50 protein-coding genes and 1 tRNA gene (2 of these 51 cut by a window edge) are annotated in these 57,671 nt (G+C 37.1%); 26 read left to right on the top strand and 25 right to left on the bottom strand.

Features of this window, described 5'->3' with window-relative positions; translation table 11 throughout:
- The 4 genes in view from hflX to ABIL69_03145 are tightly spaced (at most 13 nt apart) and all read right to left on the bottom strand, a layout consistent with a single transcriptional unit that may run on beyond the window.
- Window positions 1-969 carry the 5' portion of a GTPase HflX gene (gene hflX / locus ABIL69_03160; protein ID MEO0122985.1) on the bottom strand. The gene continues 120 nt to the left of window position 1, outside the view, so 969 of the gene's 1,089 nt are visible here — the first part of the coding sequence; its start codon is at window positions 967-969; its stop codon lies beyond the left edge, outside the window.
- Between the two features lie 13 nt (window positions 970-982).
- Window positions 983-1,567 (bottom strand): CDP-alcohol phosphatidyltransferase family protein, encoded by a 585-nt coding sequence (locus tag ABIL69_03155; GenBank protein MEO0122984.1) that lies wholly within the window; start codon window positions 1,565-1,567, stop codon window positions 983-985.
- Window positions 1,542-2,225 (bottom strand): 16S rRNA (cytidine(1402)-2'-O)-methyltransferase, encoded by a 684-nt coding sequence (gene rsmI, locus ABIL69_03150; GenBank protein MEO0122983.1) that lies wholly within the window; start codon window positions 2,223-2,225, stop codon window positions 1,542-1,544. The genes ABIL69_03155 and rsmI overlap by 26 nt, the downstream gene beginning before the upstream one ends.
- Complete coding sequence (locus ABIL69_03145; protein ID MEO0122982.1) at window positions 2,225-3,178, bottom strand: hypothetical protein; 954 nt, start codon at window positions 3,176-3,178, stop codon at window positions 2,225-2,227. The genes rsmI and ABIL69_03145 overlap by 1 nt, the downstream gene beginning before the upstream one ends.
- Before the next feature lie 97 nt (window positions 3,179-3,275).
- Here ABIL69_03145 and ABIL69_03140 point away from each other — a divergent pair, with 97 nt between their 5' ends.
- Window positions 3,276-6,515 (top strand): choice-of-anchor J domain-containing protein, encoded by a 3,240-nt coding sequence (locus ABIL69_03140; protein MEO0122981.1) that lies wholly within the window; start codon window positions 3,276-3,278, stop codon window positions 6,513-6,515.
- 75 nt (window positions 6,516-6,590) lie between these two features.
- On the opposite strand, the gene lnt is transcribed toward ABIL69_03140, so the two are convergent.
- The 3 genes from lnt to glnA are packed head-to-tail and all read right to left on the bottom strand — an operon-like array spanning window position 6,591 to window position 10,426.
- Window positions 6,591-8,066, bottom strand: a complete 1,476-nt coding sequence (gene lnt, locus ABIL69_03135; GenBank protein ID MEO0122980.1) for an apolipoprotein N-acyltransferase — start codon at window positions 8,064-8,066, stop codon at window positions 6,591-6,593.
- A 9-nt stretch (window positions 8,067-8,075) separates the two neighbouring features.
- Entirely contained in the window at window positions 8,076-9,083 is a 1,008-nt protein-coding gene (locus ABIL69_03130; GenBank protein ID MEO0122979.1) for a Gfo/Idh/MocA family oxidoreductase, read from the bottom strand.
- A complete protein-coding gene (gene glnA, locus ABIL69_03125; protein ID MEO0122978.1) occupies window positions 9,080-10,426 on the bottom strand; it encodes a type I glutamate--ammonia ligase in 1,347 nt (448 codons plus the stop codon). The genes ABIL69_03130 and glnA overlap by 4 nt, the downstream gene beginning before the upstream one ends.
- A 130-nt stretch (window positions 10,427-10,556) precedes the next feature.
- On the opposite strand from glnA, the gene ABIL69_03120 reads away from it, so the two are divergent.
- The 3 genes from ABIL69_03120 to ABIL69_03110 all read left to right on the top strand — a co-directional run bounded on the left by ABIL69_03120 (window position 10,557) and on the right by ABIL69_03110 (window position 13,338).
- On the top strand, window positions 10,557-11,786 hold the full coding sequence (locus tag ABIL69_03120) for an anion transporter (protein MEO0122977.1): 1,230 nt from the start codon (window positions 10,557-10,559) through the stop codon (window positions 11,784-11,786).
- A 54-nt stretch (window positions 11,787-11,840) separates the two neighbouring features.
- On the top strand, window positions 11,841-12,935 hold the full coding sequence (locus ABIL69_03115; GenBank protein MEO0122976.1) for a glycosyltransferase: 1,095 nt from the start codon (window positions 11,841-11,843) through the stop codon (window positions 12,933-12,935).
- Between the two features lie 61 nt (window positions 12,936-12,996).
- Complete coding sequence (locus ABIL69_03110; GenBank protein MEO0122975.1) at window positions 12,997-13,338, top strand: metallopeptidase family protein; 342 nt, start codon at window positions 12,997-12,999, stop codon at window positions 13,336-13,338.
- A gap of 44 nt (window positions 13,339-13,382) precedes the next feature.
- Here ABIL69_03110 and ABIL69_03105 read toward each other — a convergent pair whose 3' ends face one another.
- A complete protein-coding gene (locus tag ABIL69_03105; protein MEO0122974.1) occupies window positions 13,383-15,818 on the bottom strand; it encodes a fused MFS/spermidine synthase in 2,436 nt (811 codons plus the stop codon).
- Window positions 15,819-15,906: 88 nt separating this feature from the next.
- On the opposite strand from ABIL69_03105, the gene ABIL69_03100 reads away from it, so the two are divergent.
- Window positions 15,907-16,686: a tRNA (adenine-N1)-methyltransferase gene (locus ABIL69_03100; GenBank protein ID MEO0122973.1), complete on the top strand. Its 780-nt coding sequence runs from the start codon at window positions 15,907-15,909 to the stop codon at window positions 16,684-16,686.
- 17 nt (window positions 16,687-16,703) lie between these two features.
- Here the strand turns inward: ABIL69_03100 and ABIL69_03095 are convergent, their stop codons facing one another.
- The 9 genes from ABIL69_03095 to ABIL69_03055 all read right to left on the bottom strand — a co-directional run bounded on the left by ABIL69_03095 (window position 16,704) and on the right by ABIL69_03055 (window position 24,304).
- Entirely contained in the window at window positions 16,704-17,816 is a 1,113-nt protein-coding gene (locus ABIL69_03095; protein ID MEO0122972.1) for a peptidoglycan DD-metalloendopeptidase family protein, read from the bottom strand.
- Window positions 17,813-18,661 carry a permease-like cell division protein FtsX gene (locus ABIL69_03090; GenBank protein ID MEO0122971.1) on the bottom strand — a complete coding sequence of 283 codons (849 nt, stop codon included), beginning with the start codon at window positions 18,659-18,661 and terminating at the stop codon, window positions 17,813-17,815. Before ABIL69_03090 ends, ABIL69_03095 begins: the two co-directional genes overlap by 4 nt.
- Before the next feature lie 12 nt (window positions 18,662-18,673).
- A complete protein-coding gene (gene ftsE, locus ABIL69_03085) occupies window positions 18,674-19,333 on the bottom strand; it encodes a cell division ATP-binding protein FtsE (protein ID MEO0122970.1) in 660 nt (219 codons plus the stop codon).
- Window positions 19,330-19,989, bottom strand: coding sequence for a nickel pincer cofactor biosynthesis protein LarB (gene larB, locus ABIL69_03080; GenBank protein MEO0122969.1), 660 nt, complete (start codon window positions 19,987-19,989; stop codon window positions 19,330-19,332). The genes ftsE and larB overlap by 4 nt, the downstream gene beginning before the upstream one ends.
- 26 nt (window positions 19,990-20,015) lie before the next feature.
- Complete coding sequence (gene amrB / locus ABIL69_03075) at window positions 20,016-21,425, bottom strand: AmmeMemoRadiSam system protein B (GenBank protein MEO0122968.1); 1,410 nt, start codon at window positions 21,423-21,425, stop codon at window positions 20,016-20,018.
- A gap of 60 nt (window positions 21,426-21,485) precedes the next feature.
- Window positions 21,486-22,067, bottom strand: a complete 582-nt coding sequence (locus ABIL69_03070) for a biotin transporter BioY (protein ID MEO0122967.1) — start codon at window positions 22,065-22,067, stop codon at window positions 21,486-21,488.
- Between the two features lie 63 nt (window positions 22,068-22,130).
- Window positions 22,131-23,219, bottom strand: a complete 1,089-nt coding sequence (gene chrA, locus ABIL69_03065) for a chromate efflux transporter (GenBank protein MEO0122966.1) — start codon at window positions 23,217-23,219, stop codon at window positions 22,131-22,133.
- Window positions 23,216-24,019, bottom strand: coding sequence for an ATP-dependent sacrificial sulfur transferase LarE (gene larE, locus ABIL69_03060; protein MEO0122965.1), 804 nt, complete (start codon window positions 24,017-24,019; stop codon window positions 23,216-23,218). The genes chrA and larE overlap by 4 nt, the downstream gene beginning before the upstream one ends.
- Window positions 24,020-24,037: 18 nt before the next feature.
- Window positions 24,038-24,304 carry a hypothetical protein gene (locus ABIL69_03055; GenBank protein ID MEO0122964.1) on the bottom strand — a complete coding sequence of 89 codons (267 nt, stop codon included), beginning with the start codon at window positions 24,302-24,304 and terminating at the stop codon, window positions 24,038-24,040.
- Between the two features lie 90 nt (window positions 24,305-24,394).
- Here ABIL69_03055 and ABIL69_03050 point away from each other — a divergent pair, with 90 nt between their 5' ends.
- The 5 genes from ABIL69_03050 (at window position 24,395) to ABIL69_03030 (ending at window position 31,962) form a co-directional block, all read left to right on the top strand.
- Window positions 24,395-26,524, top strand: coding sequence for a hypothetical protein (locus ABIL69_03050; GenBank protein ID MEO0122963.1), 2,130 nt, complete (start codon window positions 24,395-24,397; stop codon window positions 26,522-26,524).
- Between the two features lie 67 nt (window positions 26,525-26,591).
- Window positions 26,592-28,271: a 30S ribosomal protein S1 gene (locus tag ABIL69_03045; protein ID MEO0122962.1), complete on the top strand. Its 1,680-nt coding sequence runs from the start codon at window positions 26,592-26,594 to the stop codon at window positions 28,269-28,271.
- An 18-nt stretch (window positions 28,272-28,289) separates the two neighbouring features.
- Window positions 28,290-29,444 (top strand): MiaB/RimO family radical SAM methylthiotransferase, encoded by a 1,155-nt coding sequence (locus ABIL69_03040; protein MEO0122961.1) that lies wholly within the window; start codon window positions 28,290-28,292, stop codon window positions 29,442-29,444.
- Window positions 29,445-30,758, top strand: a complete 1,314-nt coding sequence (miaB, locus tag ABIL69_03035; protein MEO0122960.1) for a tRNA (N6-isopentenyl adenosine(37)-C2)-methylthiotransferase MiaB — start codon at window positions 29,445-29,447, stop codon at window positions 30,756-30,758. It abuts the gene before it with no gap.
- Window positions 30,759-30,828: 70 nt separating this feature from the next.
- Complete coding sequence (locus ABIL69_03030; protein ID MEO0122959.1) at window positions 30,829-31,962, top strand: tetratricopeptide repeat protein; 1,134 nt, start codon at window positions 30,829-30,831, stop codon at window positions 31,960-31,962.
- A gap of 94 nt (window positions 31,963-32,056) precedes the next feature.
- Here ABIL69_03030 and ABIL69_03025 read toward each other — a convergent pair whose 3' ends face one another.
- Window positions 32,057-32,653, bottom strand: coding sequence for a 5-formyltetrahydrofolate cyclo-ligase (locus ABIL69_03025; GenBank protein ID MEO0122958.1), 597 nt, complete (start codon window positions 32,651-32,653; stop codon window positions 32,057-32,059).
- A 199-nt stretch (window positions 32,654-32,852) separates the two neighbouring features.
- Between ABIL69_03025 and ABIL69_03020 the strand changes: the two genes are divergently transcribed.
- From ABIL69_03020 to ABIL69_02985, 8 genes are all read left to right on the top strand, one after another.
- The gene (locus ABIL69_03020; protein MEO0122957.1) at window positions 32,853-33,137 is read left to right on the top strand and encodes a metalloregulator ArsR/SmtB family transcription factor; all 285 of its coding nucleotides are present in this window, start codon (window positions 32,853-32,855) and stop codon (window positions 33,135-33,137) included.
- Between the two features lie 346 nt (window positions 33,138-33,483).
- Entirely contained in the window at window positions 33,484-34,101 is a 618-nt protein-coding gene (locus ABIL69_03015) for a protein-L-isoaspartate(D-aspartate) O-methyltransferase (protein MEO0122956.1), read from the top strand.
- Between the two features lie 68 nt (window positions 34,102-34,169).
- Window positions 34,170-34,243 (top strand) — tRNA-Pro (locus ABIL69_03010).
- 148 nt (window positions 34,244-34,391) lie between these two features.
- Complete coding sequence (locus tag ABIL69_03005; protein ID MEO0122955.1) at window positions 34,392-34,850, top strand: TIGR00725 family protein; 459 nt, start codon at window positions 34,392-34,394, stop codon at window positions 34,848-34,850.
- 138 nt (window positions 34,851-34,988) lie between these two features.
- Window positions 34,989-35,258, top strand: a complete 270-nt coding sequence (locus tag ABIL69_03000; GenBank protein ID MEO0122954.1) for an acylphosphatase — start codon at window positions 34,989-34,991, stop codon at window positions 35,256-35,258.
- A gap of 123 nt (window positions 35,259-35,381) precedes the next feature.
- On the top strand, window positions 35,382-36,191 hold the full coding sequence (locus ABIL69_02995) for a trypsin-like peptidase domain-containing protein (GenBank protein ID MEO0122953.1): 810 nt from the start codon (window positions 35,382-35,384) through the stop codon (window positions 36,189-36,191).
- 8 nt (window positions 36,192-36,199) lie between these two features.
- Window positions 36,200-36,649, top strand: a complete 450-nt coding sequence (locus ABIL69_02990) for a YbjN domain-containing protein (protein ID MEO0122952.1) — start codon at window positions 36,200-36,202, stop codon at window positions 36,647-36,649.
- A 77-nt stretch (window positions 36,650-36,726) separates the two neighbouring features.
- Window positions 36,727-37,698, top strand: coding sequence for a hypothetical protein (locus ABIL69_02985; protein ID MEO0122951.1), 972 nt, complete (start codon window positions 36,727-36,729; stop codon window positions 37,696-37,698).
- Between the two features lie 32 nt (window positions 37,699-37,730).
- Here the strand turns inward: ABIL69_02985 and ABIL69_02980 are convergent, their stop codons facing one another.
- The gene (locus tag ABIL69_02980; protein ID MEO0122950.1) at window positions 37,731-39,152 is read right to left on the bottom strand and encodes a hypothetical protein; all 1,422 of its coding nucleotides are present in this window, start codon (window positions 39,150-39,152) and stop codon (window positions 37,731-37,733) included.
- 457 nt (window positions 39,153-39,609) lie between these two features.
- Here ABIL69_02980 and ABIL69_02975 point away from each other — a divergent pair, with 457 nt between their 5' ends.
- Genes ABIL69_02975 through ABIL69_02965 form a run of 3 tightly spaced genes read left to right on the top strand, consistent with a single transcriptional unit; the run spans window position 39,610 to window position 42,939 of the window.
- Window positions 39,610-41,205 carry a T9SS type A sorting domain-containing protein gene (locus ABIL69_02975; GenBank protein MEO0122949.1) on the top strand — a complete coding sequence of 532 codons (1,596 nt, stop codon included), beginning with the start codon at window positions 39,610-39,612 and terminating at the stop codon, window positions 41,203-41,205.
- A 49-nt stretch (window positions 41,206-41,254) separates the two neighbouring features.
- A complete protein-coding gene (locus ABIL69_02970; GenBank protein ID MEO0122948.1) occupies window positions 41,255-41,767 on the top strand; it encodes an adenine phosphoribosyltransferase in 513 nt (170 codons plus the stop codon).
- 8 nt (window positions 41,768-41,775) lie between these two features.
- Window positions 41,776-42,939, top strand: coding sequence for an alpha/beta hydrolase (locus tag ABIL69_02965; GenBank protein ID MEO0122947.1), 1,164 nt, complete (start codon window positions 41,776-41,778; stop codon window positions 42,937-42,939).
- A gap of 171 nt (window positions 42,940-43,110) precedes the next feature.
- On the opposite strand, the gene ABIL69_02960 is transcribed toward ABIL69_02965, so the two are convergent.
- The 4 genes from ABIL69_02960 to ABIL69_02945 form a co-directional block, all read right to left on the bottom strand.
- Window positions 43,111-44,619, bottom strand: coding sequence for a hypothetical protein (locus ABIL69_02960; GenBank protein MEO0122946.1), 1,509 nt, complete (start codon window positions 44,617-44,619; stop codon window positions 43,111-43,113).
- Between the two features lie 56 nt (window positions 44,620-44,675).
- Entirely contained in the window at window positions 44,676-47,345 is a 2,670-nt protein-coding gene (locus tag ABIL69_02955) for a T9SS type A sorting domain-containing protein (protein ID MEO0122945.1), read from the bottom strand.
- Between the two features lie 555 nt (window positions 47,346-47,900).
- Window positions 47,901-48,920: a serine/threonine-protein kinase gene (locus ABIL69_02950; protein ID MEO0122944.1), complete on the bottom strand. Its 1,020-nt coding sequence runs from the start codon at window positions 48,918-48,920 to the stop codon at window positions 47,901-47,903.
- Window positions 48,913-49,875 carry a GGDEF domain-containing protein gene (locus tag ABIL69_02945; GenBank protein MEO0122943.1) on the bottom strand — a complete coding sequence of 321 codons (963 nt, stop codon included), beginning with the start codon at window positions 49,873-49,875 and terminating at the stop codon, window positions 48,913-48,915. Before ABIL69_02945 ends, ABIL69_02950 begins: the two co-directional genes overlap by 8 nt.
- A gap of 290 nt (window positions 49,876-50,165) precedes the next feature.
- On the opposite strand from ABIL69_02945, the gene ABIL69_02940 reads away from it, so the two are divergent.
- From ABIL69_02940 to ABIL69_02920, 5 genes are all read left to right on the top strand, one after another.
- The gene (locus ABIL69_02940) at window positions 50,166-51,248 is read left to right on the top strand and encodes a CapA family protein (GenBank protein ID MEO0122942.1); all 1,083 of its coding nucleotides are present in this window, start codon (window positions 50,166-50,168) and stop codon (window positions 51,246-51,248) included.
- A gap of 204 nt (window positions 51,249-51,452) precedes the next feature.
- The gene (locus ABIL69_02935) at window positions 51,453-51,623 is read left to right on the top strand and encodes a hypothetical protein (protein ID MEO0122941.1); all 171 of its coding nucleotides are present in this window, start codon (window positions 51,453-51,455) and stop codon (window positions 51,621-51,623) included.
- A 117-nt stretch (window positions 51,624-51,740) separates the two neighbouring features.
- On the top strand, window positions 51,741-53,534 hold the full coding sequence (locus tag ABIL69_02930; protein ID MEO0122940.1) for an ABC transporter ATP-binding protein: 1,794 nt from the start codon (window positions 51,741-51,743) through the stop codon (window positions 53,532-53,534).
- Entirely contained in the window at window positions 53,535-55,241 is a 1,707-nt protein-coding gene (locus ABIL69_02925; protein MEO0122939.1) for an ABC transporter ATP-binding protein, read from the top strand. It abuts the gene before it with no gap.
- An 85-nt stretch (window positions 55,242-55,326) separates the two neighbouring features.
- Window positions 55,327-55,473, top strand: coding sequence for a hypothetical protein (locus ABIL69_02920; protein MEO0122938.1), 147 nt, complete (start codon window positions 55,327-55,329; stop codon window positions 55,471-55,473).
- Here ABIL69_02920 and ABIL69_02915 read toward each other — a convergent pair.
- Window positions 55,470-56,315 (bottom strand): RluA family pseudouridine synthase, encoded by an 846-nt coding sequence (locus ABIL69_02915; protein ID MEO0122937.1) that lies wholly within the window; start codon window positions 56,313-56,315, stop codon window positions 55,470-55,472. The genes ABIL69_02920 and ABIL69_02915 overlap by 4 nt on opposite strands.
- A 12-nt stretch (window positions 56,316-56,327) precedes the next feature.
- A protein-coding gene (gene recG / locus ABIL69_02910; protein ID MEO0122936.1) for an ATP-dependent DNA helicase RecG crosses the window boundary here: on the bottom strand, window positions 56,328-57,671 show its 3' portion. Its footprint extends 738 nt past the window's final position; the window shows 1,344 of its 2,082 coding nt (coding positions 739-2,082); its start codon lies off the right edge, out of view; the stop codon is at window positions 56,328-56,330.

Here is a 57,671-nt window from a genome sequence, read left to right as displayed (position 1 = left end):
CTCTTCATTAAAGAGGCGATCTAATTTATTAAAAACTAAAATCTTCGGTTTATTGTCAGCACCAATTTCTTTTAAAACTTCATCCACTGTTTTAATTTTTGATTCAATATCGTCTTCTGTTGCATCAACGATATGGATTAATAAATCCGCCTCAAGCACTTCAGCAAGTGTTGCACGGAAAGAGGCAATCAAACTGTGGGGAAGTTTTTTTAAAAAACCGACGGTATCGCTAATCAAAACTTTATGGTTGGGTGGTAAAAATAAAATTGAAGTATTTGAATCAAGTGTGGAGAAAAGATAATCTGCGGTAAGCAGGTCACCTTTGGTCAGGGCATTTACTAATGATGATTTACCTGCGTTTGTATATCCAACTGTGCATATTTTATAGAAATCGCGTCGCTGTTTCCTCTGTACCTGTTTTGATAGTTCAATCTTTTTTAGTTCCTTTTTCAGGATTGCGATTCTTTCTTTGATTCTCCTGCGGTCTACTTCTAATTTCTTCTCACCCGGACCCCTGGTACCAATACCACCACCGAGCCTTGAAAGTTCTAATCCCTTTCCCGTAAGTCGGGGAAGGCGATATTCAAGCTGTGCCATTTCTACTTGTAATTTTGCTTCTCTGGTCCGGGCGTGTTTGGCAAATATGTCAAGTATGAGGATTGTGCGGTCGATCACCCTTACCCCGGTTTCTGTTTCAATATTTCTTATCTGAACGCCGGAGAGTTCGGTATCAAATATCAGAAGGTCAATTTTAAAATCCTGTGCAAGTTTGCTCAATTCCTGTGCCTTGCCTTTTCCTATTAACAATGCCGGGTCGTATTTATCCCTTATCTGTATAAAACTTTCAATCACATCACCGCCTGCAGTTTTGGTTAGATTGGATAGTTCTTCAAGCGATTGTATCAATTCCCATCGTTTCAATTTTCCATCGCTTACTCCAATCAGAAAAGTGCGTTCCCTTTTTTCCATTTATTATTAAAGTTTAATCAACAGACCTTGAATTATTAAGAAGATAAATTATACGCTGGAGCGATGTTATAAACGTACCTATGGTGATAATAACCAATATATATACCATAATTTTGGCCCCAAAAAAAGAGCCGATAATTAGAAATAATAATCTGACAAATCGTTCAAATAAACCAACCTGTGGTGATATTCCGACTCCTTCACCCCTTGCCCTTGTATAACTGACCATTAATGAACCGAATTGTGCCAATAAAATCCAATAAAGAACATAATTGGCATTATGAAAATAATAAACAAATAATCCAAGATATATTAAAAATTCATTAACACGATCCAGTGTGGAATCTAAGAATCCTCCGAATTTGGTGACCCTGTTTGTCTGTCGTGCAATTTCACCATCAAATGTATCTAAAATACTGCTGAAGAATAAAATAATACCACCAAGCCAGAAAACACCGTTTTTATAAGCAAGAAAGGCAAATACTGCAATAATAAGACTGAGTATCGTTATAACATTGGGCGCAATATTTAGTTTTATAAGTAATTTTACAATCGGTAATAGAAAGACCTTTTTATATATCGCCTTTAATTTTTTCATCTCTACCTGCAACGATTATTGTAAATTCTCCCCGGTCGGTTTTTAGGTTTTTTAAAATTTCTTCAATGGTGCCTCTCAGAATTTCTTCATAATATTTTGTCAATTCACGCACAAGGACGATCCTCCTATTCGGAAGAACTTCTTTCATTTCGTTTAATGTTTCAATAACCCTGTGTGGTGATTCTAATATTACTGCCGGTCTTGATTCGGTCTTCAATGCTTCAAAAATCTTTTGTCTCTGTCCTTTCTTTTTTGGTAAAAAGCCTTCAAATATAAATCGGTTAATCGGTAATCCAGAAACTACCAGTGCTGCTATCGGTATTGAAGGGCCTGGTATAGAAGTGACCGGGATGTTATTTAAGACAGCTTCTTTTACCAGAACATAACCGGGATCTGATATTAGCGGTGTTCCAGCATTACAAATGAGCGCGATTTTTTTCCCTTCTTTTAATAATTTCAACAATTCGGGTGTTCTCTTTTTTTCAATGCGATCATAATAAGAAATCAGTGGTTTCTTGATATTATATTTTTGAAAAATTATCTTTGCACGCCGCGTATCTTCACATGCGATAAAATCTACTTCGTTTAGAATCTTTATTGCCCTGATTGTGATATCTTCCAGATTTCCTATCGGAGTGGCAACAATAAAAAGAGGCATTAAAGTTTTAATTTTGTGTAATCAAAAAAGTTTAAAGACATTAGGGCAAAACGATAGTCATTGAGGACCTTTTTTGCAATGTTTTCACTTTCTTTGCCCAAGAGCGTAGAAAATGATTCAAAAATTAAATCAAGCCAGCGCGCAATCCCCCGGGCAAGCATTTTGGGCTCAATTACAAGTTTTGCAGAGATATTGAAGTCAGCATCAATCTGGAATTCATTAATAAATGGATATTCTTTCTGGGCGGTTGATTTTGCCATCATTACCGTCTTCAGCACCATCGTATTACCGAGCGGTTTTGAATAATTCTTCAGCATTGCGGAAATAATCTTACAAAACATTTCTACCTGTGCTGGCGTTGCTTGAACAGGCATACCAACTTCAATATGGTCAAAGACTGCTATTGTGGTATTAGGTTTGGTCAGATAATTACAAATGATATTCTCATCCTGAATTTTTTCATTGTTCCCTGCAGCATAAAGTCCCAAAAGTTCACCCTGCTTGAACGCAATAAAAGATTCTTCAATCCCAGCCTTTATCCAGATAAAACCATCAAATTTTGTTGATTTAAGTTTATCTATAAGGATTTTGGGCTGGAGGCGATTGAGGTCTATTCCTGCTTTTATCGGTTGATTCGTTATTGAAGTTATAATCATATTTAACAGGACCTCATCTGTGGCATATTCAGATAAGATACCTGATGTTGCCTTTTTCGCCTTTTCAATAACTTCGGATATTGGAATTATAGTCCTTTCTTTTAAACTCAGTCGTGCGGCATTGAACGGTTCTCCTTGTTTTAAGAATATCAATTCTTCCATCTCAGGGTAGATGATAGAAATATATCCCGAAATACGGTGTGCCCTTTCCCGTTTTGATGCAGTCAATACATTATCAAGATTAATGAATTCAAGGCGTGTATTCTCAAGTATTGGTCTACCCTTGGGCAATTTCATAACATAATATTAAACAATTTTATGAAAAAGTCAAGGATTATTACAGTATTGACATCAATAGAGAATGGATTATAATATATGTGAGAAAGGAGGAATTATGAAGTTGCTGCAAATATTAATGATAGGGTCTTTGTTTTTTTCTGTTGTCCTATCATATGCAAAGGAGTATCAACCGATTCAGGAAATTGAAATTCTCAAGGCGAATGATGCAGGGGCAGCGATCAGATTACCAGCACCATTATATGATTCCAACCGGGTCTGGACCGGCTCTACTGCTAATCTGACAAGAAAAATTGCGTTTGGGAAGTATTTTAAAGGCAGTGCAGATGATACTTTAAGGATTATCACCGTTCAATCCGGGGGAACAAGATATCTTGTCATTGCCACCGATACAATGAGTACGAATTTTGTTAAAAATGGTTTTAGAATAGAAACGCCTTACTCATTTACGAGTGGTAGCTCCGCCTATTCGGTAGCAGTGGGAGATGTTGACGGTGATGAATATACCGATATTCTAACCGGACATTCTGCTACACCATACCGATTAATCTGGTTTGAATGGGATGGGGCTAACTGGGTAGCCCGTGATTCCTTCGCGGTGAATAGTTCAATAAACGATATTGTCTTCGGCGATGGAGACAATAATCCGACAACAAGGGATTTTTATATCAATATTGTTCAGACTTCACCGAGTGCAGCAATAATGAGGGTGCAATGGGACGGAAGTGCCTGGGATACAACAAGGATTCTTTTGAGTGGAACGGTAGCAGCAAGGGGTATCGCAATTGGTGATATCGTGCCCACGCTTTCCGGAAACGAAATCTATGTGGTCGGTGGTGCACGGCTCTGGCAATTATACTGGAATGGAACATCCTGGGATACCCTTACTATATCCAGCGCTTTATCCGGTGCTTATGATGCAGTAATCGGTGATATCAATCCTCTCTTTCCTGGAAATGAAATTGGAATTGTGCATGGTTCAACTTCTTATCAAGTTTCAATCTGGAACTGGACCGGGGCCTACTGGTATGGGGTTGCCTGGGCTTGGACATCAACCTGGGGAGCTGCGGATAATTGTATCGCCATTGGTGATATATTGACCGATAATCCGGGTGCAGAGCTCGTCCTGGTCGGTGGTGCCAGCACCACAGCGATACCTTATATCTTCTGGTATGCACCGAATGGCAGTGCATGGATAAGGGGATTACAAAAATCGGTCGCCTCCCAGAGTGATTATGGAGTTATAATCGGCAATATCAACCGATTTAGAAATTTAAATCAGGAGATTGTGCTTTCGGGCGGTGGCTCACTTGTGGAGATTGAGCAGCGAGATTTAGTGAATGACATTGGGACATATTATTTCCGATTATTGAATCCAACTTCAATTATCAATGCACCTGATACAATCCTTGTTACTATCTTTAATTCCGGCTCAAATCCCCAGAGCAGTTTTCCTGTTCAGTTTGCATTCAAGAATAATCCGATAAGTGGCGCAATACCATTTCCTGGCACCCTTCAACCAGGTGCTGTGGATTCCATAAAAATTCCTGTGGTAATGAATTTTCTCGGCATGGATACCCTTTATGTCTTTACGAATTTATTTGGTGATGTTAATCCGGTAAATGATACCACCAAACTCCACGTTGAGGTCTATGACGAAAGCACGAAGGTAGCATCAAACTTCAATGCGGTGGCATTTCCGCCAGTAAATGCAACGACTTCTCCAGCCTTTGATACTCCTTATAATTGGTGGCGGACAATCCTTGCCGGATCCTATAATTGGGCAAGATATACCAGCGGTTCGAACCCAACTTGCACCCCGCTGGAAGGTTATGCAATGGCGGGTTTTCCGTCATATAATGCGAGCAGTGGTTCAGGTTCCAGATTAAGAACACACAGAATTAATATCGGACCTCAGAATCGAAGATTGATGCTTCGTTTCTATATGTATCATGACCCTAGTTATACGACCAATCCAGATTCAATCGTCGTTGAATTTTCTTGTAATGATACTACTTATACCCCAGTTGCTGCATTCCACAGATACGGTGCGACAGCAGGCTGGTATGCCCATGATGTAGAAATTGGTAATTTCCATGCCGACCGAAATCTTTATCTCGCCTTCCGCGCGCGCAGTGGTTATGGAAATAATATGTTCATAGACTCAGTTCGGGCGTATGTTACCCCACCTACCGCATTTAACAATGACGCTGGAATTATTGCAGCGACACTGGGACCTAAACCATACATTGTCAATAAGCCCACGTCGGTGAATGTAGTGATTAAAAATTTTGGATTTAACCCGGTTACATCAATTCCGATTTTCTACACCACCGGTGGGGCGGATACGACATTTGAAACCTGGACCGGTTATCTTGAGATTGGACAGATTGCAAACTATTCGTTCACGCAACAATTTGTACCAACGGCTTCCGGCGATAATACTATCTGGTTTGGAACAAAATTGTCGGGCGACCAGAATCCACAGAATGATACAATCGTTAAAGTAGTTACTGTATGTCCTTATTCCCACACGCCTCCTTATACGAAGGATTTTGATGAACTCTGGATTAATTCAACCGAACCGCCATTCTGTGGCTGGTATATAATTGATGGTGGTTCACAAACGCCACCGGTTACGGACAATAATGACTGGCATCGTTATGTTTCAACAAGTCCATCACGGACCGTGGCAAGGGTGTACTTCTCACCAACTGAAGTGCATGACGACTGGCTCATTTCACCGAGGTTTGATTGCAGTGCCAGTGGTAATTACATACTCAATTACTGGCATTACTATAATGATTATACTACCTCAAGGTTGGATTCGGGCCGCGTCCTTGTCAGCACTGACGATGGCGCAACCTGGCAGATGATTCATTTCTATTCCAATGCCGATGATTCAGGCTATAAGTCCGTGGATGTGACATCTTTGGTTCAAGGTGAGAACGATGTGCGCTTTGCCTTCCATTATGTGGCGAATGATGAATTGTACTGGTATGTTGACGACTTCGTCCTTGATTTCACTGTGGGAATAAGTGAAGTAAACAAGAATATAGTTAATGAATATTTTCTTATCACCCATCCCAATCCTTTCTCAAATCAGATAATGATAAATTACGGAGTACCAAAGAGTTCTGAAATTGAGATTGTAGTCTACAATGCTGCAGGACAGATGGTAAGAACGCTCATGAAGGCAAAGGTTGATAAAGGTTTGTATAAAATGAGTTGGAACGGTTACGATGATTATGGCCGGAAATTGCCCAATGGTGTGTATTTTGTACGAATGAATACCGATAGCCGGAAAATAACAAATAAGGTGCTAATGGTTAAATAAATACCTATCGCGATTGATTGTAAGAAAGCCCCTTCATAAGAAGGGGCTTTCTTATTTAAGAAATTTTAAAAAATTTTAAAGCCAACGGTTTTTTATAAAAATTTTATAGGCAGCAAAGAAAGGGGTTAATAAGAGACAGAGTAACCAGAATAAATCTCCAATGACAAGATAGATGGTATGCATATTGAAATGCGGTAAAGAAAAAGTTATTATATCCTCGGTAAAGAGTTCTGTTTCTTTTTTTATCCTACCATACTGGTCTACGACCATTGATATGCCGGTATTGGCACTGCGTACCAGGGGAACACCAGTTTCTACTGTTCTTAAGATTGCCATATCATTATGTTGCTGGGGTCCGGAAATCTTTCCAAACCAGCCGTCGTTCGTGATATTGACGAGTAATTGGGCTCCCTTTTTCACAAACTCTCTTGATATTTCCGGGAATATTGATTCAAAACAAATAAGACAGGAGAATTTTATACCATTAGTCGAAAATACCGTATATTCATTTCCGGGTGAATAATCACCTTCGCCAAAATCAATCTTTCTGAATAAGGGGATGTATTTATCAAAAGGGATATGTTCGCCGAAGGGAACGAGATGAATTTTTTTGTATTCCTGGATTATGCCTTTTTCGGGATCAATTAAGACCGCCCCATTGTAAATCTCATGTTTTTGCTTGTCGTATATGGGTGTTCCAGTGAGTATTGGAACGCCGAGTCTGTTTGACAGTACTATTACTGAATCCTGATAAGCACCCGGAGTTTTGATATTGATAGGAGTTGCAGTTTCGGGCCAGACAATCAAGGAAAGTTTTTTATCTGGATTTCTTTCCTGACACATTTCAGAGAGTTTTAGTAGACGACGGAATGTTTCATCGCGCATCTGGGCGGTAAATTTTAAATTGGGGTCAATGTTGGGCTGGACGATACCGATAGTGATTTCTTTTGAAAAATCTGACTTACTATGCAATCTTATATATCCGAAGAATATTGGTAATAGAAAGATAATGGCAGATATAATGATGTTTTTTATTTTCTTATTGAGCAAAAAATAAAAAAGTGAAACATTGAGAAGAACCAGCCAAAAAGATGTCCCATAAACACCATAAATAGAAGCCTGCTGGATTATTAAAGGATAACGGGCTTGGGAATACCCCAGTGAAAGCCAGGGAAAACCAAGTTCTCCGAGTCCTTTTAAATATTCAAGACCTGCCCATATAAAGGGTAATGACCAGAGGCCAATTATTCTTGCAAATAATAATCCAGTAGCAATATACAACGCAATATATATAAACATCAATGCCATTCCCAAAATCATTAGCAACTTTATATTAACTTCTATCTGTAAAAATATAATCCAGAATAGAGAAAAAAGGGAGAATAAAAAGCCAAAGGTCAAACCGTAAAGAAAAGCTTTTGAAAGGGTTGAGTTATAGACTACAAAAAGTAGCGGAACGAGTCCGAACCAGGCAAGAAAATAGAGCCCGAACGGATGGAAAGAAAGTGACAAAATTATTGCAGAGAGACAAATTAATACAAAATTTTTCATTGAACATTTTTAAATTTTTACCATTTTATTTTTAGTCGCTGATTCATAGAATGCATCGGTGACACGGGCAATTAATAATCCATCTTCAGCAGTAAAAGGCGGACTTGTATTCTTTCTGATTGCATCAATAAAAAATTGTGCCTGAAGTTCACAGGCAACTTTATAAAGATTTTTGACTGGAATTGATGGAGTAACATTTACCAGTTCGTTGTGCAATTCTTTATGAATTTTTAATGGATTGAGTAGCGCCCCACCTTTTCTGCCGAATATGTTGCAGTAAAGGAAATCTTTGTCAAATAATAACGACCAGCCGACTTCAATTGTAAGTAAGGTACCGTCCTTATAATTGATTATACACAGGGCAGTATCTTCCACTTTTGTATCAGATTCTTTTTTGTGCATTGAACCGAAAATTGTATCAACTTCTTTGTCTTCAAGAAAATGGGTAGCAATGGCGAGGATCTGGGTTCCAAGTGTTAAAAACGCACCGCCACCACTTTTCAAAAGGTCCATACGCCAATCAGAAAGAACCCATTCTTTCATTCCTAAAAGCCATCCAGCTTTTAAATAATATACATCTCCGAGTTCACCTTCTTTGATGAATTTCTTTAATGTTTGAACATCCGGTCGGAATCTTCCAGTGAGGGCAACTGCCACCTGTTTCTTTGTCTGTTTGGCAATCTTTGCCACTTCCTGTGCTTCGCTGAGGCTTATCGCCATCGGATTTTCACATAGAACATCCTTACCGAATTTTAACGCTGCAATCGTCATTGGTGCATGTAGATAATTGGGTGTAGAAACGACAATTGCATCTATCTCTTTATCTTCTATCATCTCTTGAAAGTCAATGTACCTCTTAGGAATACTATATTTATTAGCAATCTGTTCAACCTTCTGCGTATCGGTATCACATAAAGCAATCAAATTACAATCGTTGTTCTTTTTAAAGACGGGAATATGTGCAATCTGTGCGTGAGCACCGCAGCCAACAATCCCGATTTTAACTGTTTTTTTCATACCCCTAAATATAGATTAAATTCATACGGATGTGGTCTTAAATGGACTTCTTCAAATTCTTTTGTCTTTACTTCAATCCATCGTTCAATAAGGTCGGCATTGAACACATCACCCTTTAGCAAGAATTTATGGTCTTCCTTTAATGCATTTATTGCTTCATAGGAATTTGTTGGTAGTTTTTCTCTTTTATCTGGTTTAAGATTATTCTCTATTCCATCAAGTCCGGCAAGGAGTACAGCACTCATTGCAAGATAAGGATTGCTTGTTGCATCAGGAATGCGATATTCTATATCAAGTTCTTTTTTATTTCTTATATACGCAGGTACACGGATTGCTGATGTCCTGCTTCCAAGGGCAAAATCAGTATAAGTCGGTGCTTCAAATCCTGGAATCAGTCTTTTATAAGAATTTGTGCTGGGATTTGTAAAAGCACAGAGTGCCCGTGAATGTTGAAGTATCCCACCAATATATTTGAGGCATAATTCGCTAAGATTGTTTTTTGAATGCGGGTCATAAAAAAGTGATTTGTTTTTTTCACCAACGTATTGATGAAGATGGAGCCCATTCCCTGGTTCGCCGATAAATGGTTTGGGCATAAATGTGAGATATATATTCCGACTTTTTGCAAGAGATTTCAATAAATATTTTGATAAAAATAGATTATCGGCAGATTTTAATAAAGGTTCCAACAATAGCTCTATTTCCATCTGTCCTTTTGAACCAACTTCATGGTGATGGTATTTTGCCTTTATTCCACATTGATTTAACAATTTTACCATTTCATTGCGTAAATTTGTATAAAGGTCTTCTGGTGGTCCAATATGATATCCACCTTTATACCTTATAGGATAATGTATTGCATTTTCTGCTTCATTAATATATTCAAGCCGATAATAACTATAACCCGGACCCTCGGCATATTCGCATTTTTCAAAAATATAGAATTCAAGTTCAGGTTGAAAAAATGCCTGGGTATTGAGAACCTTCTTTAAATAATTTGTTGCTTTTTTGGCAATATTTCTTGAATCCCGCTCGTAAGGGATCAGCTTATCAGGCAGATAGACACTGCACAAAAAAGAGATTGTTTTATCTTCAAAAAATGGGTCAATAAAAGAAGTAGTCAAATCAGGAAATAAGAGCATATCACCTTTCTGAACCCCCTTGTACCCGGGTAGACTTGAACCATCAACACCAACCCCTTCAGAAAGCATCTCATCAAATCTTTCAACCGGAATTGTGATGTGATTTAGGGTTCCAATAAGTGTGCAATATTTTAAATCAATAAATTTAATTCCTTCTTTTATTAACTGTTTTTTCTGGTGACTTATTTCTCGTTTTTTCATAACCATTACAATTATAAATAAAAAAAAAGAATAGTCAATAGATACAATATAATTGACTTTTTTTAAAAAATAAATATACTTATCACAAAAAAATGATTTATCACAACATCTCCAAGGATAAAATTTCTAAATGAACCCGGGTTTTATCATATTTATCATAACTTATATCGTAATCGGCATTCAAAATATTCCGGGCATTCATATTAACAGAACAGCGGGTGCCCTTTTGGGGGCTGTGGCTATGGTATTTTTCGGTGTGATATCATTGAAAGAAGCATACGCAGCGATTGACCTTGATATAATATTATTCATTCTGGGTATGATGATAATTATTGCATATATGGAGTTATCCGGTTTTTTTGAAATAGTTGAGAGGTGGATATTGCACAGGGCAAAAAGTGCTTCAGGACTATTGTTTTTTTTAATAATATCATCAGGAATTGCATCAAGTTTGTTTATGAATGATACAATATGCCTTCTGTTTACGCCGATTGTTTTAAGGATCACCAGAAAAGCACAACTCAATCCAATTCCTTTTCTAATTGCATTAGCAACATCTTCAAATATTGGCAGCACAATGACTGTTATCGGTAATCCACAAAATATGCTTATTGGTCTATATTCTAAGATTCCTTTTTTGGAATTTTTAAGAATTCTTTCACCGGTATCAATCATAGGATTATTATTAAATTTTCTATTGATACGTTTAATTTATCATAATGATTTTGTCGGCAGGAAATTAGACATTGAATTTGATGAAAATAAAATCGTTATTCAAAAAAGGCTTTTTATAGCGTCATTTATTACATTAATTTTACTTTTGATATTCCTTTGTTTGGGTTATAGCCCTCAAAATGTTGCAATCACCCTTGCATGTTTTCTGATTCTTGCCGGTGCCGATAAGCCGCGCAAGGCATTGGAAGAAGTGGACTGGCAGTTGCTTCTATTTTTTGCCGGTTTATTTATTGTAATGCGAGGCGTGGAGAAATCAGGCATAACATTATCTATATTTGAGTATGTGAAGCAGTATCTTGCCAATGGTAAATTTTCTCAGATTTTCAATTTGACCGTTGGTTCAACCATACTATCTAATATTATAAGCAATGTTCCTGCCGTTATATTATTTTCACATTTCTTTGCTGGTTTAGCGAATTCTAAAGTTGCCTGGCTTACACTTGCCATGTCTTCAACCCTTGCTGGAAATCTAACTATCATTGGTTCGGTTGCAAATATAATTGTTTTTGAATCATCTGGAAAAGAAGGAGTAAGGGTTGGGTTTTTTGAATATTTAAAAGTTGGTTTCCCATTGACGCTTATTACTCTATTCATTGGTGTTGTCATATTATTAATATCTGGTTAATGTAAGTTATAAACTCCCTTGAAAATTTATCTTCCTCCAATATAATATAATTATATGAAAGTTTTAATCCTTGCAGTTCCTATTGGCGCGGGACATTTAAAGGCAGCAAATGCAATTAAACAGGCAATAGAAAAATTATCACCAGATTCTAAAGTCAGATTTGAAGATTGCTTCAAATGGGTATTTCCGCTATACGGGTTCATGTATAAAAACATTTATGAATTCTGCCAAAAAAACGCAATCTGGCTTTTGAAGATTTTCTATCAGGGTATGGGTGTGAAAACTGGGGGTGACAAAACTCTTTATAAATTTCATAAAATGACTGCCTATAAATTTTCTGATTTACTCAGGGAATACAAACCGGATTATGTCTTGTGCACACATTTTTCACCCTGCTATTATACTGCATTATACAAAAAGTTATTCAATTACAAAATGGGTGTTGTAATCACGGATTATTATATTCACCCGCACTGGGTTAATAAAGAGGTTGATGACTATTTTATACCAAATGAAGACCTGGGTGAGCAGATAACAAAATATGGAATTAAGGGAGCGCAAATTTATCCATTCGGTATTCCAGTGAGTATTTCCTTGGAAGGCGAGATTGATAAAAATGCAGCACGGCAAAGATTTGGATTATCTACTGAAAGGATTTCGGTCGTGGTAATGGGTAGTAAGATCTTTGGTGGAGAATGGTTTGAAATTGTTCGGGAGATTATTGACTTTGATTATGATTTGCTGGTCTTGTGTGGAGAAAATAAAGAAGCAATGGAAAAAATCAAGAAACTAAAAGGTAAGGCAAATCTAAAAATTTATGGCATGGTTGACAAGATTCAAGAATTGATTTCAGTCTGTGATATTCTAATTACAAAGGCAGGTGGTATAACAACGACCGAAGCAACAAGGGCTGGTCCTTGTCTTTTGTTTGCTAATTCAATCCCTGGTTTGGAGGATAAGAACGAAGAATTTTTTATAAGCCATAACGCAGGATTGAAAATTACAAAAGACAATGCCAAGAGAGTTATGAACGATCTGCTTTGTCATAAAGAAAAGATAATTCAATTGAAAAGAAATCTTTTAAGACTCGGTAAAAGTAATTCTGCGTTAAATATTGCCCGGGTAGTACTAAAAGCAGCGGATAGATAATCTTTCATAAAAGATTTATTTTAATTAAACATTGTCTTTTTATAATGATTAAAGGGGGCATATGACCCGAGAAGATTTTGAGGAAGCTATTAAGGAATCTTTGAAAAAATTGCCAAAAATTCTGCGGGATAAATTGGTAAATGTAGAGTTTGTGATTGAAGATAAACCCATACCACAAAAAAACCTTTTGGGTCTATACCAGGGTGTTCCTTTGAAGAAACGGGGATTCTGGTATGGAAATGTTTTGCCTGATAAAATTACATTGTTTAAATATAATATTGAGAATTTAACAAAAAATGATGATGAAACGAAAAGATTGATTTATGAAGTGCTTCTTCACGAAATTGGACATTATTTTGGGTTTGATGAAACTGAACTACAGGATATGGCTTCTCATAAATAGAAGAGAGATTAATAGGTTGGTATTTCCAAAAAAGTAATAACAAATTATTGCGATTGAAGGAATAGCAATATTTCATTATTTTCGGGATTTATTTCCAGAGCCTTTTTTAATGCCTTCATCATTGACTGCCGCTCTCTCCTGTTTTGATATATCAATCCTTCAATAAAATGCTGCTGACCCAGTAGATATCGTTCTAATTTCTTTAAGTCTTCAATATCTTCAATAATTTTACCGAGTTCAATTCTGTGTTCAATTAAAGAATTTATATTAATTTCCCAGTTTTCATTACTCAAACTCAAGGGTGTAAAGAATTCTAAGATTGGCTTGTCGTCTGTATTAATCATTGCACCAATGGAAAAATGATTAATTTTTTCTGTATCAAGTAGATAAGAGATAGCAAGAAGATAAGGGTCATTGAGCATTTCATCTTTGACATTTTTGAACGATTCAAATTTTATTTTTTGGGAATGATTTGTCCCTACAAGTATACCGTGAGAATAACCAAGCCAGATTGAAGTATGGGGAAAAACATCAGCAAAGGTTTTTATCAAAGATTTGAATTGCTGTGGACTTAGTTTATGAAATGGTAAGTACTGACAGACTACGCCTTTTTCAGATAAATGCTCTTTGCATAGCATAAAATATTCTTTAGTATAGAGACTTCCGCTACCCAATATGGGATGTGTGGGATCGCAGGAAATGATGTCGTATCTTTTTTTGCTCAAAAGCAAGAAATTCCTTCCATCATTTGGAATAAAATTTACCAGCGGGTTATTGTAAATATAATTATTAAATTTCGCAAAATATTTTGCTGCCTCGCGTAAGCCCGGACATATTTCAACACAGTCAATCTGTTTAATATCATATTTTGCAATAGCTGAAGTCGTTATACCGACTCCAAAACCAATGACCAATACTTCCCGGGCGTCGGGATTGAAAATAAAAGGTAAATTCCCTAACATTTTTACAACCTTTAATGCATCATAGGTTGTGCCAATTACTGCGCTGTTATTTACATAACACGACCTTATACCTGTGGAACGGTCTTCGCTCACAATTACAGTTCCATCCCGTGTTTCTTTATAATATAAAACACGGTCCTGTCTACCTGGTGAGTGATAGATGGAAGGGGGCAAAATAAAGGTATTTCTTATTGAATAGAAGGTGATAATAATTGCACAAACAAAAGTTATAATATTCAACAGTTTCTTTTTTAAATATATTGTAAAAACAAAACCAATCAGCAAATTTATAAAAGCAATAAAAATTAATCCCCTTATAACTCCAAGGTAATGTATCAATAAGAGCCCCGCAAATAAAGAGCCCAATGCACTGCCCAGTGTGTTTGAAAAATAAACATTGCCCAATCTTTTGCCGAGTTGCTGAATTTTCTGACCGTATAAAGTGCAAATCAAGGGAAAACTGATACCCATAAATATGGTGGGTACAAAAACTATAGCCACCGAAAGAATGAGTGCGGGTAAAAACATTCTGAAGGCAGGTATTTCAAGAATATTCTGGAATAAAAAAAGTAATAGCGGTAGTTTATGTAAAAACAGACAACCAATCAGGATGTATAATCCTATCAGCAATTGAATTATGGCAAAGATATTGTAAAAATTTGATTTTTTTGATAACTTCGTAAATATAATACTGCCAATAGAAATTCCGGTTAGAAAAACGATAAGAATTATAGTGAATGTGTAGGTGGAATTGGTAAGAAATATTGATAATGCGCGCATCCAGAAAATTTCACATGCAAGGCTGGAAAAACCTGTAAGTGCAGCAACAGATGGCAGGTATTTCTCTAAATTCTTCATATTTGTCGGTTTGAAGACATGTGGGTCTAATTTATTATCTTTATCCTCTACAAGTATTTTTGAACGCTGTAAAAACAGAAGAATACCAATTGTAAAATTTATTGAAATTGCAATTAATTGAGTAATAGAAAGCCCAAAATTTCTAATAAAAAAGAATCCCGTTAATAATGCACCAATTACACCACCCAGTGTATTCAGTCCGTATAATGTCCCAATTCCGTTTTTGATTTTGTTTTCATCCTGCACATATAGTCTTATGAACACGGGAAATGTTCCGCCCATTAAGAATGTAGGAACGAATAATATTATAAAGGTCATGATAAATATTAGTACTGATGAACCTGGTTGGTTCAGGTGGACATTATTTAAAATACCTTTATACAAAATCGGCAACTTATTTGTGAAAAAAAGTAGCAATAAAGAAGAAAAACCAATTCCCAATTGAAGCTGCAAAAATAATTTATTATAATTCTTAATTCTATCAATATAAGAACCATAATATAATCCACCCAGACCAAGGCCTAACATGAATGCAGTTATCACAATTGTATTTGCTACAGTTGTTGACCCAAATGCGAGTAATAGTAATCTTGCCCAGACTACCTCATATATCAATGCAGAAAAGCCAGAAAAGAAATAGAGAATTAGATATAAATCCATTGAGTGAGTATAATTGAGTTCTTAAGAAAGTCAAGTTTAGCAAATTTTAATCTATTGACCATTAGATATTTTTCAATATACTCAATTGATGGAAGAAAATTATATTAATCAGGGTGACCTGGTTTTGATCTATCTTGATGAAAAAAGACAATTTTTAGTCCAAGCTGTTTCAAAATTGAAATTATCAACCGATTTGGGGGATATTAAAATTGATGAAATTATAAATAAAGAGTTTGGTTATATTGGCAAAACACATCTGGGCAGAAATTATTATTGCCTCAAGCCCGCAACGAGTGATTTAATGTTGAAAATAAAGAGAAGGACAACGATTGTGTATCCAAAAGACCTGGGTTATCTATTATTTGAGACTTCGGTAGGGCCTGGTTCAAGGGTAATAGAAGTCGGAACCGGAAGTGGCGCACTGACATTATTTTTATCAAAAATTGTTGCACCTGATGGTGTTGTCTATTCATATGAGAGGAATGAGGAATTCCTTGAAAATGCAAAAAAGAACTTAGAAAAAATCAAATATAAAGCTAAGATTGAATATTTTCTCAGGGATGTAGCGATAGACGGTTTCATTCAGAAAAATGTTGACGCTGTATTTATTGATGTCCCTGAACCATGGGATGTTGTGCCAAAGGCATTTGATGCATTGAAAGGCGGACATCACTTGGTATCATGGAGCCCAAATATTGAACAGGTAAAAAAGACAGTGGAAATGCTCCAATCAAAAAGTTTTGTAAAAATAAAGGTTTGCGAGATTATTCAGCGGGATATTTTAATCAGGGAAAGGGGTGTTCGTCCAAGAGAAAGGGGGATTACTCATACTGCTTATCTTGTGAGTGCGACCAAGATATCTATTTGAATATCAAAAATTAAATATCATTCCAGATAAATTAAAGGGTCAACAGGTTTTCCTTCTTTTCTTAATTCAAAGTGTAGCATTGGTCCCGATAATGAACCACTTTCTCCTACTCTACCAATTATTCTGCCCGAGGGTACTTCATCACCGACTTTAACAAGAATTTCTGATAAATGCCCATAAAGTGAATAAAATCCATCCTGGTGGTCGATTACAACTAAATCACCATATCCAATAAATTTCCCTGCATATACAACTTTGCCCTGGGCAACTGCATAAACATTTTCTCCATAATTGCTTAAGATATCAATGCCATTGTTTTTTGTCGTTGTGTTATACTTTGGATGGATAACCTTGCCAAATTTTGTACCCACCGAACCTTTACAGGGCCAGGGTAATTTACCTTTGTTTATCTCGAAATAACTCTTCGCACTTGCTTCTTCCTTTTCCTTCTTTTTTTGGAGAGAAACAATTAAGTCTTCAAGTTTACGCTGTGCACTCTTAAGTTCCTTCTCCACTTTTTTCTTCTCATTTTCCTGTTTCGCTATTTCATCAAGGATTTTTCTCTTTTCTTGTCTTTCCTTGTTCAATTGTTCAAGTTCCTGTTCTTTTTCCTGGCGTCTTGTTTCCAATACCGAAATCAGTTGCTCACGCATTTTTTTATCAGCAAGATATTTTGTCCAATCATCTTTAAATTCAAAGAACAATTTTCTGTCATTTTTTGCAAGAATCTGGAGATAATAAGAAGTTGAAAGTATTTCAGGTATTGATTTTGATGAAAATAAAATTTCCAGTTTATAGAAAGGAGTCCATTTATAAAGTCGGATTAATCTTTCCTTTAATTCCTCTTTTTGAAATTTCATCTTTGACTCCAGCCTTGCAATTTCGCGATTCAATTCGGCAATCCTCGTTTTTTCTTCATATTCCTGGGCAGTGAGTTTTTCAATATACTCGGTAGAAAGGTTTATAGCCTCATCTATCTTTTCAATCCTGGAAAGGGCGCCTGATTTTTCTTTCTCAAGTTGTTTTATTTCCTGTCTTACTTCACTCAATTTTTTCTTAAGGTCATCAAGTTCTTTCTGCTTTTGATTTATTTGTAAAAATAAACACAAAAATATCAAAACGAATTTCATTTTAAGAACCTTCTCAATGCAATACTTGAACCTATTATACCAAATATCATACCGAATAATACAGTTCCCAGAAAGAATAAGGTTTTGGGGAAAAACGGAATATTGAAAAATGATGATGCAATCCGCACGGTTATTATAAGAAGAATATAAGCAATGATACCACCCAAAACACCCTGGATTAGTCCCTGAAAAACAAATGGAATCGTGATAAATGTATCAGTTGCGCCAACAAGTTTCATTATCTCAATTTCTGTAGCATGGGCAAAGATTGTTAGTTTAATGGTCTGGAATATGACAAATATAACGGAAAGGGTAATTATGATTAATAAGCCAATATCAAAAAATAACATAATATTAGTTATCTTTTTGAGTTGTTCAACAAGTTCTCCACCGTATATTGTATCCTTTACTCCTTTAAGCAATAAAACCTTCTTAGTGATTTCTTCCAACCCTTTTGTATTACGATATTGCGGCTCAAGTTTTATTCTTATAGATGCAGGTAATGGATTGTCTTCAAATACACGGATTATTTCTTTTGTTTCAGAAACTTCTTCCTGGAGTTGTTTTAATGCAGTTTCAGCCGATACATAGACGACTTCCTGAACACCGGTTATCTTCTGTATGCTATTTTTTAACCACTGGATATCTGCTCGTTCTTCAAGAAATGCGATGATTTCAATCTTCTCATCAAGAAGGTTTGCCATTTTATAAAGATTGACCGTGACCAATCCAAAAATTGATAATAAATAAAAGGATATCGCAGCAACGAGTAAGGATAGAATGAATAGAGAACGGCTCCTGACTATTGTTCTAAACCCTTCTCTTATCCCAATGCGTAATGCCATATTAATCCTTTCTCATTTATCTGAAATAATTTTACCATTTTCCAGATGGATGATGCGTTTTTTTGCCTTGCGCACGAGTAACTGATTATGGGTTGCCATCAGAATTGTTGTACCCTTATAGTTAATATCCATTAAAATTTCAAGGACCTCCTGGGAACTTTTTAAATCCAGATTTCCAGTTGGTTCATCAGCAAGCAGGATGTATGGGTCGCGCACCAATGCCCGGGCAATTGCAATCTTTTGTTGCTCACCGCCAGAAAGTTGGTATGGATAATTAAATTTCTTGTGGCTTAATTTTACATAGGTTAAAATATCAAAAACTTTTTTCTTTAGATCCCTGGGAGGAATATCAGTGACTTCAAGTGCAAATGCGACATTCTCTTCAACCGTTCGGTCCTGAAGAAGTTTAAAATCCTGAAAAATAACGCCAATCTTGCGACGGAATTCGGGCAGTTTATTATGTTTTAGGAAATGAAGATTGTAATCAAGAACCTTGATTGTTCCTTTTGTAGGCTCTTCGTCTTTGTATATGAGTTTAAGAATTGTACTTTTGCCCGCACCGGTTGGACCAGTGATAAAAACGAATTCTCCTTTTTGAATATCAAAAGAAATGCTATCAAGTGCGACCCAATCCTTCTGAAAAATTTTTGTTACTTTATCAAAGACAATCATAGACTGTTTATAACTGCCGCAAGATAACCCGCACCAAAACCATTGTCAATATTCACCACTGCCACACCCGGGGCACAGCAATTCAACATCGTCAACAAGGGCGCAACACCATTGAAATTCGCACCATATCCAATGCTTGTGGGAACGGCAATTACAGGTGCTGAGAATAATCCACCTACGACTGACGGAAGAACACCATCCATTCCTGCAACGACGACAAGAACCCTTGCTTTTTTTATCTGTTTTTTGAAATTTAATAGTCTGTGTAATCCTGCAACACCAACATCATATATTCTTTTGACATTACTACCCATAATCTCGGCAGTGACTGCCGATTCTTCAGCCACGGGGATATCCCCGGTTCCTGCCGATATTACAACTACCAGTCCGGATTTCTTCTTTGGTTTACCAATATAATACAATCTGGCTTCAGGATAATATCTTCCTGACTTAAATTTACTGGCAAGCAACCTGGCAACCGATGGATTAACCCTTGTTAAAAGAACCTTTTTATTTACTCTGAGTATCTGCCCTGCACATTTTAATATCTGCTCTTCAGACTTACCCTGACATAACACAACTTCAGGAAATCCCTTTCTAATCTCACGGTGCAGGTCTAATTTTGCGAACCCTATATCACTTATTGTTTTTATCAATCGTTTTTTTATATTATCACTCCTAACTAAAATATCTGGGCGGAAAATTTATAGACCTCTGTGTCCTTCATTTTGTAAGCATCTTCAGGAAGTCCTGCCTTGACACAGGTCTGTTCTAAAAATTCTTCAACCGTCCACCCATAATCAGTCGCTACCTGTGGTAAAAGCAAACCGCTATAGTAGCCACGACGAACAAGTAAACCATCCCTGCCAATGACAATATCTTTAAAATCTTTTACCTTTTCCATTGGAGTGAGTACTGAGATCTCAATTTCAATCTCGGAAAGTTCCTTTTCATTAACGGGATTGAATCGCGGGTCATGGAGCGCGGCTGCCTTTGCCATCTCCTGAGTAATTTTATAAAGAGGTTCATCGGCAATGATATGACCGATACAACCCCTTAAATTTCCGTGTTTGGTGATTGTCACAAATACGCCATAAGGCTCTTTAAGCTTTTCAGGAAGTTCTTTGAATTCAGGGGGTTTTTTGCCTTTAACCACAGCCTCAATCGTTTTTCTTGCAATATCCTTTAATATTTTCTTTTCGTCTTCGGTAAATCCAAGGTCAACGCCGACTTTTTCATGTTCTTCTTCTTGTCCTTTGAAAAAAGCCGCTGAAAGATAACCAACAACCTGTGTATAATCACCCGTAACATTACCGCTCGTTCCATAGATTAATACCCTTGATTTGTCGGCACCCAATTTTTTTGAAGCAAGCATTACTGTAATGATTGGACCGCCTCCACAGGCTTCGCAACTATCTGAAGACAGTCTTTTATACAAAAGTTCAGGGTCATATTTTTCTATGGCGTCGATCACAAGATTATCAAGTTTTTCTGCCTTTTCCTGATTATGATAATGAGAAAGATCCGAACTCGCAATCACCAGTACTTTTCTACCTTTTGTCGCATTCACAATTGCATCAGCAAGTATTTTGCAGGTATTATAATCATGAGAGCCCATAACTATTTCAACCAATTTAAATTTTTTTAAAACGACCTGGAGAAAAGGAATCTGTATTTCCACCGAATGTTCTTCAGCATGTGCATTTGGAACATATTTAATAACTTCGGGATTTTGCTTAATAATACTTTCTGCAAGATTTTTATCAAATTCTATTTTGCCTAAAGGTGTTTCCCTGCCCGGCATTTTATCAACAGAAACCCCATAAAACCCATGCCGATGGCTTGGACCTATTACTATTACATCATCAAATTCCTTATTTTCTAATAATTTATAAGAGAATGCCGCAAATGGTCCGGAATACATATAACCCGCATGGGGTGAAACCAGTCCAAAGATTTCACCCGAAACCTTTGCCTTGGCATTTTTCAGATAGGTCTTTATCACCTCTTGTAAATCTTTTTCTCTACCTGGATACCAGGAACCTGCATGGATCGATTCGCGGTATTCTCCACTATTACAAGTTTGTGCCATGAGTATAACTCCTGTTAGAAAAATTTTAGTGATAAATCTAAACATATATTATGTAAAATTTCAATCATCAGGAAGGATTACCCGAGATAAAATGCCTGCGAGTATCGCCTTCATAATATCAAATGGTATAAATGGTAAAACTGCCAGTTTCATTGTTGTTAAAAAGTTTGTTTTGAGCAGAAATGCGAAATTCAAAGCGCCGATAAAATAGATCAATAAAACGCCGAACAGCATTATCAGAATCTGGCTTAAGAGTTTTTTGTGTCTATGGGCAAGTAGTCCAATAAAAATTGCTGCGGGAATAAATCCTAATAAATAACCTATGGTCGGACCGGGATTTAGCCCTGCGCGAAATCCAGCAAACCAGGGAATACCAATCGCCCCAAGAGTTATATAAAAAATCATGCTCAAACCAGCATAAAATCCCCCTAAAAGTACACCGCTCAATAATACTACAAATACCTGCCCGGTTACAGGAACCGGAGTAAAACCAAGCGGAATCCGAATTTGCGCAAAGATCCCGGTAAACAAAGCAAATAGCAAAGAAAGTCCAATTTTTTTAATCAAACTCAATTCTTTTAACCATCTAAAGTATGCGACCATTCCATCATTTAGATAACCAATAGGTTTTGCAATATTCATTAGACCTCCTGAAATATTTTAGTTAAAATACAATAAAAGTCAAGCCCAGGAATTATTTGAAGTTTATCCGTTTATTATCCCGAAGATAATGCCCGTGACGACAAGTATAAAAGGGTCTATTTTCTTTACAAAAAGCAATATGACGAGACATATAATTCCAAATATCCCGTATACGATATTGAACCAATTCATTGGAACGAAGATAATCCCAGTTGATAACAAGATTGCAACGACTGCTGATTTTATACCATTTAAAAACGACTGAACATAGCGATTGTGCTCTATCTTTTTGTATATCTTTATTAAAATTATGAGCATTATAAATGATGGGAGAAATATTCCAATAGTAGAAATTAATGCTCCGAAAATTCCCATTACTTTAAAACCCACAAATGTTGCGGTGATTGCCACCGGTCCGGGTGTTATCTGCCCCAGGGCAAAGCCATCAAGAAACTCCCTTGTTGTAAGCCAGTCCCGGTAGACGCAGACTTCATTCTGAATAAATGGAATTGCGGCATATCCACCACCAAAAATCACTGCGCCAATCTTTAAAAATATGCCAAATAATTCAATTGCCTTTCTGATATCAAATAAAAACATTGGCACGGCGAGAAAAAGTTTAGGTGATTTTATTTGTTCAAGTAATATGCCCAAACCACCCGCTAGGAGCACGGTTAGGACTGGATCAAATTTGAACAGAAAAAGAGTGAAGGCGAAGATAAATACAATAATCCGTTTGAAGTTATTTATTATTAATCTTCCCATATCAATGCCTGCCCAGAGGATTATCGCCGTCATCACGGCACCGATACCTTTGAATATCTGGTTGATTGCTGGAAGTGTGTGAAAAGTAAAATAGAGATAAGAAAGTATGAGCATGATGATAAAAGAGGGAAGGAGTAAAGAAACTCCCGCAACAACCGCGCCTTTGAAACCTGCAAGGCAATACCCGATATATTCGCAATAATTGGGCACAAATGGACCAGGTAATATCTGTCCTATGGCAACTGCAGTCGTTAAGTCATCATCGCATATCAATTTCTTTTTTTTAACACATTCAGACCTTATTAGGGCAAGCATTCCAGGGCCACCGCCAAAACCGATAAGTCCGATCTTGAAGAATGTCTTTGCTATGGTTCTTAAAGAATTCATATATTCATACTACCGGTTCTATAACCTTCTAAATCAAGTGTAACATATTTGTATCCAATTTTTTTGAAAAATCTGATAATTCGTATTCTATTTTTAATCATTTTTGCAAATTCATTATGCATTATTTCAACCCGGGCAATCGGAAAATAATCCCTTACCCGGCATTGAGAAAATTGTAATTTTTTGAGAAATTCTTCTGCTCTCTCAATGCGTTTTAAATTTTTTTTATTTATTTCAATACCATAAGGAATCCGTGAAGCAAGGCAGGCCATTGAAGGTTTATTCCAATTAGGTAATTTAAGCATTCTGGCAAAATAACGGATTTGTTCTTTTGTCAACTTTGCTTCTATCAATGGCGATTTTATACCAAGTTCTCTCACTGCTTTTAAACCGGGTCTAAAGTCATTCAGGTCAGAATAATTGCTTGCTTCAATGACAATAAAGCCATTCCTCTGGGCAATCTTTTTTATCTTTTTAAATAACTCAATTTTGCAGTAAAAGCAGCGATTGATAGGATTCGTTCTAAAATAATCATTTTCAAGTTCGTCTGAATGAATGATTATATGTTTAACCTTTAATCTTTTTGCAATTCTTTTTGCCAGTTTTATTTCATTTTCAAGATGCAGGGGGGATGTGGCAGTTACGGCAATTACATTATTTTTAAAAATATCAATTGCCATTTTCAAAAGGAATGTTGAATCAACACCACCGGAAAATGCAACTACGACTCCAGAGTATTTCTTGAGTATTTTTTTCAACCGTTCTAATTTTTTTAATTTTGGATTAATAATTTTTCTCACCAGTAGATTAAATGGCAATTATTTTGTCAAATAAGGTAAAAATTCTTCACTTACGGGTGGTTTTTTTGACCAGCGCACAATTTCCTGTTCATTTTCAAATATTATTATTGTGGGAATATCTACGACTTCATAAAAAGCGCCTTCTGCCATACCATCAACAGTATCCATATCAATATATTTAATTGGTGCATCAAAGCCCTTTTTTTCTTTAAAATAAGAAAATTTCTCATAGGCATCTTTACAAACCGGACAGGTCTGTCTGCCAAAAATATAAACCTTTTTCATCGGACCTCCTCGATTGGTTATTTTATGCAGAATAAATTTAGAGTCAAGAAAAAAATATTGCTAATCAAAAAATTTTAATTATACTTTGCAATGCACATTGCAGTCTTTATATCGGGTATTGCAGCAGTTATGAGCCAGACAATAATCATTCGCGAAATGCTTGCATTTTTCTCGGGCAATGAATTGATTGCGGGTGTGGTTTTATTCCTATGGCTTTTATTGACCGGGATGGGAAGTTTAATCTACACAAAACTAAATTTTAAAGATAAATCAGGCAGAAATTATGCATATCTTCTCTTTGGACTCTGTTTTTCTCTGATATTTTCTTTTGTTTTTATAAGAATTGCGCCTGCGATATTTTCAATAGCCTTTGGTGAATTGATCGATTTCTCTCGGATAATACTGATTTCATTTATTACGCTATGCCCACCATGTATTATCTTTGGATGCCTGTTTCCTGCCGCATCTGAAATTTTAAAGCCACAAAAGGTATATTTTATTGAAAGTATCGGGTCCTTTTTTGGTGGAATTATTTTATCATTTATTTTAATATCCTTTATTCCCCCCACAGGGATTTTTATTATACTTATCTCATTGCTGTTATTTGCCACATATTTCTATATTCAGAAAAAGCTTTTTTTGTTACTCTCTACACTTCCATTATTTCTTCTTATAAATATAGATTACATTGAGTTTCAATTAAAAAAAATTCAGATGCCAGGTCAGAATCTTATCGGTGTGTTTGAATCAAAATACGGGAATATTGCGGTAACAAAATCCGAAACTCAGATAAATTTTTATTCAAACGGAGTCTTTGATTTTTCTTACCCGGATCTTTATTCTTCTGAAGAGGCGGTTCATTATCCATTGTTAATTCACCCGAAACCCGAAAGGGTCTTGCTTATTGGTGGTGGAATTGGCGGTGGGATAAAAGAGATTCTCAAACACCCATCAATTAAAAAATTAACTTACCTGGAACTTGACCCGAAAATAATTGAAAGCAGCAAAAATTTTGTTGACTTTCAGATTACAGACAGTAGATTAAATATTATTACGGGTGATGGTCGGTATTACATAAAAAATACAGAAGAACTTTTTGATTGTATCATCATTAATCTTTCTGATCCAATAAATGCCCAGTTAAACAGATATTACACCCTGGAGTTTTTTCGGGAATCTAAAAGCAAACTTAACCAAAATGGCATATTCTGTGTTCGGGTTAATTATACACCTGATATTCTTAGCCCTATTTATAGCCAATTTTTGGGCACGATTAAGAATACTCTAAAACAAATTTTTAAAGAGGTTATTATTCTGCCCGTAGCAAAGGCAACATACATTGCAATGGATTATACAATTGAATTTGGGGTAAAAGAAATTTTGAAGAAAAACATCAGGGATAGAAATCTCAACCCAGTTTATGTAAATCAATATTTTTTTAATTACAGTCTTACTGAAGAAAGAATTGAGTATATCAATAAACGTATTGAAAAAGCAACTTTTACTATTAATACTGATTTAAAACCTGTCTGTTATTTTTTCAATGCCGTATTATGGGGTGGTATATCTTCGGAAATTCTTAAAAATTTTTTCATCAAACTTTTCAACATTTCGCCAAAATTATTTTTCTTAATTTTAATTCCAATTCTTTTTCTCTGGCATCGCAGAACGATTATTTATTTGTCAGTATTCACCACGGGTGCCACAGGCATTTCATTTGAGATAATACTTTTGATTCTCTTTCAGGTGTTGTATGGATATGTCTATAACTGGATAGGCATTATCATAAGTTTATTTATGCTTGGACTCGCAGCAGGAACACTGTTTTTTATCTGGATTGAAAAATTATTTATAGTTAAAAATAAGCTCCAGAAGAAAATTCATTTATTATCTGCTATTCAATTTACGATCGCTATTTATTTTTTAATAATTTTGCTCTTTGCAATTACGAAAATGAGTTTTACAAATTATATCATTGCTGTTTTAATATTTGTGGGCGGATTTCTGGGTGGTTTGCATTTCCCTGTGGCATTAGATATCGCTGGCGAAAGTAGTGCAGGAATACTTTATGGCGTTGACCTATTTGGTGCAAGTCTTGGTGCGTTGGTTACCGCAATTATTTTCATTCCGGTACTTGGAATTTTAAATACTTCTTTAATATTTATACTCTGGAATTTAATCGTAAGCCTCGGTTTATTTCAAACCCGTGTTCCAGATTGACAAAGTGTAAAAATCGGATATAATTAATCTGGAATGGTAAAAACATTCCAGGGAGGTTTTATTTATAATGAATGGTCATTCGCAAGAAGAACTGAATAAGTTACTTGAAGAAAGTTATGTCACCCATCAAGAGGGTGACATTATAAAGGCAACCATAATTAAGCGCACCAAAAATGGTGTTCTTGTCAATCTTGGTTTGAAGGCAGAGGGTTTTTTGCCTTATGAGGAATTTTCAAACCCTGATGATGCAGTAGAAGGTAAAGAGGTTTATGTATTTCTTGAAACTTTTGAAAATCGCGAAGGATTTCCCGTAATTTCAAAGAAAAAGGCGGATTTTCAGTTAGCCTGGGATAAAATAAAACACATTTATGAAAATGGAGAAATTGCAGAGGCAACGATCAGGAAGAGAATAAAGGGTGGATATACAATTGATCTGTTGGGTGTGGATGCTTTTTTACCGAGTTCCCAGATTGACTTCAAGCCCCAGACAAATCCTGATGCAATCATTGGACAGAAGATAGGTGTTAAGATTGTGAAAATAAATATGTTAAGAAAGAATATCGTAGTCTCAAGGAAACTTGCTGTTGAAGCAGAACAGGAAGAGGTGAGAAAGAGGATATTTGGCAAGATTAAGGTGGGTGATGTCATTGAAGGAACCGTGCGCAACATTGCTGATTATGGTGCATTCATTGATATTGGTGGAATTGATGCCCTATTACACATTAGCGATATATCCTGGACAAAATTGACCCACCCGGGTGAAGCAGTGAAATTAAATGAAAGATTAAAGGTAAAAGTTCTTTCTTTGGACAAGTCATCAGGAAGAATATCGGTTGGTTTGAAGCAATTAATGCCCCATCCGTGGGAGGCAATTGAGAAAAAATATCCCCCAGGAACAAAGATTAAGGGTAAGATTGTTAACATAGTGGAATATGGTGCATTCATTGAACTTGAAAAAGACATTCAGGGTTTCGTCCATGTTTCTGATATGACCTGGTCAAAAGATATAAAAGACCCCAATGCCTTGGTGAAAGTTGGTGATGTTGTTGATGCAGTTGTGCTCTCTGTTGACCGTGACGAAAGGAGAATCTACCTTGGAATGAAACAGACCCAACCCGATCCTTGGTCGGTTGTGGATGAAAAATATCAGATTGGACAGAAGGTAACCGTTAAAATTACAAATTTGAAAGATTTTGGTGCATTCGTTCGTCTTCCTGATGGTCTTGATGGTTTAATCCATGTCAATGACTTCTTCTGGGATAAGAAAGTGAAGAAGGCGTCGGATTATTTCAAAAAAGGGCAGAAGATTGATGCGGTCATACGCTCTATAGACCGTAAAAATAGAAAGATTTCATTAAGTATAAAACATCTCCAGGAAGACCCATTTGTAAAGTTGATGGAAAAATATCCAGACAATGCAGAAATAACAGGAAAGGTCAGCGATATTCTTCCCAAAGGACTACGTGTTATTCTGGAAGGTAATTTTGAAGAATTCATTCCCACGAAATATTTGGAAAGAAAGGGCAAGAATTTAAAAGATTTATATAAAATTGATGAAGAACTGCAACTTGTTGTTCGAAAATATAATACAAAACTTAGAAGAATAATTTTGGCGGAAAAAGGATTTGGTAAATCTGCGGTGAAGAAAAAAGAAAAAGAAGAAGTCAAACTACCAACGGATAAAATTACGATTGGTGATATAATAGGTGCCAAAACCAAAGATATCATAAAAAAAGAGAAGGAATAGCCTTTATCAGGCAAAGAATTGGCAATTCTATTAAATGTTGGTTGTAAACTAAACCAATACGAAGGTTATTGTCTTGCTGAGAAATATCAAAGAGATGCCAATGTTATAATAGTAAATACTTGTTGTGTTACACATGAGGCAGAAGTAAAATCCCTGAAAAAATTCCGTCAGGCAAAGCGAGACTTTCCGAATAAGAAAATAATTGTCACCGGATGTCTTGTCCAATTAAAACCAGAAATTTTTACTGGTTATGATATTGTTGATAACGAAGAGCGGAACATAATTATTGAAGATATATTTCCGGCACCGAAAAAATCCCGTTATTTCTTAAAGATTGAGGATGGCTGCAATCAACCCTGCACATTTTGTGTGGTTTCTAAAATACGAAAGAAAATTGTTAGTAAACCTGTTGAAATAATCAAAAAAGAAATTGAATGGGCAAAGAGTCTGGGTTTTAATGAAATTGTGCTGGTTGGCGCAAATATTGGACTTTATGGTCTGGATATGGGCACTTCACTTGTTGAACTCTTTAGAGAGTTATCAAAGATGTCAGAGATACCAAGGATAAGGCTATCATCCTTGGAGCCGAATTTCATTAATGATGAACTGATTTCCAGTTTGAAAAACTTACCAGTTTGCAGACATTTCCATATTCCAATACAGAGTGGAGACGATAAGATATTATTCTTAATGGGTCGCAGGTATGATACAAACTATCTAAGAAAAACCCTTGAACTTATTTCAAAAAATTTTTCTGATGTAGGTATTGGTGCAGATCTCATCGTTGGTTTCCCCGAAGAGACAGAAATTGAATTCAAGAACACCTGTGATTTGATTAAAGATTCACCCCTAACTCATCTTCACATATTCACCTATTCGCCAAGGCATATCACAGAGGCTTACAAATTTGGAGATCCAGTAAGTGTGCCAGAAAAGAAAAAAAGATTCTGGGTACTTAAAAAATTGATTGTTGAAAAAAATTATAAATTCCGTCAGGGTCTCATTGATAAAAAAATTGATGTTATCATTGAAAAGAAAAGAGATATGATCAAAGGTTTGACTGACAATTATATAAGAGTGAATATTGACCAGCCCTGTAATGAGAGAGAACTGCGAACAATTAGAATCATAAAGGTTACAGAAACCGAAACCGTTGGCATAATAACGCAATAAATGCATAAATTCTATATTAGAACATTCGGGTGTCAGATGAATAAGAATGATTCGGATGTCATAGAAGAGATACTTACTGAAGAAAATTATGTTCCTACAGAAAATATTGAAGAAGCGGATATAGTTTTAATCAACACCTGTTCGGTGCGTAATCACGCAGAAAAACGCGCGCTCGGATATATCTCAACCTTGAAAAAATGGCGTGAGGAAAAAGGAATTGTTTTGGGCATAGTTGGATGTATGGCAAAAAGGCTTGCGGATGAGATTATCACTAAATATTCATTCGTTGACCTTGTGCTCGGTCCTGATTCATATCGGAAAATTCCTGAATATGTAAAAATTATTGCGAATCAAAAGACAAAGATTATTGAGACCGAAGTTGGGAATGAATTATACACAGGTATTTGCAGAAAATCAAACAAGATTTCTGATTTCGTTTCAATCACCCGTGGCTGTGATAATTATTGTTCTTATTGCATTGTGCCTTTTGTGCGTGGCAGATTGCGGTCAAGACCGGTTGAAGATATTATTAAAGAGGTAAATCACCTTGTTGAATGTGGTGTAAAAGATATAACTCTTCTGGGGCAGAATGTAAACGAATATGATTATAATAGAATAAAATTTCCAGACTTGCTTAAACTTGTTGCTCAAAAGACAGGAATATTTAGGTTGAGATTTTTAACTTCCCATCCCAAGGATTTTAATGAAGAAATAATAAAAGTAATAAAAGAAAATAAAAATATCTGTGAATGGTTTCACCTGCCTTTGCAGTCAGGGAACAATAGAATCTTGAAGTTGATGAACCGAAAATACACAAAAGAAGATTACCTGAGAATAATTGAAAAAATCAGAGAAAATATCCCCGATGCGACAATCACGACGGACATTATAGTTGGTTTTCCTACCGAAACCGAAGAAGAATTCTATGAAACAATTGATTTGATAAAAAAGATTGAGTTTGATGATGCATATATGTATCGTTATTCTGTCCGTCCGTATACAAAGGCGAGTGAGTATGAATCCCTGCCTGAAGAAGTAATAAAAGGCAGATTAAAAACTCTCATTGATATTCAGAATCAAATAATCATTAAGAAAACAGAACAGATGATTGGCAAAATCTATGAGGTTCTATTTGAAGAGCCAGCAACAAATGGCACACGTGGAAAGACAAGGGGAAACAAGGATGTGATTATAGAAAAAACAATTGAACCAGGCACTGTCCACAATGTCTTGATAACCAGAATCAAGGGGAGAACACCGATAGGAGCAATAGTAGAAAATACCGAAAAGATTATAAAAACTAAAATTTCATGAAAACAAAATGTGGAGAGGATTCATCAATTACACCTATTGACTTTTTACTACATCTTGCTAAAATATATCAATGTACAGACTTACATATCTTTTTCTAATATTATGCATAAGTGTCTGTTTTGCTGATTTACAACAAAAAATAGATTCATTAAAGCAAGAATTAGAAAAGAATCCTGATAATTACAAGTTGCACTTTGATCTAGGTATATGTTATAATTCTATTAATGACTATAAAAATGCCATTGAGGCGTTTCAAAATGCCATAAGATTAAAACCAGATTATGCTTTAGCCGACTATAAACTTGCATTAGTTTATTATGAAATGGATAGTTTAATTGCGGCTGAACAATTACTTAGAAAAATAAAAACGAAATTTTCTGACAAACCCGTAGTAAGTTGGCTGTTGGGTAAAATTTATCTACATCTCGAGGACTATGAGAAAGCAATTGCCTTTTTTAAAGAACATACTAGGCAACAGAAAATTCCTGAATACGAAGTTTTAGCCATGCCTTATAGCCTAGCGGGTCAATATTCTGAAGCAATAAAATATTATCAAAAAAGTTTAAAATACCATACCTATAATTATGATTTAGATTTTATTTTAAGTATGTTGCACTATAAGACGGGTGATACAATCTCGGGCGAGAAATGGTTTAAAAAGGCAAAAGAAGATTTGAGTCGTTCGTATAGATACTACGGTTATCAAATTAAACCAGAAGTAATTTTAAGTTATGAATCTGTATGGCAATTCAGAATAGGAAATTTCGATAGAGCAATTGTAGCAGTTGAAACTCTAATAACGAAGGAATGGGATGATGGAATAGATTTATACAATCTTGGGATATACAAAATCTTAAAAGGTGATACTACCGGATTATTGACCATTAAACACGCCTGTACCCGTGATACCACTGGTTTTGTTGAGATTATGTATAATGTTTTAGAAAAAGTCAGAAGGGGTGATTATACAGAGGCGGAAAGGCTCTTATTTCGGAAGAATTTGTATTTAAGCCGTTCTGGTATTGCAAATGGCCTTCATGCTTTTGTACTTGAGAAACAGGGAAAATCATCTTCAGCAATGAAATATTGGTTAAATTGCTTTGGTAAATTGCCGCTCGGGGTTGATATAGAATCTATGCGTAAGTTTATAGAAATTTTTGTGGACAAATTGGAAGCAACGCAGCCAATGAGAAGTCAAGAATGAATTTGGTTCTTCCGTATTGCGCAACACAAATTAGTTTTCCTACTGTCTTTGAGAAATAAAGATAGTCATTTTATCACAAATTTTTTAATCTGATTTATATTTTTATTATCCGTTGAGGGGTCACAATGTAATCTACTTTTGTATCATATTTATTGTGTGGGACTCTATCAACAATCTGTAATTCATGGAGCGTAGTTGCTACAGTGATTTTGCCAAACTTCTCAAGGTGCATTGAAATCTCCCTATCTCCATAACCGCCACCCTTACCTAATCTCCAGCCCTCTTTATCAACCGCAACACACCCGGTGATGATCAAATCGGGTTTTATGAGTTCTTTTATTTTTATTCCATACTTGAATGCACCGGCAATCGTAGATGCCTCAGATTCATTGCCTTTGACTCTCTGGGGTTCAATCTTCAAGAAACCTTCTTTAAGTTTTGGGGTTGCCATTATCAGGGTCTTTCCCTGTTTAAGGCACAATTCCCTCACCGGCTTCTGGGCATAGTCAGGATTGGCAAAGATCATTTTTGCATCTTTCCATTCCTGTAGTGTTGTAAGCAATATCGCTGCCTTTTCCGAACCTTCAAAATTAGGAATTCGGTCTTTCAATGGCAGCGGGAACCGCGCAATCCCTTTTTCTTCCAGCAACTTCCATATCTCTTCCCGCAATCTTTGTTTTTCTTGTTCCATATTCAATTTTAATCACCAAAAGTGTCCTGTCAATTTATTAAACGCTAATCCTTATCCATCCGCTATTTTCATATCCGCTTTTCGCAGCCTCCCTGTTTCAAATTTTCCAACTGAAAATTTTTATTTCTTTGTTTCTTAAGAAACAAAGAAATTGACTTGGTCGCGAATTTATATATAATAATTTAATCAAGGAGTTGAAATGGATTTTTTATTGAGATTATTAAAGGCATTAGCAAATGAAACAAGGATTGAAATCGTCCAACTACTTATTAGGAACGGACAAATATCACTCAATGAAATAGCAACAGAAATAAATAGACCTTATAAGACCGTGGCAGGTCATCTCAAAACTCTTGAGAAAGCAGGACTTTTAAAATCCCAGCGATTTAAAGGTGAAACGCTTTATTCTCTTAATAATTCGGTCAACCTTGAATACAACCGGCTATTGATTGGACTCATTAAGAAAAGAATGCAACAAAAATAACTTTCTTTGTTTCTTAAGAAACAAAGAAAGTATTGTAGTAGTAGATTGAAATTTGCTTTATGCAAAGTTAGAGAATCTGTGTTGCCATAAAAATTTTGCAGTAGCCGCACCCTTTAGGGTGCGAAAAACCTTTAGATTTCGACATACTTATCCGCAGGCTGAAGCCTGCGCCTACAATTTTTATGGATTACGACACAGCCTTTGAATGTTCGCTCTACATTATGATATTATGAAAAGGAGGAGAAAGCGGAAAGGATCCAGCATCTCCACATCTTGACTTTTCTGATATTTTCAGTATTCTATATAAGTGATTGAGGTTAAAGAATGGCGAGTGGAAAGGGAGCGGATGGTCAAAGAGCAAATCATTGGAAGAGGTGTCAAGGATGAACGGGTTATTGATGCAATGCTCCGTGTTCCCCGCCATTTATTTGTTGATAAAACTTATTACCATCAGGCTTATAATGACTATCCGTTGCCGATTGGTAACGGCCAGACAATAAGTCAGCCTTATATGGTCGCGGTGATGACAGAGTTGCTGGAATTGAAAGGGAATGAATCGGTATTGGAAATTGGAACAGGTTCGGGCTATCAGACCGCGATACTTGCTCTTCTGTGTAATCGGGTCTTTACAATTGAAAGAATTTCTGAATTGAGTTTTCGGGCACGAAAAATTCTTAATGAACTTGGATTTAATAACATAAATTTTTTGGTCGGAGATGGTAGCGTGGGCTGGCCTGATTATGCACCTTACGATGGAATCATAGTTACTGCGGGTGCTCCAGAGACACCGAGGGCATTGATTGACCAGTTAGCAGACAAAGGAAGATTGGTCATTCCAATCGGTGGTGAATATCTTCAGACCTTGAATGTTATAAAAAAACATAAAGGCGTAATAACAAGAAAGGAACTTTTTGAATGCACCTTCGTGCCGCTTGTGGGCAAGGAAGGCTGGGAAGATAAATAAAAAAAGTTTAATGGGTTTAACTGTTTTTTGCAATTTAGGTATTTTGGACTTTTAGGCATTTATTTAATCGGGGTGTGGCGCAGTGGTTTAGCGCGCATGGTTCGGGACCATGAGGTCGTGGGTTCAAATCCCACCGCCCCGATGTTAAGGAATTCTCACCTTTATCCCCTCCTTTTTGAAGGGAGAGGACAGGAGAGGGGATAATTGAAGTTACGAAACAGATAGCCACCTGTCTGCATAAGCGCAGGGAGGTAAGGACTGTCTCTACGAGAATTAAAAAAGGAATTTTTATGGACAAAAAGATAATTGCAGTAATTGGTGGTGCAGAGACGAGCGAAAAAAATTTAAGGATTGCCGAGGAAGTCGGCGCTTTGATTGCTGAGAATGGAGCGATTTTAATCACGGGCGGCCTTGGTGGGGTAATGGAGGCAGCATCAAGGGGCGCAAAAGAGGCGGGAGGTCTTGTAATTGGAATTCTACCGGGAACCGACAAAAGAACTGCTAATGAATATGTTGATATTCCAATAGTTACAGGAATGAATCAGGCACGGAATATCATCATTGCCCGCACCTGTGATTGTGCAATTGCCATTGATGGGAAATACGGAACACTAACTGAGATTGCTTACTGCCTTATGTTCAATGTGCCGGTGATCGGGATTAATACCTGGAAGATAGATGCCCCGATAATCCATGTAAAAACAGCCAAGCAGGCAGTGGAAAAGGCATTTGAGATAATTGAAGGTTAAGAATGTTTCACGTTAAATGTTGTAAGGCATGGCAGCCGGTATCGTTTTTTGTTTTATGTCTTTGGTTACAAACTTCAAGACTACAACTTATAACGATACGGGCAGCGAAACCGTATAACGAATAACGAGGAAGTTAAATTGCATGCTGAAATAATTGTCCAGGGTGTTGTCCAGGGTGTAGGCTACAGATTTTTTGCTATTCAGAAAGCCCGGGAATATGGCATAACCGGATATGTCCAGAATCTTCCTGATGGGAGTGTTCTTGTTGTTGCCGAAGGGGAGAAGGGGATATTGAATGATTTCATAAACGAACTTAAAATTGGACCAAGGACAGCACATGTAACAAAGGTTGATGTAAAATTTTCCGAAAAGGAAAAAGGATATAAAAATTTCAGTGTCAAATTCTAATAAAAATTTGTGTAATACAATCCCCCTGTTTCCCCCTTTTGTAAAGGGGGAGCCAAGGGGGATTTTCCATTCTTTGTTAATTTATTCTTATTCGGTTTTCGGTCTTTTAATAGGGAGGTTGTCATGGATGACGTTTCTTCAATCATAGACGCAATAAAAGAATCAATTGTTGTGATAAAACTACCCAATCAGGGCAGGGGCTCGGGTTTTTTTGTAAATGATAAAGGTCTATTTATAACAAACAAACATACCATTGAACTTGATACCTTTGTCAAAATACAACTCCATAATAAACAAGAGGTTGAATCAACTGTTGTATATGCAGACAATGATATTGATTTTGCCTTTTGTTTAGCAAATATCAATCAATCACGGCCCATACCCCTTGCTGACAGCAATTCAATAAAAGAAGGTGAAACAGTAATGGCTATAGGCCATCCTTATGGTTATGATTTTACTGTTTCCAAAGGAATAATAAGTTGCAAAAAACGTACCGTAAAAGGGATTAATTATATTCAGACAGATGTTCCGATAAATCCCGGGAATAGTGGTGGACCATTGATAAATGCAAAGGGCGAAGTTGTTGGCATAAATACCTGGGTTGTTGGTGAGGCAGATAATATGAGTTTTGCAATTCCTGTCAATTCAATAAAAGAAATCTTGAACTACTTGAACAGCGTCCATTCTAAATTACTTGAAATGTATTACTGTCCGATTTGTGGTTATCTCAGCGATGAATTTATTAAAACATCAAAGGCAGAATATTGCAAGAATTGTGGCACCCAAAAACTTGAAAAGAAAAAACCAGATGAAGTTGAAACGCAGGAACAACCCGTTCAAAAAGTGAAGGTAGGATTAAAGGTCTGCCCAAAGTGCAAGACATCAAATGATTCTTCAGCGAATTTCTGCAAAAATTGCGGTTTTAAATTTTAGGGGGAAGAATGTTCAGTAAAAAACAACAAACACAAAAAGAAGAAGTAGATATTGCCTGTTACGAAAAGATGGTCAATGACTTACTGGCAAGTTTTGGTCTTGACCCGGAAAAATGTCGACACAGACCAAGGACTTTGTGGTCAGCATACCGCGGTTCTGCATTGATATATATAGATATCTTTAAAATTGAAGATATTGATTATGTGGAAATATCCTGTCCACTTATGCTTTTACCATCAAGAAATCTTTTGCCCTTCTACAAAAGATTACTTGAGTTAAACTATCAATTAATGGGCGCAAAATTCTTTGTCCGCGACCAGTGGGTCTATCTTGCGGAGAATCGTGAATTAAAAGGGCTTGATTCTGGAGAACTCAAGGTGATGATTGAAAGAGTGAGTTATCATGCAGATCGTCTGGATGAGGCATTAATTGAAGAATTCAAGAGCAGGTGTGACTGAAAAATGAGTTGGCAGCGGAAGTGGTTTTGCGGTTGCGAAATGCGAAACGGTTTGGTTAAATTGTTAGGAGGTTTGTTATGAATATCATTAATAACTCTTTATATAAAACAAATACCTTTCTGAACATATTACTGTTTCTGTGGATACAGCCTTGTTTTGCCCAGGAACAGAAGCCAGAGCAGGTATATGTTGGTATTTATCTCAATCAGATAACGAGCATAAGTTTAAAAGACAATCAATTCGTCGCCGATTTTTATATCTGGTTTCGCTGGAAAGATAAAAACTTGAATCCCCTTGAGAGTTTTGATGTGGTGAATGGACATATTGAATCAAAAGAAGGTTTATATCAAGATAAAGTAAATGGATTTAACTATGGTGTTTGTCGGGTTGTAGCCACAATAAAAAAATTCTGGGATATTTCCCGCTTTCCCCTTGATAATCATACGCTAACAATAGAAATAGAAGATAACGAAAACGAAGAATTCAAGCTGAAATATATACCAGATACGGAGAACAGCAGGATTGATCCGCAGGTTCAGGTTCCGGGATGGAGTGTAGGAAAAACAAATGCTATGGTTTCTGCCCATACTTATAAAACTAATTATGGAGACATCTCCCTGCCCACAAATAATGCCTCAATCTATTCACGATTTATCTTTTCGGTGGATATTATCAGACCAGGCTATGGTTATTTCTTTAAATTATTATTTACGGTCTTTATTGCCGCACTTGTAGCCTTGATTGCCCTTTTTATAAAACCAACCGACCTTGACCCGAGATTCGGACTGGGTGCAGGTGCATTGTTTGCTGCGGTTGCAAGTCAGGTTGTAATTGCGTCTTTATTACCTGATACAAATATCATAACACTCACCGACAAATTACACATCGTATCAATCTTTTTTATTTTTCTATCAATTGCTGAATCTATTGTGTCATTAAGATTATTCACAAGCGGTAAAGAGGAATCTTCAAGGCGTCTGGATAGAATATGCTTCTACATATTCCTTGTGGTGTATGCAATCTTGAATTTATTAATTATTTTTTCTTAGTACTCAATAAAGCTTAATGACTTAGTTCTTTTTTACTTCACTTTAATAATAGTAATTCTCTTGCGGTTGATTATCTCTTCAATAAAATAAACTCCGTTAGGTAGTTCTGCTCCGAGCCTAATGCCCTTTTCTTTTCCAAGATACCTTCCTGAAATATCAAAGATATTAAAAAATTCTTGTTCATATCCTGATACCACTGTATAATCAGAAAATGGATTGGGGATAGCTTTTATCGTTCTCGCCACTCTCTGATTTTTAAATTCTCTTTCTTCTATTTTAGCATTACCTGTTGGATTTCGCTTGTAGTAAATCTCCCGATTACCATCCCGCTCATCAGTCCAGACGATATGGACTTTATCTCCCCAAACAGCGACTGAGGGATAGAAAGATGGCGAAGGGTCAGAGGTCAACCCTGTATCAGGACTCCAGTTTCTGCCATCGTCAAAAGAATTTTTGTAGTATATCTCGTAATTACCATCCCGCTGGTCCTGCCAGACAAGATGGAGATGATTACCGGCAACTGCGATGGATGGGTGTGAAGATTCACCGGGTGAATCAGTCAATCTTATATCACCGCTCCAGGTATTGCCACAGTCAGTAGAACGCTTATAATAAATTTCCCAATCACCATCCCGATTATCAAACCAAGCAATGTGGACTGATGCACTACTTGCGCCAATCGTGGGCATATATGAGTTTGCACCGTCACTGGTAAGCCTTGTATCAGGTCCCCAGTTCAAACCAAAATTCGTTGAGCGTTTGAAATATATTTCAGGATTACCGTCACGCCAATCAGTCCATACAACATATACCATAGAATCTGATGCGGCGATTGATGGCGGACCTGATTGGCCTGGATGAACAGTCAATCGCTGTTCCGGTTCCCAGTGGGTACCATTATCTGTTGACCTTTTATAAAAAATATCCCAGTTAAGTTGTGCACCATCCCATTTAAAGTCATGCCATACTATATGTATCAGCTGACCAGCAGTAGCAATGGATGCCCAGGAATCGTTCTCAACCATGAAATTATCCCGGGTAAGCATGGTATCAGGTAACCAGTCTGTTCCACCATTTGTAGAACGTTTGTAAAATATTTCATCATCATTTCCGCGTAGATAATCACACCAAACAATATGAACTCCGCCTGAACTTGATACAGCAAGCGAAACTACGGGCGGACCTGGATATACTGCAGGGGTATCAACAATCACGGTCTCGGGTTCCCAGGAAATACCACCATTTATTGAGCGTTGGTAGTATATTTTATCACCACCTTCTCGGTAATCAAAATAAACGATATGGACTGTATCATTTTTAGCACCAATACACCAGCCACTGTTGGGTGAAGTCTGGGAAACACTCCCATCAAAGGTGAGCCTGTGGTCAGGTTCCCAATCAGCAAAAAGCATTGTTATAAAAACAACAGCAAAGTACAGAAATCTATTTATCATAAAACCTCCTTTCTTACAATAATAACTCAATTTTCAAACAGATATAAGTTAAAGGCTTATCTCATAATAATATATTATTCAATATTCTTGTTTTGGCAATAGAATAAATATAATACCTGAGTCTGCTCAAGTTTTCACTGAATGCTCTCTTTAGTTTCAATAAATCTTTAGAAATTTAGCCAAACTGCAGTGACAGACCATGGTCTGAGTCAGAACTCGTAGTGGCAGACCTTGGTCTGCAAATCTTTAAAAGCTGAGTAACTCGGACACTACATTTATAATCAATCGGCAGTTTAAGAACTAAAAATAATTTAAACAAGATTGGAAAATATCCAGCATAAATACTTGAATTTATGAAAGATTTATAATTCAAGATACGCACTTGATTTTTTTACGTAATCTTATATAATTAAGCACAAAAGGTTTGTTTTTCTTTATTATAAAAATAGGGGGTTTTATGAAAAATGCTATTCTTTTCTTTTTTGGTGTCTGTTGTTTATCTTTCAGTCAAGGTTTTCTCAATATCAAGGTAAATACCGATAACACAACCCAGATTCAGAATGAGCAGCAGATTGTAATAAATCCTATTGATACATTAAATCTTGTCGCGGACTGGCGTGATTTTCGCGTCGGATACCGTCAGGTTGGCCATGCGGCATCCCTGGATGGTGGCAGGACCTGGATTGCCGAAACCCTCTTTGTTGAGCCGACCTATAACTGGGATTCAGACCCGGGGATGACCGTGGATGCTGATGGTAACTTTTATGCAATCGTGCTATCTTTTAATTCAACTTCCCAGCCTAATGGATTTTTTCTATTTCAGTCAACGGATAAAGGAATTACCTGGAGTCCGCCCAGAACCGTTGTGAATAATGTCCAGAATGTATTTGAAGATAAAGAATTGATCGCCTGTGATAGAACAAACAGTCCATATCGTGGCAATCTTTATGTTGCCTGGGCAAGATTTCTTAACTTTTCCACACCTGCGATATATTTCACACGCTCCACAAATCAGGGTTATAACTGGTCAACTCCGATTCAAATCAGTGATACCCAGGGGAGCCTTCAATGGCCAGTGCCCGCAGTCGGTCCTAATGGTGAGGTTTATGTCGCCTGGTGCACATATAACTCAATAAAGTTTGATCGCTCTACAAACGGTGGTATATCATTTGGAACCGACAAAACGGTCCAGAGCATTTCTTCAATGAATCGGTATGTAAAGGGAACAATACTTACTTTTTCCTATCCGGCAATGGATGTGGATATTACCAATGGTCCGTATCGTGGTTATATTTATATCGCTTATATGGATAATGGAACCGATGGTTATCCAGATATGTTCTTCACCCGTTCCACGGATGGTGGAAATACCTGGAGCCCAAGGGTAAGAATAAATGATGACCCTGTGGGCAATAACATTGATCAATTCCATCCCTGGCTCACTGTTGACCGCACCGGCTGCATTTCAGTGATTTTTTACGATTCAAGGAATGACCCGAATAATATCCTCTGCGATGTATATCTTGCGCAATCTACTGATGGTGGGACTACCTGGCTTCCCAATGTCCGTGTGACCAATGTCTCTTTTGATTTAAGGGCAGGTTCATTTGCAGATTTTGAACCTTATGATCCAAATAAGCCTCTTGTTGACCAGCGGGCAGGTTTGATTGGTGAATATAATGGTCTGGCAGCAGCATCAAAAGGAAATCCAATACCGATCTGGACCGATACCAGAAACGGGAATCAAGATACCTATGTCGGTGTAGTGCAGAATGTTGGACTTGAGGAATATTACAGAATGCAGAAAAAAATTCTATTTTCAATCAAACCAAATCCTGCTACAAAAAATATCTCGCTGGAATTTAATTTAATAGAATCCAGAACAATCACCTTCAATATTTACAATTCCGCAGGTCAAATTGTAAAAAGAATTAATGAAGGGAATTTGAAATCAGGTAATCATAAGATAGATTTAGATCTTTCCCTATTTTCAGAAGGTGTATATTTCGTTAAAGGAGAAGGTATTAACGGAAAATTTACTTTAATACGATAAAAATTGACAAGTATTTTTTTATAAATATAATCACTCACAAGGGGGTTTAATGGACTTAAAGAAATTTATTCGGGATATTCCTGATTTTCCCCAGAAAGGGGTAATGTTTCGCGATATCACAACGATTTTGAAAAATCCTGAGGCATTTAAATTTTCAATAGACACGATCGTCAATAAGTATAAAAGCGCAAAGATTGATAAAGTTGTCTCAATTGAGGCACGGGGTTATATCTTTGGTGGTGCAATTGCCTATAATCTTGGGTGCGGACTTGTGCCGGTGCGCAAACTTGGAAAACTGCCAGCAGAAACAGTCAAAATGGAGTATGAATTGGAATACGGCAAAAATGTCATTGAAATTCATAAAGACGGACTTGAAAAGGGAGAACGGGTTTTGTTATTTGATGATGTCTTAGCAACTGGTGGCACAATGCTTGCGGCATGTAAACTCGTGGAGATGCTCGGTGGGAAAGTCGTAGCCTGTGCCTTTATTGCGAATCTGACCTATTTAAATGGTGGAGAAAAACTAAAAGATTACGAAGTTTTTTCACTGGTTGAGTATTAGGAGGTATTATGCGTTATATCTTGATTCCACTGGTATTGCTTAGTATCCTTGTGAAATTGGCTGGAGCACAATATCCTGATTATGATACAACAGGACCATTTCCTACGGTGTCTTACCGGACCGAAAATATCCCTGGTGTTTATGAGACAATGAATAACTCTCGGATTTACTATCCTTCTTCAGGAAATCAGGTAAATCCTGCGGCAGTGCCCTGTCCGATTATTGTCTTTGGACACGGATTCCAGATGGGAATTGACCGTTATTACAGTTATGCCCAACATTTAGCATCCTGGGGATATATTGTGGTGCTGCCAACAATTTCCAATCCATTCCCCACACCTGAACACTATACCCGTGCCCATTCAATGATGGATGCGGCACGCTGGACTGCAAGCAGGGATACAGTGCCAACCGATATTTTTTACAACAAACTTGCACGATTCAAATGGGGATTCACCGGACATAGTATGGGTGGTGGTCTTGCATGCCTTGCTGCTGACACATTCAGATTGACTGATACATTAAAAGCGATAGTAGCTTTAGCAAGTCCCCAGACCACGCCCGCAACCCATTCTCAACACCTGATAACACCAAAGATGATTATCGCGGGTTCAATTGATAATATCGCACCCTGGAATGATGTCCGTTCTGCCTACTGGCAGAATGCACCCGCACCTGGAACATTTGCAGTAATTCTTGGTGCCAATCACGGATATTTTATGGACTATTCATATTCCTGGGAAAATGGGGGAACCGCAACCATAACCCGCGCCGAACAGTTAAGAATTGCACGTCGTCATATGACTGCATTCTTCCAGCGTTATTTAAGAAATGATACTACGGCGTGGAACTATCATTATTGTTTTGGTGATTCAATAAAAGGTCACCCGACAATGGATACGGTTGAAGTCAGATATGGTGGGGTTGGAATGGGTGAAGCGAAAGCGATAAATGATACAAAATCTGATATATCAATTTATCCCAATCCATTTACTAAATCCTTGAGAATTTCCGGAAAAACTTGTTCCGCAGAGATTTTTGATATTACCGGGAAAAAGATTGCGGAGATAAAAATTCCCGGAACCTGGCAGACGGATAGAACTCTAAATGCCGGTGTCTATTTTATAAAAACCCCTGATAATAAAACAAAAAGGATAGTGTTTCTTAAATAATTACTAAAATTTTTGGGTCTGTTCGGAATATAGGTCACTAAATGTAGGGCAAACCTTCAGGTTTGCGATTAGCTCTTAAAATACCTTTTTACACCCAGGTCATAGATTTATCATTTTTACAATTGTTGAAATGATAAAATGAGAGTCAGAAAAATCCATTGAGAATTCCTTTTATCTCACGATCAACAACTTCTCTGTTTTTGACTCACGCTCGCCTTCAAGAATTAAGAAGTAAATGCCAGAAGTGAGATTAGAAAGATTGAGATTGCAGGAATAGAGACCGGGCTCAAGAGTACCTTCTTCAATCGTTTTGAGATTCCTGCCGATTATGTCGTATAGATCTAAGCGAATGCCTTGTCTTACAGGAATCGCAAATTGAATTTCAGCATTATCCCTGACCACACTCGGCAAAATCATCAATTTTAATCTTTTATCTTTGACCTTTAACATTTCGCCTTCTTCAACCCCTGCATACGGTGCATAGTCAAAATAGATATACATCGGGTCATAGTCACCACTAATCCAGACATTCCAGAGGGGATCAATATTCCTCACCATATCAATCGCATAAATATAATAAACCCGATATCTTAATGTATCAATCCGCTTTGCGAGCTGAGGGAGGCCGGGACGATTGATTAATGACTGAGTACAGTTAATGGGTGTTCCCCAAGTTTGTCCGCCATCTGAGGACCAAACAACATAAAAATCCCACCAATTAAGCGAACCGGATTCGTTATTCCTCGGCATACAATATAAAACTGCTATAAGATTCCCGCCAGTTGCAATTGTCGGATAAACACATTCAGTGTCTGGTGCGCCAAAGGTAGAGGAAACTTCAACGCAGGGTAGGCCAGAAGCATAGGAGACATAGACCTTACTATGAAAAGGGTAGATGCCACTGTTATACTCATCGCCGTTCCAATTGTCAAAAACCAAGAGGGGGCTGCCAGCGTCAGTGATAGCCATTTGCGTCCAGCCTATAATGTTGTTCAAGTAGGGATTTGGCCAGACTACCGTCCAATTCTGCGGTGGAGTCCAATTAATACCGTCGGCTGTGGTGCGGTAATAAATATTTAGTAAGGTATCAAAATAGAAAACATAGGCAGTGCCATTATTCAAATCAGCACCCCAGAAGTAACAAGCCCTCGCTATCGTCCCATGGCTTACTTCAGTCTGTAAATCGGGTGTGCGCGTGCGGTAGATAATACTATCAAATGTTAGGGTAATAAAAAGAATATTCCCATCCTGAAGTTGCAAGGGAATGTTCAAAGATGCATGTGCGGTATCAGGGCCAAGGTTTACAGGGTCTTCCCAATTCCCATTAAACCAACCAAAACAGCGTTGGGCAACCATCTTTGTCGTGTGAGTGGTAAAACCGATATAGGGGTATGTTGAAGCTAGGGTATTTATTGTCCATTGTGGTATACCAAATTCAAGGTTGTAGATATGTTCATCATGAATCCAGTATGAAAGGTTGCCGTGCGCGGAATGAACATCTATAGAATGTTCGAAGCTATGAAGGGCTATCAAGATTGCATCAACTGATGGACCGTAGGAAATTGTATGACCCACTTGGGGCCAGAGAGCAGTCCCCCAAACTGAGTCTATAATTGTTCCACTAAAGCCAAATCCAAAAAGGAAGATAAAAGAGGTAAAAATTACAGAAAATTTTCGCATATAAGCCCCTTTTTGTAGGGGCCTTCCTCCAAAGGGAGGAGGCCCCTCTTTAATTTTTATTTCATTAAAACTATCTTCTTAATCAATCGGTAGTTTGATGCTGTAACACTCACAAAGTATATTCCATTAGGTAGTACCGAACCTATACAGTCTGTTCCATCCCATACGATTTGATTGGATTGTGGATAAATTAAATGATTAAACTGCCTTACAAGACGTCCTGATGCATCATAGATATTGATTTTTGTTTGGTCGTCACTCACTGGGAGGTTATAGTGAATTACAGTATGATTATGAAAAGGATTAGGACTGACTGAAAGGTAGGGTTCTCTGAAGTACGAAATGTCTGATTCCTGGGTATTCTTTGTGATCTTCTCTATTTCCCTCTCGTATTCATAAATGAATACCTGGGCAACAAAGGCATGATCACCGATTGCCTTTGTGATATTGAGGTAGATTTCTCCATCCCTGTAACAGGCAGGTGGTAGCCAGCGCTCAAGGATTGTGACCTCATCGGGATTCAACCAGATATTAGCGTGGAAGATATTATCTGCCTCTATCTTCATCCTCCAGCGCTTCTGACTTGCGGACTCAAAATAGAAAACCAATTTAATCCGATAACGCTTTTCGGGATTAAGATTCGGAAAGTGATAGATTAATTTTTGAGAATGATAATCAATCGTCTTTTCTGGTTCAGGCGCAAACTGGAAATAGCCATCCCTCTGGACTGTCCAGGGACTGGGTGCTTCTCTACCCGCATCAACATAGAAATATGCAGGAGTAGGAATAGTAACAGTTTTTGCTCTAATTTCATAAGGTGATTGATTCCCTTCAGTCCATATTGCGGTCAATTTCGGTTCATACGGAGGTGGCCAATATGGTGAACGAGTAACGATACCATGTGAGTATTTTGACATTCCATCGGTCTGGGATAGAATCTGATAGCCTTCATATTCCATATCTTTATAACAGATTTCCCAGTTATTATCGGTTGGTGGATAGATATACTCACTCCAGGTAATCCAGGTTGTTCCTTTACAGATTTGTGGCCATTGGGATTTGCCAGGGGTATTGCTAATGTTGCCTACACGGTAAATTACATTGTTCAACTCGTATGCTCTATATATTTCAATATTATTGACTGTAGAGTCCTCGTAAACATAGTTTATCACCCCATTTGCTTGAACATCAACAAAAGGATGGTGGGAGAATCTGCTATCTTCAGAGACCTGAATTCTATTAACAATCTGATGATTTCCAATATCCCATTTTATCCGAAAGATTTTGTCTTCACGCTGGAATGCGATATAGAGATAATTGCCACCCTGGCTGATGGATGGAAATTCGCAACGGAGCGGAGCCATTGCATATTCTAATTCTGTAAACTGAAAATTAGCAGGATTATTGATATCAAACCAGCCGAGGCAGAGATGGGAAGTGGGTCCATTCATAAATCGGTCGCGCCATTCAAAGACAACATAGCCAATATTCGTTGCTGGGTCAATAATGAAACCGGGTAGATTGACATCAAGATTGAATGGACCGGTAAAAGAAGCAAGTAAGTATGGTTCACTCCAATTCGTGCCATCATATCTTGAAAACCACAATTCTCCGCCAGCAACCATTGGGGTTGGTTCGATATTCCGCTGCCAGATGACATATGGGTAGCCATTATTCGCAACTGTAGAAGCAGGGAAATTTCCGGCCCCAAGCAGTTCTTTGTAGCGCCAAGTTTGCCCTAAATCTGTAGAAAATGCGGCGTAAATGCTATCGCGGGATTGATAGAGTGCACATCGTTTATCTGTGAGAGGATTGGATATCAATTTCTGGGCTGAGTACGCAGTTCCGTAACCTGTAGAACTGAAAAGAATTGTTGGCTGGATGATAAGCGCACGCTTCCCGACCGGATTATAATCCAACCCTGAGCTCACATCCTCCCAAGTCCAACCGCCATTCATGCTACATTCAACACCACCTTGATCGGACTGATTGATCTGTTTATAACCCACGAAGACCACGCCAACACTTTCCGGATCGCATTCTACAGAATAGACCATAATTAAATCTGTAAGGGGTAATTCGTACCATGTATAAGGGGCGCCACAGTGGTCGCTTTTCAACATCGCATTCCAAGTAGGTCCAACACCATCATCCCAGACGCCGGCGTAGAGAGTATCTGCAGAGTAGGGGGTAAACGCTAAACACGAGACTCCCCAGCCTTCTGAGGAAATCACCTCCTCCCAAGTGTAGCCTCCATCGGTGGTTCTTAACACGGGATACCATGAACGACCAGCAGTGGAATCAACGGCGTCAATATAGAACACGGTTTCTGAACTATGTGGCGAGCAAACCAAATCTTCTGGTAGCGCATAAATCTGGAAAGTTTTCACTTCATACCATATTGAACTTCCTGGCGGACGTTTTACAATTGCCCAGAGAAAGAAAGGTATATCCTTACGACAAAGGAGCCATATAGTACCGTCTATCGCTATATCAAACTGCTGACGGTAGGGATTGTAAAAGTAACCCTGTGGAGGTGGGAAATAGGACCAATTATGCCCACCATTTGAGGAATAATATATTGCGGATCCCCTACAAACTAAATAGAGTTCTCCATGGTTTGTTGGATTAATGACAATTTTGTAAACAGACTCCGGAAGAGGCAGGGACAGTCCATTGTTAATGGGAAACCCAGGAATAGCCCAAATCAGTGCTTTTATATACACCGTCCTTACCCGCTCCAGCATATAGAATATAGTAGCTTGGTGTGGAATCTACTAAGTACCCGGTTATACAGGTAAGAGGCGGCAGTTCATAACCGATGCGAGACCAAGTGTATCCGTAATCTGTGGTTTTAAATAACATCCCATTAGCGACCACATAAATCGCCTCCCCCGCATAAAGCGGTAGAATGCTCAATACTATAGATAGATAGTGCGTAGCATCTTACCACCTATGTTTATTCTGACCCTATTTTTTCTATCCCTTTAAGTGCTGGGTCAAGCACTTAAATTGTGCGATGAATCGCACCGCTACAGAAAGATTTTTTCTTTGTCCTTCCATCACCACCTTTCGCCAAAATCATGGCTTATCGCTAACTATAATATTATACCGCAAACTTCTTCTCTGTCAAGGGTGATTTTTGGAAGGCTGATTCACCACCCGTACTGTTGGATGGTAAGATAGGGCGAATTTCTTTTACAAAAATTTAGGGTAAACCATCAGGTGCATTATATTTTATGCAAGGCTGAAGCCTTGCCCTACAATTTTTGCCTAAATTCTTACTTCATGAGGATATAAAAATATGTGATAAAAAGAATGATAATTAAAATCAAAAGTATCACGAGTAAAAAATGGAGTCCGGTACTACTCTTTTCTTGTTTTTTCTTCTTTTTCTTTTCCTTTCCTTTTACAATCGTTGTAGCTTCTTTAGTCTGTTCAATCCGCAAAAGTACATTTCTGATATTCTCCTCAACCATTGCCTGATTTTTCCAGCCCAAAAAATTATTTAATGCCTTAAGCATATCTTCAGCGGATTTATAACGAGCCTTGGGATTTCGTTTCATTGCTTTATTGATAATTCTACTCAATCGCCAGCTGTGATGCGGGTCAATCCAGAAAGGAGATTTATATTTTCCACGGCAAATCTTGGCAATTATCCCATGGCTTTCTTCAGCCACAAATGGTTTCTTACCTGTTACCATCTCATATAATACAACGCCTAAAGAGAATATATCTGATTGAAAAGAAACTTTTCCGCCACCAGCCTGCTCTGGTGACATATAAAATGGTGTGCCGATGATTGCACCGGTCGTGGTCAATTCCGGGGCATCAATATCCCGTGCTACTCCAAAATCCGTTAGTTTTACCACACCATTCTTGGAGATTAGAATATTTTTAGGTTTGATATCACGATGGATGATACCATTCTTATGGGCACAGACCAGTGCCTGGCATACCTCGCGGGCAATGGATGCAGCAAGGACAGGATGTAAGGGTGATTCTTTTTCAATTATATCAGCGAGACTCAAACCTTCAATATATTCCATCACTAAATAATGTTCGCCACCATCACGGAAGTAGTCATATATCTCAACGATATTTTTATGATTTAGATTGGCACATATCCTTGCCTCGCGTTTGAATCGTGTTTGTGTTTCACCATCAAGATTTCGCTTCATCTGTTTTATGACAACAATTCTGTCCAGTGAACCCTGAATTGCGGTATAGACTTGAGCCATACCACCCTTACCAATTGATTTCAGGATTTTGTAGTTTCCAATTGTTTGTTCTTTATTCATTTGCTACCACAACCCGATTACGACCCATTGATTTTGCCTTATAAAGGGCAGTATCAGCAGATTTAATAAAGTCGTGAAAACTTGTAAATCGCAAAAAATCCGTAGCAACGCCAATACTAACGGTGATTTTTATCCCGATTATCTCAGCCGATTTTTCTTCCACAATCTTACGCATTGATTCGGCAATCTGGGTTGCACTCGTGCTGTCCATTTTGGGAAACAAAACAACAAATTCTTCACCCCCATAACGGGCGACGATATCATCCTTTCTACATAGTGCCTGAATTATATGTGCTACTCCCCTTAATACTTCATCTCCTTTATCATGGCTGTATGTATCATTAATTTTTTTAAAATGGTCAATATCAATAAAAAATATAGTCAGAGGATATTTATTCTGGTGTGCGTTATTGAATTGCTGTTCAAAGACTCGGTCAAAATAGCGGCGATTATAAAGTTCGGTCAATCGGTCGCGATTTGCCTGCTCGGACAGTTTTTTTCTGCTCTTAAGAACTTTCTCATGGTATTGTTTCAGACGCAAGGCAATATCCCTTTCCCGAATTTTTTCGGCAATGGATTTATATTCGGCAACGAGTTTTTGTGTCTCATTACCAGCGTACGCAGATTGTGTTTCATCGTATATCCCTTCAATGCCTCTGCCATCATCAAAAATTATTGTAAAATTACCGATATTTATTTCATCACCGTGCTTTAATTCAACCTTGGTGATTTGTTTACCATTGACAAATGTTCCATTCGTGCTCTTTAAATCTTCAATCTTAAATTTTCCATCTTCATAATAGATTCGGGCATGTTTTCGGGAGACTTCTTTGCCATCAATTATAAAATCACATCCATCTGCCCGGCCAATGATGTATTCCCTTTCTTCAAGGGCAAAATTTTTTAGTAAAATCCGTTCATCCACAAGAACCAGACAGGGATTGCCTGATGCCATCAATTCAAGTATAGTAATATTCTCTTAAAAGTCAATACGAATTAAATGTAGTGGCCGAGTTTACTCGGCTTTAAAATATAGCAGACCAAGGTCAGCAACTACCATCAATCATTGTTTTCCTGTAGTAGTTGAGCTTGCTCAACATTGATTATTGCAGAGTAAATTCTGCCACTACAGTTTTTATTGCAGACCAAGGTCTGCCACTACGGGTTTTGCAAAATTTTTATAAAAATGGAGAGGTGTCAGAAAAAAAGGATTGATAATTACTAAATTTTACATATAATTTAAAAATGTCGGTCTTACTTTGTTATCTCTTGTGCCCGGGATTTTTGTTTTCTCAAACACCCCAAAAATTGACCGTTATCTCAGTCGGTGATATATTTATCCACAAAAGCATATTAAACAGTGTTTATGACACAAAAGAGAAATACTACAATTTTTATCCGTGTTTTGAAGAGGTAAAACCTTATCTAAGTTCGGTTGATTTATGCACCGCATGGTTTGGTGGTGCCCTTGATACAATTGGACCCTATACCGGCTATCCCTGTTTTAAAACACCAAGAGAACTTGCTTACACCTTAAAAGATGCAGGCTTTGATCTCCTTTTCCGCACCAATCATACCCTTGATTATGGCGTTAAGGGATTAAAAACCACTACCAAAATACTGAAAGACACAGGGTTGGTGCAAATCGGTGCCTATGTAACCGAAGAAGAAAGTAAAGAGATATATGTTTTTGAAAAAAATGGCATCAAAATTGCCTTTTTAAGTTATACATACGGAATGAATGAGATACCTATACCGAAACCATGGATGGTGAAGCTGATAGATTTAGAAGAGATAAAGAAAGATATTGAAATGGCAAAACCGTTTTGTGATTTTGTTATTGTTGCCCTCCATTTTGGCATTGAATATGAAAGGTTTCCCAATAAAGAACAAAAAAAGACCGTGAAAAAGATTGCCGAAATGGGTGCGGATATGATTATTGGCTCACATCCACATGTTATCCAACCGATTGAGGTTATTGAATTGGAACAAAAAAAAGTTTATGTAGCATATTCGCTCGGTAATTTTTTCTGTGGTCAACGAAAAAGATATACTGACACTGGAATAATGCTGAAGTATGTAATCGCAAAAGATAGCAATGCTACATACCTTAAAGAAATTAAATATATTCCAACTTATGTTGCAAAATATAAAATTGGCGATTCTTATAAATTCAGAATACTACCGATAGAAAAATCAATTAAACTTTATCAACAGGATTCATTGCAATACATTGGGGAAAAGAATTATAAAAGAATGGTTGAGGCATTGAAAGAGACTGTTGAACATATTGATAACTTACAGATAAACTTCACAAAAGAAGAATAAATTAAGGAGCGCCAAATTGTCTCAGTATTTTCAATGTCTTGAATGACAAATAAATTTATTCGTTTTTTGAAATTAATTCTTGTTTGATATTTGTTAATTGGAATTTGGCGTTTAAACCCGTTCTGAATCCTCACCAATTTTTCATAAAATGTTTTTTATGTCCAAAAACCCATAGAAATTTCTTCAGACTTGTAGTGGCAGACCTTGGTCTGCAATAAAAACTGTAGTGGCAGTGTTTACTCTGCAATAATCAATGTTGAGCAAGCTCAACCACTACAGGATGGAACGATTGATGGTAGTGGCAGTCCGACAAGTTTTATAGCGGATTGGTCTGCAGATATTTTAAAGCCGAGTAAACTCGGGCACTACATTTAATTTATAGTGATGGTTGACGATAACAATCCATTAGCATTTTAAGAGCTGAAAATATTCTGAATAAAAGCAGAGAACTGTATACTTGACGCAATTCTAAATTTGTGGATAATAGAGACTATGTGGTGGCATGACGAAGAAGAGATTGTAGAAGAAGAAGAACAAAAAAGCAAAAGGGATATTCGCTTAATAAAAAAACTTGCTCCATATTTCAAACCATACATTAAAAAAATAATTGTTGCTACAATATTACTCTTATTTTCTACATTGTTAACCCTCGTTGGTCCAATACTCATTAAAAGGGTGCTTGATTATGAAATTCCGAACAAAAATCTTCAGGGACTTTTGTTTATTGCATTTATTTATTTTGTTATACAAAGTTTAATAATTTTAATAAGGTATTTCCAGCAGATTGAGATTGCAATGATTGGTGAACGGGCAATTGCGGATTTGAAATTCGATTTATTTAAGCACACAATAAGACTACCCGTTGAATTTTTTGATAAGAATCCGGTGGGCAGATTGATTACCCGTGTAGAGGGTGATGCGGAGACATTAAAAAATTTATTCTCTTCCACTGCAGTTGTCCTTGCCCAGGATTTTATATTGCTTTTAGGAATGTCGGTAATTATGGTTGTAGTAAATTGGAGGTTATATCTTTTGATTTTGATACTATTGCCTGTTTTCTTGTATGCCTTCTGGTGGTTCGGTAAGCATGTGCGACCAATATACATCAGTCTACGCAAGAAGATTGCGGAGATAAATAGTTTCATAATGGAGACGCTTCGTGCCCTACCGATAGTTCAGGTATTTCTTCAGGAAGAAAATTTTTTTAAAAGAATTGATAAATTGGGTAGAGAAAAATTTGACCTTGAAATGAAATCAATGTTATACTGGTACCGGATATGGTTTCTGGTAGATTTAGGAGAGATAATTGGCATTTTATTGATATTGGGGATTGGAGGGATATGGGCTTTAAAAGGTATGATAACGATTGGAACGCTTTTTTTATTTATTAACTATATCACAAAATTTTTTGGTCCCCTGCGGGGTTTATCTGACCAGTTCAATCTCATAGAACGCTCTTTTGCTGCAGCAGAAAGAATATTTAATATCTTTTCTATACCTTCGGAATTTGATAAAGAAATTGAGAAAGAAAGTTTTTCAATATTGAATGATAAGATAAAGTTTGATAATATTCGATTTTCCTATGAAAAAGAAGATTGGGTACTAAAAGACCTGAATTTTGAAATAAAAAAAGGCGAAAGGATTGCACTCGTTGGCGAAACCGGCGGCGGCAAGACATCTATTATTTCGCTTTTGTTAAAATACTATAAAGCCAATGTGGGTGTTGTCAGTATTGATGGGATAGATTTAAAAAGAATAAACCGTTATTCACTGCGTAAGAGAATCGGTTTTGTTCCTCAGGATGTCATCCTATTTCCGGGGACAGTCTTAGATAATCTCCGTCTTTTTAATAATGATATCCCACCTGAAAAAGTTTATGAAGCAACACAGAGAATCGGAATACACGAGAAGATTTTAAATTTACCAAAAGGATATGATACCGATATTATTGAACAGGGTATAAATCTTTCATTTGGTGAAAGACAATTGTTATCCTTTGCCCGTTCCCTTGTCTTTGACCCTGAGATAATCATCCTTGACGAGGCGACTTCTGCAGTTGACCCCCAGAGCGAAAGGATTATACAGGAAGGCCTAAAGGAACTCTTTCAAAACCGCACCGCAATAATCGTTGCCCATCGTCTCACCACAACCCGACTCGCTGACCGCATTTTAATAATTCATAATGGCAAACTTGTGGAACAGGGAAGCCATTCCGAACTTCTAAAGAAAAAAGGTTTCTACTGCAATTTTTATAAACTTCAGTACCTCCAGCAAAAGGTAGGATAAATGAAGACGATTACTCAATTCTGGAAAGAACGGCCGGTGCGGTTGATATTTCTAATTCTTTTTACGATAGTTTACACATTTCTTGTTCTATTATTCCCTTATATTTTAAAGGATCTTATTGATGGTATAAAGTCAGAATTTAGCACAAGGCAATTATTTAACGCAATTTTAATTCTTGGAATAATTGGGGTACTCCGTTCTACAGCAGGTGTGTTTCTTCCGTACACCCGAGGCAGAACTAATGAAATCTTCAATCTTAAAGAAAGAAATAATATATTTAAATCAATCGTCGTCCAGGGTCATTCTTTCTTTACCAAATTTTCCGCGGGTGATGTTCTGGAAAGAATGGATTTAGATTTGGGTGAATTGTCATGGTTTGCCTGCTCGGGAATATTCAGGCCGCTTGAAGGTATTTTGACTATCACCTTTGCCATATATTTTCTATCCCGTATTGATTGGAGATTGATGCTTATTGCTGTTTTACCAATGTCCGTAATGATTTTAGGTTATAGATTTTTTTCACCCAAAGTTTATAGATATTTTAAGACCTGGCGTGAGATAATATCACAGATTCATAGTTATCTCCAATCAAACTTTTCTGGAATTCGTATTATCAAGGCATACACACTTGAAAAACAGAATGAAGAAGAATTTAAGAAGTTGCTCCAGAACAGGGTTGATTCAGCAAGAAAGGTTTTCAGGATAGAATCTTTACTTCAGAATATGTTTGCATCAATAGAAGAGATTGGAATTGTGCTCGTCCTTTTATGTGGTGGAATATTTGTGATAAAGAATATGATTACTATCGGCGGGTTAATTGCATTTATGGCTTATATTATGACCCTTCTTGGTCCGATGATTGATATCGCAAATTTCTTTGTAATAAAAAAGCGTGCCGAAGTACAGGTGAAAAGAATTGAGGATATAAAAAATTATCCACCAGATGTAAGGGATACCGGAAAAATATCTAAATTTGATTTTACTTCACTTATTGCTGAAAATTTAACCTTCTCTTATGGCGAAGGTGTGCCTGCGGTTTTAAAGGAAATAAATATAAAAATTTCTGTTGGAAAAAAGATTGGAATAGCAGGGACCGTGGGCTCTGGCAAATCTACACTCTTAAAACTTCTAATGCATTTGTATGAGCCAATATCAGGTGATATTAAATTAGATGGTCTTTCGGTCCGTGAACTAAACTTAAGAAAATATCGTGGGCTGTTTTCCTATGTTCCACAGGAGCCTTCTTTATTTTCAGATACCATATACAATAATATAGTATTTGGGAAGGTTATTGATGAAAATAAAATTGCCCAGGTTATTGAAATCAGCCAGTTAAGTGATTTTATTAAAAATTCACCCGATGGTTATAATGGATTAATCGGGGAACGAGGACTAAAATTGTCAGGCGGTGAAAAACAGAGAATGGCAATCGCCCGTGCCCTCTTGAATGAAGCAAAAATCATGATTCTTGATGATGCCACAAGCAATCTTGATGCTGATACAGAGAAAAAATTGATTCAGCATATCGTTGAGATTCAAGGTATGACCGTAATAGTCGTTTCGCACCGATTATCAATTCTGTCAATGTGCGATTATGTTTATGTGCTGGATAAGGGAAAGATTGTTGAGGAGGGTACACCCGAACAATTGATTAATAAAAGGGGTTTATACTGGAGTCTATATCAATACCAGTTGGCGGAAAAATAGGCATAGGTAAGTCTGATAAAGCCTGTTTTCATTATTATTGACTTCTAATTTGATTTTTATATAATTTACGAAAGGAGAATCAAATATGAAGATAATTATAATAATACTCATAGTTGTGATAATCGGCTGGATTATAACACAGATTCTTCAGGCCGCAGACAAAAAAAGAAGGGAAGAGATTGTAAAAAAGAATATTGAAGAAAAGAAGAAGAGAGAAGAACAGGGTTTTTAACGAGTCAAACTATTTATTAATTCTTTAATATCCTCAGGGATGGGTGCAGTAAAAGACACCCATCTTTTTGTTTCAGGATGGACGAAGTTTATCTTATAAGAATGTAATGCCTGCCTGTGAAAAAAGAGCTTTGTTTTTTTTATATTATAGTATTTTTTATCCCCAATAATCGGATGTCCTATCTGGGCGAGTTGCAATCTCAATTGGTGGGTGCGTCCGGTCTTGGGCATCAGTTTCAATATTGTTGCATTTTTTAATATTTTCATAACTTCGTAATGTGTCTCAGCATATTCTTTCGTCTTTTGAATCAGTCCTTTCAAAATACCACTTTTTTGACCCAGCACCCCTTCAACAACTCCAATATAAGTTTTGTTTATCTTACGACTTCTGAATTCTTCAATCAAAAAATCACGGGCATTTTCGTTCTTCGCAAAGACCATTACTCCGCTTGTCTCGCGGTCAAGCCGATGGACCGGATAAACGTTTCTGTCTTTATTTTTTAGAATTTCATTCATTGCAGCGCCCTTTTCCCCGCCTATTTTTTCTGTGAGAAAACCCGAAGGTTTATTCACAATAATTATTTGTTCATCTTCATATAATATTGCTGGCTCATATAAAATAGGAATTTTATTGTATTCAAGAATGATTATCTTATCACCTTTTTTCACTTTTGTTGAAGGGAATGTTTTTCGCATGCCATTAACCAGCACAAGGCCATTTTCTATAATCTCTCTTGCTTCTTTACGGGATAAATCAGTAAAGAACGAAATAGCATAATCAAGACGACGCTCGCCCAATTCCGATTGAACAGTAAAACTTTTTTTCTTCAGGATATTTTCCATTTCACAAAATTATTATCCTATTCTCAACAATTCTTCTTTTTTCTGAAATTCGCTCAGATATTTTCTTATTGGCCAATGCTCGGGTAATTTTATCTCAGGATCTTTACTCACTACCGCGAATGCATCATCCCTTGCCAGAAATAATAGTTCCTGGTCCTGTTCAAGGTCTCCAATCTTTATATCTGGTAAGCCGTGCTGCCTTTTTCCCAAAATCTCACCAGGCCCTCTTAACTGCATATCCTTTCTTGCCAATGCAAATCCATCATTGTTCCTTTCAAAAAAGAGTAATCGCTCATAGGTTTCCTGGGCAACAAATTTACTCAATATCAGAAAGCAATACGATTTTTCTGCACCCCTGCCAATCCTTCCTCTTAACTGGTGCAGTTGTGCCAGACCAAATCGCTCGGGATGTAGTATCAACATAATTGTTGCATTGGGAATATCAACTCCAACTTCAATGACTGTTGTAGCGACAAGAATATTTATTTTTCCATTGCGAAAATCTGACATTATATTTATTCTTTCCTGTGTGTTGAGCTTTCCATGTATTAAGCCAACTGAAAAATTTGGAAATATATTGCAAACCTCTTCGTGAATTTCTTTTGCCGATTTCAATTCTAATTTTTCAGATTTTTCAATTATCGGACATACCACAAATGCCTGACGTCCCTTAAGTAACTCGGCATTTATGAATCTGTAGACGGTTGCTTTTTCATTCTCTAAATACAATTTTGTTATTACTTCACCCCTGCCCGCGGGTTTTTCGGTCAATGTAGAAATATCAAGGTCGCCATAAAGGGTTAATGCAAGTGTTCTTGGTATTGGTGTCGCTGAGAGCACGAGAAAATGTGGATTTATTCCTTTGTTTACAAGGGCTGCCCTTTGCATTACGCCGAATCTATGCTGTTCATCGATTATTGCCAATCCTAAATTTTTGAAAATAATTCCTTCTTCAATAAGGGCATGGGTTCCAAAAATTATCTTTGCTTCGCCACTCTGAATCTGATTTATCACTTCTTCCCGTGCTGAGCTTTTTATACTGCTTGTCAAGAGCACTGATTTAACGCCGAGCCTTTCCAGAATTTGGCGATGGTTAATATAATGCTGTTCCGCAAGAATTTCTGTTGGAACCATCATTGCACCCTGATAATTGTTTTCTACAGCCACGAGCAGGGCAAAGAGAGCGACAATGGTCTTTCCTGAACCAACATCTCCCTGGAGCAAACGATTCATAGGCTTTGACTTTGCTAAGTCAAAGATGATTTCATTAATCACCTTCTTCTGTCCTTCAGTGAGTTCAAAATTTAATGAATTCAAAAACGAATTGGTCAATTTGCAGGTTTGTTTCAAAACAAC

Source organism: candidate division WOR-3 bacterium (genome assembly GCA_039802005.1).
Classification (GTDB): Bacteria; Hydrothermota; Tepidihabitantia; order SM23-42; family JAOAFX01; genus JAOAFX01.
Note: the sequence above shows the minus strand (reverse complement) of the source record. Positions and strands in the feature narration are given on the sequence as shown.

What these genes read in the sequence shown, in the direction of transcription:
- ABIL69_03115 (MEO0122976.1), top strand. Translation starts at nt 11,841, where the DNA reads ATGAAAGTTTTAATCCTTGCAGTTCCTATTGGCGCGGGACATTTAAAG.
- ABIL69_02940 (MEO0122942.1), top strand. Translation starts at nt 50,166, where the DNA reads ATGTCGGTCTTACTTTGTTATCTCTTGTGCCCGGGATTTTTGTTTTCT.
- ABIL69_03145 (MEO0122982.1), bottom strand. Translation starts at nt 3,178, where the DNA reads ATGAAATTGCCCAAGGGTAGACCAATACTTGAGAATACACGCCTTGAA.
- ABIL69_03140 (MEO0122981.1), top strand. Translation starts at nt 3,276, where the DNA reads ATGAAGTTGCTGCAAATATTAATGATAGGGTCTTTGTTTTTTTCTGTT.
- ABIL69_03090 (MEO0122971.1), bottom strand. Translation starts at nt 18,661, where the DNA reads ATGGCATTACGCATTGGGATAAGAGAAGGGTTTAGAACAATAGTCAGG.
- ABIL69_02950 (MEO0122944.1), bottom strand. Translation starts at nt 48,920, where the DNA reads ATGAATAAAGAACAAACAATTGGAAACTACAAAATCCTGAAATCAATT.
- ABIL69_03100 (MEO0122973.1), top strand. Translation starts at nt 15,907, where the DNA reads ATGGAAGAAAATTATATTAATCAGGGTGACCTGGTTTTGATCTATCTT.
- ABIL69_02970 (MEO0122948.1), top strand. Translation starts at nt 41,255, where the DNA reads ATGGACTTAAAGAAATTTATTCGGGATATTCCTGATTTTCCCCAGAAA.
- rsmI (MEO0122983.1), bottom strand. Translation starts at nt 2,225, where the DNA reads ATGCCTCTTTTTATTGTTGCCACTCCGATAGGAAATCTGGAAGATATC.
- ABIL69_03110 (MEO0122975.1), top strand. Translation starts at nt 12,997, where the DNA reads ATGACCCGAGAAGATTTTGAGGAAGCTATTAAGGAATCTTTGAAAAAA.
- ABIL69_03020 (MEO0122957.1), top strand. Translation starts at nt 32,853, where the DNA reads ATGGATTTTTTATTGAGATTATTAAAGGCATTAGCAAATGAAACAAGG.
- ABIL69_03105 (MEO0122974.1), bottom strand. Translation starts at nt 15,818, where the DNA reads ATGGATTTATATCTAATTCTCTATTTCTTTTCTGGCTTTTCTGCATTG.
- ABIL69_02960 (MEO0122946.1), bottom strand. Translation starts at nt 44,619, where the DNA reads ATGCGAAAATTTTCTGTAATTTTTACCTCTTTTATCTTCCTTTTTGGA.
- miaB (MEO0122960.1), top strand. Translation starts at nt 29,445, where the DNA reads ATGCATAAATTCTATATTAGAACATTCGGGTGTCAGATGAATAAGAAT.
- ABIL69_02990 (MEO0122952.1), top strand. Translation starts at nt 36,200, where the DNA reads ATGTTCAGTAAAAAACAACAAACACAAAAAGAAGAAGTAGATATTGCC.
- ABIL69_02920 (MEO0122938.1), top strand. Translation starts at nt 55,327, where the DNA reads ATGAAGATAATTATAATAATACTCATAGTTGTGATAATCGGCTGGATT.
- ABIL69_03015 (MEO0122956.1), top strand. Translation starts at nt 33,484, where the DNA reads ATGGTCAAAGAGCAAATCATTGGAAGAGGTGTCAAGGATGAACGGGTT.
- ABIL69_02945 (MEO0122943.1), bottom strand. Translation starts at nt 49,875, where the DNA reads ATGGCATCAGGCAATCCCTGTCTGGTTCTTGTGGATGAACGGATTTTA.
- ABIL69_03055 (MEO0122964.1), bottom strand. Translation starts at nt 24,304, where the DNA reads ATGAAAAAGGTTTATATTTTTGGCAGACAGACCTGTCCGGTTTGTAAA.
- ABIL69_03120 (MEO0122977.1), top strand. Translation starts at nt 10,557, where the DNA reads ATGAACCCGGGTTTTATCATATTTATCATAACTTATATCGTAATCGGC.
- ABIL69_03155 (MEO0122984.1), bottom strand. Translation starts at nt 1,567, where the DNA reads ATGAAAAAATTAAAGGCGATATATAAAAAGGTCTTTCTATTACCGATT.
- lnt (MEO0122980.1), bottom strand. Translation starts at nt 8,066, where the DNA reads ATGAAAAATTTTGTATTAATTTGTCTCTCTGCAATAATTTTGTCACTT.
- ABIL69_02995 (MEO0122953.1), top strand. Translation starts at nt 35,382, where the DNA reads ATGGATGACGTTTCTTCAATCATAGACGCAATAAAAGAATCAATTGTT.
- ABIL69_02930 (MEO0122940.1), top strand. Translation starts at nt 51,741, where the DNA reads ATGTGGTGGCATGACGAAGAAGAGATTGTAGAAGAAGAAGAACAAAAA.
- ABIL69_03095 (MEO0122972.1), bottom strand. Translation starts at nt 17,816, where the DNA reads ATGAAATTCGTTTTGATATTTTTGTGTTTATTTTTACAAATAAATCAA.
- ABIL69_03005 (MEO0122955.1), top strand. Translation starts at nt 34,392, where the DNA reads ATGGACAAAAAGATAATTGCAGTAATTGGTGGTGCAGAGACGAGCGAA.
- ABIL69_02915 (MEO0122937.1), bottom strand. Translation starts at nt 56,315, where the DNA reads ATGGAAAATATCCTGAAGAAAAAAAGTTTTACTGTTCAATCGGAATTG.
- ABIL69_03025 (MEO0122958.1), bottom strand. Translation starts at nt 32,653, where the DNA reads ATGGAACAAGAAAAACAAAGATTGCGGGAAGAGATATGGAAGTTGCTG.
- ABIL69_02965 (MEO0122947.1), top strand. Translation starts at nt 41,776, where the DNA reads ATGCGTTATATCTTGATTCCACTGGTATTGCTTAGTATCCTTGTGAAA.
- ftsE (MEO0122970.1), bottom strand. Translation starts at nt 19,333, where the DNA reads ATGATTGTCTTTGATAAAGTAACAAAAATTTTTCAGAAGGATTGGGTC.
- ABIL69_03130 (MEO0122979.1), bottom strand. Translation starts at nt 9,083, where the DNA reads ATGAAAAAAACAGTTAAAATCGGGATTGTTGGCTGCGGTGCTCACGCA.
- amrB (MEO0122968.1), bottom strand. Translation starts at nt 21,425, where the DNA reads ATGGCACAAACTTGTAATAGTGGAGAATACCGCGAATCGATCCATGCA.
- ABIL69_02975 (MEO0122949.1), top strand. Translation starts at nt 39,610, where the DNA reads ATGAAAAATGCTATTCTTTTCTTTTTTGGTGTCTGTTGTTTATCTTTC.
- chrA (MEO0122966.1), bottom strand. Translation starts at nt 23,219, where the DNA reads ATGAATTCTTTAAGAACCATAGCAAAGACATTCTTCAAGATCGGACTT.
- ABIL69_03045 (MEO0122962.1), top strand. Translation starts at nt 26,592, where the DNA reads ATGAATGGTCATTCGCAAGAAGAACTGAATAAGTTACTTGAAGAAAGT.
- ABIL69_03050 (MEO0122963.1), top strand. Translation starts at nt 24,395, where the DNA reads ATGCACATTGCAGTCTTTATATCGGGTATTGCAGCAGTTATGAGCCAG.
- ABIL69_02985 (MEO0122951.1), top strand. Translation starts at nt 36,727, where the DNA reads ATGAATATCATTAATAACTCTTTATATAAAACAAATACCTTTCTGAAC.
- ABIL69_03070 (MEO0122967.1), bottom strand. Translation starts at nt 22,067, where the DNA reads ATGAATATTGCAAAACCTATTGGTTATCTAAATGATGGAATGGTCGCA.
- ABIL69_02925 (MEO0122939.1), top strand. Translation starts at nt 53,535, where the DNA reads ATGAAGACGATTACTCAATTCTGGAAAGAACGGCCGGTGCGGTTGATA.
- ABIL69_02980 (MEO0122950.1), bottom strand. Translation starts at nt 39,152, where the DNA reads ATGATAAATAGATTTCTGTACTTTGCTGTTGTTTTTATAACAATGCTT.
- ABIL69_03030 (MEO0122959.1), top strand. Translation starts at nt 30,829, where the DNA reads ATGTACAGACTTACATATCTTTTTCTAATATTATGCATAAGTGTCTGT.
- glnA (MEO0122978.1), bottom strand. Translation starts at nt 10,426, where the DNA reads ATGAAAAAACGAGAAATAAGTCACCAGAAAAAACAGTTAATAAAAGAA.